Genomic DNA, 45580 nt, shown 5'->3' on the forward strand with positions numbered 1-45580 from the left:
ATGATTGACAAAAGTAAGTCCTCACTAAGCGAGGTTCTATCGCAGATTAAAGATGGTGCAACCATTCTGATTGGTGGTTTCGGTACCGCAGGACAACCCGCTGAACTCATTGATGGTCTTATTGAACTCGGTGTTAAAGATTTAACTATTGTTAGTAATAACGCCGGTAATGGCGATTATGGTCTGGCGAAACTGCTTAAAGCCGGTTCGGTTAAAAAAGTCATCTGTTCTTTCCCGCGTCAGTCAGACTCTTATGTGTTTGATGAACTGTACCGTGCTGGAAAGGTCGAGCTTGAAGTCGTACCACAAGGTAATCTGGCGTGTCGTATTCAGGCAGCAGGTATGGGCCTAGGCGCTGTATTTACCCCAACAGGCTTTGGAACACTTTTAGCCGAAGGCAAAGAAACCCGCGAAATTGATGGTAAAGACTATGTGCTTGAGTATCCGATTAAAGCTGACTTTGCCCTGATTAAAGCTTACAAGGGCGACCGCTGGGGCAATCTGGTTTACCGTAAATCTGCACGTAACTTTGGCCCAATCATGGCCATGGCTGCTGATGTCACCATTGCTCAGGTTTCTGAAGTGGTTGAACTCGGTGGATTAGACCCGGAACACATCATCACCCCAGGTATTTTTGTACAGCACGTTGTACAAGTAGCGCCAGCACAGTAAGCAATAAGGAGAAATAACATGAGCTACCAGAAACTCAGCCGTGACCAGATTGCAAAACGTGTGGCGCAAGATATTCCAGATGGCGCCTATGTGAACCTAGGCATTGGTTTACCAACCAAGATTGCCAGCTACTTACCTAACGATAAAGATATTTTTCTTCATTCTGAAAATGGCCTGTTGGCTTTTGGCCCGCCACCGGCGGCAGGTGAAGAAGACCCAGAACTGATTAATGCGGGTAAAGAGTTTGTGACCATGCTTGAAGGTGGTAGCTTTTTCCACCATGGCGACTCGTTTGCGATGATGCGTGGTGGTCACCTTGATATTGCGGTACTTGGTGCATTTCAGGTTGCTGCGAATGGCGACTTGGCGAACTGGCACACGGGTGCACCCGATGCGATTCCTGCTGTAGGTGGTGCGATGGATTTAGCGGTTGGTGCCAAGAAAGTATTTATCACCACAGATCATGTGACCAAGCAAGGTGAGCCGAAGATTGTGGCTGAGCTGAGCTATCCAGTAACAGGTAAAAAATGCGTTGACCGTATTTACACCGACCTATGTGTGATTGACGTGACTAAAGATGGTTTAAAGGTGATCGAGAAAGTTGAGGGTCTTAGCTTTGATGAGCTACAGGCTTTAACTGGTGCAACTCTGATTGATGCGACTCAAGATTAAAATTTAAACAGCAGTAACTATCGTGAGAGGCAACATGGATGTCGCCCGTTGGACAGGGAGGCAAGGAAGCCTCCTCTGTTCAACAAAGGTTTTTGTTACTTTTGTCCTTTCAAAAGTAAGGTATCACTTAAGCAAAAGACCTAGGGATATCACAGTAAATTACAGCCGTGATGTTATCCATTGATATGAAAATTTATAAATCATCACAACGGAGTCTTATCTGTTTAAACCAGATGCCACCAGCTAATTCATGTCACTTTTTTAAAAAAGTAACCAAAAACCTTTGTTACTCAGACACAACATCCCTGTTGTGCTGAGCAACTAGGCGACATCCATGTCGCTACCGCGAAATACTTACGGAGAATGGCTAAAAAGGCCTAAAGTAAAGGACAAAAGTTAGAATGAAAAACGCTTATATCATCGATGCCATCCGTACCCCATTTGGCCGTTATGCCGGTGGCCTTGCACCTGTCCGTGCCGATGACCTTGGCGCTGTGCCGATTAAAGCCCTCATGCAGCGTAACCCAAGTGTAGATTGGGCACAGGTCGATGATGTGATCTACGGCTGTGCCAACCAAGCCGGTGAAGATAACCGTAATGTCGGTCGTATGTCAGCACTTCTTGCAGGTTTACCATATCAGGTGCCAGCAACCACCATTAACCGTTTGTGTGGTTCATCACTCGATGCCATTGCCATTGCTGCCCGCGCCATTAAAGCAGGTGAAGCGAATTTGGTGATTGCAGGTGGTGTGGAAAGTATGAGCCGTGCACCTTATGTGATGAGTAAGTCAGACAGTGCCTTTGGCCGTAGCCAGAAGATTGAAGACACTACCATGGGTTGGCGCTTCATTAACCCAAAACTTAAAGAATTGTATGGTGTAGACACCATGCCCCAGACTGCCGAAAACGTGGCTGAACAGTTTAATGTGAATCGTGCAGATCAGGACCAGTTTGCCTTGGTGAGCCAACAACGCCCCGCAAGCGCGCAAGCCAAAGGCTTTTTTTCTAAAGAAATCGTGGCAGTTGAAATCCCTCAGCGTAAGGGGGATGCTGTTGTGATTGATACTGATGAACATCCACGTGCATCGACCACACTTGAAGGTTTAAGCAAACTTAAACCTGTGGTTAAAGCAGATGGCACAGTAACAGCAGGCAATGCTTCAGGTATTAATGATGGTGCAGCAGCTCTACTGATTGCATCTGACGAAGCGGTTCAGGCTTATAACCTAAAACCGCGTGCCAAGATTATTGCTTCAACAGCAGTGGGTGTAGAACCACGCATTATGGGTTTTGCTCCGGCACCAGCGATTAAAAAATTACTTAAACAAGCTAATCTGACTTTAGATCAGATGGATGTGATTGAGCTCAATGAAGCCTTTGCTGCACAGGCTTTAGCAGTGACCCGTGATTTAGGTTTACCAGATGATTCTGACAAGGTAAATCCAAACGGTGGCGCAATTGCTTTGGGTCATCCACTTGGTGCGTCAGGTGCACGTCTTGTGACCACAGCCTTAAACCAGCTTGAACAAACAGGTAGTCGTTATGCCTTATGTTCAATGTGTATTGGTGTGGGCCAAGGCATTGCTTTGATTATTGAACGTGTTGAAGCACTTTAAGGAGTAACAAATGCCATCTTTTCAATCTGCCGATGCACAAATTAACTATCAAACTTTTGGCGAGCCATCTTCCCCTGCTCTGGTGTTTTCCAATTCTTTGGGCACCAATTATGGTATGTGGCAAAAACAGTTTAATGAATTAAAAGATCAATTCTTTGTGATCTGCTATGACACTCGTGGCCACGGTTCATCCTCTACACCTAATGGTCCATACACTGTAGAGCAATTAGGTGTAGATGTTGTCCATTTACTGGATCATTTGAATATTAGCAAAGCTGCTTTTTGTGGTATTTCCATGGGTGGTTTAACAGGTCAATGGCTTGCGATTCACTACCCTAACCGTTTTAGTCATGTAGTTGTTGCAAATACTGCCGCTAAAATTGGACAAGAACAGGCATGGCTTGACCGTGCAAAATTAGTACGTGAGCAAGGTTTACAACCGATCGCAGCTACAGCAGCTTCGCGATGGTTTACAGATCCCTTTATCCAAAGTCATGCTTCAATTGTCAACAACCTGTGTAACGACTTAAGTGCTGGCAGCGCAATGGGTTATGCCAATTGTTGTGAGGCTTTGGCTAAAGCGGATGTCCGTGAGCAATTAAAAGATATCAAAATTCCTGTATTGGTGGTTGCTGGAACTCAAGACCCTGTAACAACCGTTGCAGATGGTGAGTTTATGCAGCAACGCATTCCACAATCAAAACTTGCAGAAATAGATGCCTCTCATATTTCTAATGTCGAGCAACCAGAAGCTTTTAATAAAATCCTAAAGGATTTTTTATTAGGTTAATTTAATGATTCAAAAAATGGCCTATAGAGGCCATTTTTTTATATCTCGTAGAATCTTTGAACTTAATACCGAATCATCACCGATTTTAATTCGGTGTAATCTTCAATAAATGCATCTGAAAACTCTCTACCAATTCCCGAAGCTTTCACCCCACCAAATGGAACCGAGGGGTCTAAGAACGTATGCATGTTCACCCATAAGGTGCCTGCTTCAATTTTAGGAATTAAACGTAAAGCTTTAGACAAATCATTTGTCCAGATACTTGCGGTTAAACCAAAGCGCGACTGGTTCATCAGTTGAACGAGTTCTTCATCAGTTTCGAATGGCATTATCCCGACCACCGGACCAAAAGTTTCCTCTGAAAATAAAGGATCATCCGTATTTTTGAAGGAAATCAAAGTCGGCTGTACAAAATATCCTGTCTGATCTAGAGCCTCACCACCAGCAATAATCTGGCTGTTGGCTTTTGCCATATCTAAATAATGTTTTACTTTATGAAAATGTGGCTGATTAGAGAGCGGACCAAACATACTTCCTTCATCCATAGCCGATCCAATTTTGAAACTAGAAAGTGCTTTCGAGAGTTTCTCGACAAGTTCATCATGTTTTGTATGGTGTACAAAAAAACGCTCTGGGGATGCGCAAACTTGGCCTTGATGTACAAAAGTTGCTTGTAGCAAAGTCGGTAATATCTCATCGATATTTGCATCAGCCAAGATGGCTATGGCATTTTTACCACCCAGCTCCAGACTTACACGGGTTAAATCACTGCTCATCGCGAGCTTACCAATCGCAATGCCTGTTGGTACTGAACCTGTAAACGAGACTTTCTTAACGAGCGGCGACTCAATTAAATATTGTCCCGTCTCCCCCTTACCTGTCACTACATTAATTACACCAGCTGGAATACCTGCTTCAATGGCAAGTTCAGCTAAACGTAATAAAGATAAGCTGGCAAATTCACTAGGTTTAAGCACAATGGTACAACCCGTTGTTAAAGCTGAACCGATTTTCCAAACACCAATCATGAGTGAAAAATTCCAAGGCACAATCCCTGCAACCACACCAATCGGTTGTCTTAAAGTAAAGGCTGTATATTTCTCACCTTGCATAGAAGGAATAGAGGGTTGCATAGTTTGACCATTAATTTTAGTTGCCCAACCCGCAAAATATCTTAAGAAAATAACAGATTGTGCGACTTCAAGGTGTCTTGAAATATTGATAAGTTTTCCAGTAGATAACGATTCGAGCTGTGCAAGTTCTTCACCATATTGCTCAATTAAATCTGCAAGTTTATTCAGTTTAACGCCACGTTCATACGGCGTAGTTTCAGCCCAAGCATTTTGAAAAGCATGTTCAGCACTTTTCACCGCATTTTCGACATCGTGTTGACTACCAACACTAATTTGAGCAACCACTTGTTCAGTCGACGGATTTACAATATCCACTTTATCTAAAAGCTCGGCAGCAACCAATTTTCCATTAATAAAATGTCCATGTTGACGTGCCATAAATTGCTGTACGCTTTCTAAAATCTGAACTCCACTCATTTTCTTTTCCTCTTTTCATTTCTAAACTTTTGTTATGAAAGCAACTACGCGACCTGATTCAAAATAAAGTCTGCACCGTGCTCACCAATCATGATGGCAATTGCATTGGTATTACCACTTGGAACTTGTGGGCAAATAGAACAATCCACCACACGTAAGTTTTTAAAACCATGTACTTTAAGTGTCTGATCTGTGACCGAATCTTGCGGAGCATTGCCCATTTTGCAGCTACCTGCGGGGTGATAAACCGTTTTAATGTTCTGACGCATCCATTTATCAATCGCTTCAATATCATCAGGATCGATATTTGCAGGCTCAACGACTTCTTTGACAATCGCTTTCAATGCTGGTTGTTGTAATAGGCGAAGTCCGGCCTGTACTGCACGGATATTTGCGTCAATATCTTCTTGATGGCCTAAATAATTAGGGTCAATGACAGGCAAATCTTTTGGATCTTTACTGCTTAATCGTAAAGTCCCACGTGCTTTTGGCTGTACATGTCCGACTTTAATGGTAAGGCCATGTGCCTGAGCCGCTGCTTTTTCACCGGGGGTATTATCGAAATTATCCAGCACAGGTAAAAAATGAAATTGGACATCAGGTCGACCATTGTTGTTTGTGTCAATAAAACCACCACCTTCTAGAATATTGGTGGTTAGCAATCCTGAACGTGTAAAACACCATTGTAAAAAGTGTCGTACAGCGGTTAAACCTTGGTCTTCACCGAGCAGGCTGTTATTGGTTGTTACTGTTGCATTGACCGACATATGCAAATGGTCGTGAAAATTGTCACCTACAGGTAAGTCACGAATACATTCAATGCCGAGCTCATCTAAATGCTGTTTTGGGCCAATTCCCGAAAGTAATAAAACCTTAGGACTGCCAATTGCACCAGCGCTCAGAATGACTTCTTTTTGAGCCTGTACCGTAATCGGTGATTTTCCGCCAACACTGTAAGTAACCCCAGTAACCTGATCTCCTTGAGTTTCAATTTTATGTACTAAGGCATCCGTAATGACCGTAAGATCTGGGTGGTTTTCGACTGACTTTAAATAAGTTTTTGAGGTACTCGCCCGAGAACCGTTTTGAGTAGTAGTTTGATAAAATCCTACACCCGCCTGATGCCAACCATTAATATCATTGACATAATTCATCCCCATTTGTTGACCTGCTTTAATACAAGCAAGCGTTAAAGGATGGCGATAACGGTTTTCACTGACAGGTAAAATGCCATCTTGTCCGTGATATTCATCAGCAAGACTTTCATTTTTTTCTGCTTTCTTAAAAAAAGGCAGTACATGTTGATAAGACCACTGATTGCATCCCCATTCCGATGCCCATAAATCATAATCTTGGCGTTGGCCTCGGCAATAGATCATGCCATTAACCGAGCTTCCACCTCCCAACACTTTTCCTTGTGCAAGGATCATTTCACGATGATTACAATATTTCTGCGGAACAGTCATGTATTGCCATGATTTTTGCTGGAATACTTTAACTACCGTCGCAGGTATAGTATGAAACATACTGCTATCTCGGCTTCCCGCCTCTAAAACAAGAACGCGCCCTGCCTTGGCTTCTAATAGTCGTGCTGCAACCACACAACCTGCTGAGCCAGCACCAATCACGATATAGTCATATTGTTGATTCATCTGATTTCATCCTAATTTTATTTCTATGAATGTACCGCCAATAAACACGATCTCCTTCGCTCTAATTTAATAGATGTATTGCAGAATCAACTGCGCATATACATTGGTCTTGTCATCGTAGTTTTGAGTACCACCACTATGGATATCGTATTTTGGTTTATAGAGTCCCACTAAAGGAATAACGTTGAATTTTTTATTAACCGACCAGACCGAAAATACATCCAGCTCATGTCCATCCACATTGGTTAAAGACTTATTTACTGTTTTGAACTTATAGGCCAAAGCACCCACCATAAAATTTTCTTTCAAGTTCATCATGTAAGAGACTTGATGAATATCTGCATTTTTATTAAATGGACCAGCATAGTTTCCGGCAACTTCGCCCTGAAACCATGTACCAAACCCAACTGTATTTCCATAAAACATGGTGTCGTATTGGTCTGAAAAATGGCTAAAGCGGTAGCCTAATGAAGGCGTATATTTTGAAGATAAAAAGTTATAGTTCAGCGCTAAGTAGCCAGCATTTTCGTGGCCATCTTTTTTATCTTGAACTACAAACTCAGTTCTAACTTGTAACTCTGGCAAAGGTTGATAATTTAAACGTAAAGCATAATTTTTAAGATCTTCGCGCCCTGAAACCTGTTCAGTATCTTCAAGATCCAATACATTTAAGTAAGTGAACCCAACACCCTTATCTTTAAGCTGATACATCAGATCAGTCACAAAGAGTTCTGGGGAAAATTGTGCTTTATTGTCCGATTTTAAATAAGCCAGCTTTAGCGTTGTATTCTCTTGCGGTTTGTATTGAAGCAAACTTGTAAAATCAAAGCTTCGACGAGCTGCCAGATAATATGCTCCGCCCCGATCTAGTGTGCCGTCCGCAGGCACTTTTCCTAGGTTTAACGCATCACCCGCAATAAAGAACCCATCACCAATCATGATATTTTGTCGACCAATACTTAAATCATAAGTCATCAACTCATCTTTATTGGTACCGTCTTTAAAACCAATGATCCATTCATTCACATCTGTTTTACGTTCTTTGCCATTACTATTTTGGCCTGCGTCTCCATCACCAAATGTTGCCGAGCTAATACCGCTCAAGCTTGCATAGAGCTGATTGTTTTTGAAGGTGTATTGTCCTTTTGCACCATATTTAAGATGACCTTCTTGCCAATTGATTCTTTCATCATCTAGGTTTTCACCGTTATAGCTTTTACCGCTACTAAAAGCCCCAAAAGTTGCTTCAAAAGTTGGCTTAATTTCAAGCTCACCAGCATGCACAGTTGAAAAAAATGAGACAAAGAGAGTCCCTCTCATAACCCGAGAAAATAAATTTTTCATTGAGAAATTCCTTTTTTGTGAACGGTCTAACCGTGCTCAGGTATGGGTAACCTATTCGTTACCCATTCTGGCTTATTCACATTTTTATTAATGGTCGTGCTGTGTGTTTTGCTCTTCTTCACCCAAGTTTAAAGTCGGGGTGCTGTCAAAGAAGTTCCAAGGTTTGATGAGCGTATTTACCCATTCTGTTGGCATAATTGGCCATTCTTCAGCACGTGCCACATGGGTGGTGCCTGTTGTCATCCACACCACAAGATCTTTATTTTCAATATTCTCATTGTTGCCAATGAACTGTCCTAACCCTGTGTCATGAGTCGAACGATTTGAATATTTCCCTTCAGGATAGCGTTCGTCTGGATTGTACTGAGTCACCCAAATTTGCTTATCCATAAAGTTCAAACGTTTAAATAACCATTCATCTTTAGAAAAATTGGCTCCTTTTGCCACAGGGTGTGTTCCACCTGCAAAAGGAATGAGTTGATAAGAAACTGGATTACCTAATTTATTTTCCTTATTGAAATTCGTGAGTAAGCGAATCGTAGATGGGTCAAATTTTTCAGCCGCATTTTGCTCATTCGTAATGACTTTACTATCAATTTGCATTGAACTTGTACGAACACCGCCTTTGTCATTGGCTTTCACCACTGGGTCCATATGCATAAAGCTGTTGTTTTCCCCATCTACATCCATGTCTAAGCGGAAGTTATAGATGTGCTGATGCGTTGTACCCACAATATTATGGTCAATTAAAGTGCCATATTTGGTGTCTTCTTTAGCGGTACTGTCATGCATAGTACGTGATTTAACACCTTTAACAGCTTCAATACCTGTAGCACCTGCATTAATTCCAATTACACCATTTTGGGCAAATACCCAGTCAAACATATAATCGTAGTTTCCAACCGTACTAATCCAGCGGATGACAAGTTCACGGCGGGCTTCACTGGCATCTTGATTGCCAAAAATTTCGTGATGTTTATATTCAGGTCCTGCATAACGTTCAAATACAGCAATGGCATTTGGAATTACTTGTGGCTGGCCTTTGTAGTCTGCAATCACAGCATCAAGTAAAACAGCATTTTCTGGTGCATCAGTTCCCGGAAGAATAGATGAGGTAAGTGTTCCCATACCATATTCGCCCGAGTCTAAATAAGATTTGAAGTACCAACCAATATCAGGGTCACCATATGGAACTACCATTCCACCAAGGTTACCTTCATACATAACTTTACGCTTAACGCCTTTATCTTTATAGGTCACCGTTGAAAGCTGTAAGCCAACACGAGAATCTAATGCCACATGCAAACACCAATTCCCCCAATGTATAGTTTGACCGGTAATGCTAAAGTTTTTGCCCTCAGGTTCAGTAATAGTGAGCGGTTTTAGCTTATTTGGTACTGGCTTATTCGACATATAAGGTCGATTTGCCATTGGTACAGGAATGATTGCACCTTCTTCAATCTTAATAATTTTTTCTTTATCTAAATCAACTACAGCAACTAGATTTTCAATAGGATGCGCCCAGTAGTTACCATCTCCTACATCTAGGTAAGCAACGACTTTTAATATATTAAGTTGTTTATCCAGACCATCTTTACCGCCAAAATATCCAACAGTTAGTGGAGTAGCAATCACTTTCTTCACATCGGTAATACCGCGTTTCCGTAAAGCTTCCTGATATTCTTTACTTGTCTCAATTACACGCTGTACTGCTTCAAAATTATCTAGAAGCACCATTCCATGAGTGTTTTTAAGTACATTCCATTTTGTGACTTGTTGAGTATTAAGATTAACTTCACCTTCAATCGCTTGGTTACCTTTTAACAAAATGAAAGATGCAATTCGAGCGTCTGTATATTCTTTGTGATTGATGAAGTAGTCCCAAACTTTTGCTTTTTCAGGTTCTTTAAGCTTTAACTCAGCAAAACGCATATTTTTATAGGCGTATTTCGAGTGGTTAATCGCATCAAATGTCTTTTTGATTTCGTCAGAATTTAAGCTATTAAGAGGATGAAACGTATTTTCAATTTTGAAAGTTTGATCTAACCCAGACTGGAAAACTTCATTAAAAAAATCTTTTCCAATAACAGGTTTACCATCTTTGACTAATAAAGGGACACTGAGTTTAAAAGGTTTACCATTTATCAAAACCTGATCTGAATTGGGTTTGGCCCGAACCACCATAGAACCTTTGGTGATCATATAAGTATTGGTAAAATCGTCTTTGACAACTTTAGCACCTTGCTCACTCATATTTTGATAAAGTGAGACCATTTCGGCCTTTCCACCATGAGCAAACGCTTGAGTATTGAGTCCCCAAAAGCTTGCAGCGATTGATAAGTTAAGTGTCAGTATTTTTTGTATGTCATTCAATAATCGTTGTTTACGCATTGGTTTCATCCTTTTCATCTATCCCTGAACTATCTGAATCAGACAGTTAAAATGCACTTTCCTGTGAGTGAAATTCATTAGACCAACTTAATAGTTTTATGGTTATTAAGCTTATCTAACCTGCTTTAATGAATTTAATTTCAACACAGTTACATAGGGCTAGCTTGTTCAAGAATGACGTCGAACTTGTCTAAAAATGACATTAAAAGAAGAAATATTTAAACCGGCATACCCTCTCTAAATTCTTTAGGGGAGATACCATAGGCCTTTTTAAAGATCTTTGAAAAATGAGCACCGTCCCAGAAACCCCACTTCAAGGCAATTTGGGTAATCGAGCTTTGTCTGTTCTTTTTATCAAGCAAATCCGCTTTGACTTTTTCTAGGCGTTTGAGCTGTATGTATTTGTTAATAGATAAATTTTCTTGAAGGAATAAACGGTAGAGATGTCGTAGTGATACTCCAATATGCTCTGCAATTAATTTAGGGGTTAAATCTGGTTTTGCTAAGTTCTCAATAATAAAACGCTCGGCTTTTTCCATCAGGTTATTTGAACTATTAATATTTTTATAATTGATTGTAGGTTTAATTAGAGCAATTAACGCATCTTCAAAAGCATTACCGTCTTCGGTTGCATACCAAAGTTTGATGTTTTCAGCAGACATGTTTTTCAAAATATTCTTGAGTAAAAAACCACTCATATTTTGCGTAATCAGTTTTCCAAAATATTCAGTACTAATGTTTTCTTTCAGTAATTTTTCACGCGACAGGTGTACGGAAATCTGGCTCACTAAGCCTTGCGGGTACATCGAAATGGTTTCGACCGGGTCCACCAACACAATATCGCCTTCATTTAGGCTGAGAGTCTCATTTTTATACTCAAGCAGCATTTTTCCCGAATACTGCAAAATCAAAAAACAAAAACGATTATTCACTCGATCAATTTCATCGGCTTTTCGGACAATTTTATTGGCATTGTTTTTAATAAAAGCAATTTCAGTATCGCCCAATAAAAAGCACTGAACTTCACCAATGAATAAATTACGGGTTCCGTCAAAATCGGTTTCAAAATTGCCGCACACACTTTTAATATGGTGCGTCCATGTGAGTAATGCATCGCTTACATATTGGTTCATCCCTTACCTCTCTATACATGTGCCACCGCTCAAAATTTTGCGTTTGTGGTGGTGCACTGTCTTGGCTTATTTGCAATCTTGTTTTATTGATAAACAAATTGTGTGCCAAAAATTCCTTATCCTTGGAATTGTTTTGATGATAGTCAGCTAGATGTAAAGAAGCTGATAAATCAATTCAATTTATCAGCTTAATGGGACTTATGCTACTCCTGCAAAATCTCGCAGCATGGTAATAAAAATATCCTTTTGCTCCTCAGAATACTTTTTAAACACCTCATTTTGGTGGCTATCAGCAATATCAAATAAATACTGCGCTGTTTGTTTACCCTTTTCCGTCAGTGCGTATAAATTATCATGATCAACCAATAACCCTTCAAATTTTAAGATTTCAGCCGATCTTTCCACTTCTTGCATTGGCATAGCTATATCACGCGGTAAATCTTCTTTACTTGAAGCAGTTCCACTTGCCAAAACGAGCAAAAGACGTGATTCACTGGTACGGAAACCCGAAGCCATTTGCTTAGGAATATAGTCGGTTTGATAGGCTTTAAAAGCACGGCTCATCAAATAGCAGACATTATTATATAAGTGTCCATAATGTGTTTGGTCTACGCCGTTCTGTTCAGTTTGCTTAACTTGAAGGCTCGGATGCGGCATGACACAAGAATATGCACCTTGATGGTAAACCAGCGGGCTTCGGCCTTGGTCATGAAAACGAACCACTTTACCAACAATAATCCAGTGGTCACCACCTTCAATCACTTGATAGCGTTCGCACTCAAACACAGCAGAACAATTTTCTAAGGTTGGTGCGCTTCCTGCACCAAGTTGAAAATTGGTGTCTGCAAATTTATCAATATTACGTCTCGAAAACTTATTAGACAGCTCAATTTGAGTGCCTGATAAAATATTGACAGCAAAATGTGTGGCTTGTTCAAACACCGAAAAACTTGAAGACTTTTTATCAATACTCCACAAAATAAGCGGTGGGTCGAGTGACACCGAGTTAAAACTATTTGCAGTTACACCGACTTTCTCACCTTGTGCATTTTGTGCAGTAACAATGGTAACGCCTGTTGCAAAATTTCCTAATGCTCGTCGGAACTGTAGTGGATCGACCGTAAACTCATCTATTTGTTGTAATACATTCATCATCTTTCTCCTAAACCTTCTCTTACATCCATATAAATCGCGAGAGCATTAGATATCTAAAACTAGTCTCGGTGTTTTAGAACGCGAACAGCACACTAATATTTGCTCATTGCTGGCTTTTTCTTCGTCAGTAAAGTAAACATCTCGATGATCAGGTTCACCTTCAATTACATCGCACATGCAGGTTCCGCATACGCCTTGTTCGCAAGACATCTCAATCTCGATGCCTTCTTTCGCCAAAGCCTGCAAAATGGTTTCGCCAGCTTCAACCATAATGATTTTTCCACTACGCTCAGCCACCACCTCAAATGAATCTCCAGAAGTATCAGTTTCAACTTGGAAATATTCTTTGTGGATTTGCTGTTCAGGAAAATCGTGAGTTGTGGCGAGGTTAATCACCCAATCCATAAAACCGACTGGACCACAGGTGTAAATATGACTTTCAGGATCAATATCTTTAATGGCAGATTCAAAAAATGCTCGGTGGCTTGCACCTTCCGATTTAAAATGAAAAGTTGTGTGTTTTGCTAACTCACCATTTTTAATTTCATCAACAAAAGCACATTTTTCAGGGCTAGCGCCGCAGTAGTGAAGCTCGAACGATGCACCTTCGTGTGCAAGTTGATAGGCCATCGTGATTAACGGCGTAATCCCGATTCCACCGCCAATCAATACACTGTGTTTGGCTTTTAAAAGTGGAAATAAATTTTTTGGCTCACTGACCTGAATTTGCATGCCATCTTTAATTTCATCAAAAGCCGAGACTGAGCCACCACGTGATTCAGGGTCACGTAAAATTCCGAGACGAAACTTACCTTCTTCATTTGGATTTTGGCAAAGTGAATATTGGCGCACCATGCCATTTGGTAAGTGCACGTCAATATGCGCACCCGCTTCAACTTTTGGCAAGGTTGTAGAAGTTGCAGATTCAAATTCCATGACTGCAATATTTCCACCTTCCACATGGCGATTTTTAACGACAACATCATAAAGTGTAGTCATGATTCAACTCCCTTTTCATGCGTAGCCTATTGGCTTAACGCATGAATAAACCACCGTTAATATCCCATGTTGCACCAGTCACAAACCCCGCATTTGGACTCGCAAGCAACCCACAAGTTTCAGCAATAAAGTGCATACTTCCTAAGGCTTTAACTGGAATATTTTGGATGAACTGTTCCATTTTTTCGTCTGGCACCACGCTATGAACGATTGGAGATTCCATTGGTCCCGGTGCAACTGCATTGACCGTTACCCCTTTTGCCGCAAACTCTTTGGCAAAAATTTTGGTTAACGTCACAATCGCACCTTTGGTTGCCGCGTAGTGTGCACCTGTTGCAGTACCACCGTTTTGTCCTGCTAACGACGCCATATTAATGATGCGTCCATAGCCTTTTTTAGCCATATATTGGCCAATAATTTGACAAGCTTGAAAGGTGCCGCGTTGGTTGACTTGGGTCACCCAATCAAAATCAGCTGCGGTAATTTCTAATACTGGCGTTGCCTGGGTGACGGTGGCATTGTTAATCAACACATCAAGTTTAGAAAATTTCTCTTCAATCCATTGCACTGCTGCATGAAAATCTGCCTCAACTGAAATATCTAATTTCAAGGGAAACATATTTTGGGCATACTGACTTTGTGCCTTGGCATTTTCGGCTTTTTCAAGGGTACTTGCCGACAAAATCACTTGATCGCCTTGGCTCGCAAAATATTCAGCAATGACATTACCGAGTCCAGAAGCAGCACCTGTCACTAAAACAACCTGTTTCATGTTACCGCTCCTAAAGAATGTAGCTAATACCAGCTAAGGTATCGGTTGAGTTAACCAAGTTAATGATTTTACGGTTAATCTTAAAACCTGTAGCCGCATCACGAGTTAGATGGTAGGTAATATCAGCTGTGTAATGCTTGAGGTTTTCTTTACGGAATTCACGTAAGTTTTGAGCACAGCGTAAAACGATTTCATCATCTTGGTCTTGAATGACTCGTACTCGCGAAATACTGCGTACCGTATTCGCTTTTGGTGCCGTAGAAATTGCCTCACCATTTTCAAGACGCTGTACACGTAAAGTACGCATATGATTATCGTCATAGGCATAATTTAAGTTGTTTTCGTAGTCAGTGAGGTTTGGGTCAATTGGAATGATATAGACACCCTTTTCATTCCATAAATTAAGCCATTCACGATATTCACTGTGGTCTAACATATCTGCTTCAGCCCAGATAAAAGCAGTGACTTCATTTAATAATTGCAGATTCATATTCATTGCTCTCTCCTTAAGCCGTCATCATCTTTTTCCACTGCTGATATGCTGCACGCATACCAGTTTCAGCACTGACATCACTTTTTAAGCCATCTTCAGTTTTGACTTCGCCCGGTAAGCCACGGTTGAGCATGATCCATAAATCATTACCAGCATTGGCACCATGTTGTACGCGTTCCCAAGCCTCAGAGTCATCTGGCGTACCAAAACCAAATGGACCTTGGAAATGTTCATGCAAACGTAAGCGATATTGGTTGGCAATTTGCGGGCCACCATCCATCGTAATCACCGAGTGATGAATTTCTGTTTCAGCAACTGAGATTGGCTGTAAAACACGGAAGAACGCCATTGAACATGCAATATTCGGGAATAAATTTAAGTTAAAGCCCGAACCACCGACTGCACGAACAATACGGCGTACTTCTAACTCTTCATGGCCTTCGTCGCGCAAAGCTTGAGCCAAGTCTTCAAAGCGCTCTTGAATTGGTCGCTCCATAAGCTCTTCGTCTAGATCAACCAGTTCAGGAATCATCACCATAACACTGTGACCATTACCTAAGTCTTCAACAAAGCCCGGTTGGTTTTCAAAGTTAAAGAGTTCTTCTGTTTTTTCATCGACAGAACTTAAGAATGACTTATGTACCAACGGGAAGTGATATGCATCGGTGGTATTTTCAAGCTGGATTTTCCAGTTACCCGGGAAACGGAAACGGTGTTCACCCAACACTTTAATTGGATAACCCGCGCCCTGTTTCATAAACAGGTCAATCCATTTTTTTGCAGGTCCAAGGAACTCTTCAAGAGGCTGAATATCTTCTTTAAATGAAGCGAAGATCATGCCGTTATATTCTTCTACACGTAGACTCACCAACGGTAATTCTGACTTATCTAAACAATCGCCGTAACTTTCCGGAGATGGCACACCACGTAAACTGCCATCAAGTGCATAACTCCAACCGTGGTACGGGCATACAAAACTATTAGTTTTTCCTTTTTTATGTTCGCATACGGTTGCTGCACGGTGACGGCAACGGTTTAAAAGTACATGGACTTTCTTTTTACGGTCACGCACCGCCACAACAGGCTGTTTACCGATGTTAATCGTTTTATAGCTTCCACCTTCCGGAATTTCACTCGCATGTGCAACCCATACCCAAGTGCTATAAAAGATTTTTTCCATTTCTTCATCAAAAATGCGTTCATCTTTATAAAGAGAAGTATGAGCACGGTCACTTTGAACCAAAGCATCGTAATCAATGCCAATGTTATGCGTTGGGATAATACTGTTCATATCAATAGTCCTTTTAAATATGTCCTGAGTCATTCCTGGGAAGGTACCGGCAATTCAGCTTCACTGTGCCAATGCGATACCGGACGACTGAAAATATTCTGTGTTTGGAAATGTTTAATTTTCCATGTTCCATCTGCTTGCTTTTGAAACTTCACATTGAGCTTTGCTGCATTCAGATGACTACGGCCATCTTTAAAGGTTGAAGTTTGCAACATGAGCCAAGAAGCATTTGCATCATTTTGATTTACATAAATTTGTTCTGAATTTACAAAGTGTGCATTCATAACAAAGTGAGATTCTTTTTGGGTATAGCTTTTAAACATGTCGTAAATCGACTGCCAAGAATCATAACGGCCAAAAGATTTGGCATATTTCTCGCCAATACCTTCCCAAATACAGTCCTGATCAAAAAGATTCATCAGCTCGTCAAGGTCTGTATTTGCATTAAGCTCGTCACAGATTTCCATATAACGGTTCAGGCAGTTACGGATAGCATTGTGCGCTTCTAACTGTTCTAGCCGCTCTATGATTTCTGCCATATTCACTTTGTCATTCATTGCCATCGCCTTAACGTTGGATAATCAATTCACGCCCAACACGAGCTTCAACTTTGCAATATTTCCAAAGTTTGTATGGCCCTTCACCCACCACGGTCGTTCTAAACAAGTTACAAGCGGCATGTACGGTTTCAATATCCGGAACATCAGCAAGCAAATAAGTTGTCCAAGGCCAACCTGCACTCGAGCCAACCATGCTTTGGTCATCATCAAGGTTTCCAAAAACATGCACGCCCGGTAAGTCATGAATGCCATTCCACATTTCACCAAACGCTGCCCAAACTGCTTTTGCTTCAGCAGGTTCCGCGTCAAAAAAGTTTTGGTTAATACCCATGCAGAACAAAACGCGTAATGATTTTTTAGCTTCCATCTCAATATCCTTTTAAAAATTAAACTTATAAATAACCTGGGGTTGGCTTTAATCCGAAACTGATTGAGCCTGCATTTTGTAAAGTCGCATCGCCCATAAAGGCATGCTGAGTCACCACGTTGGTGTCATTCACAAAACGGCTAAATGGATTGTTGGTATAAATTGCTGTCATGCCTGCGAGCATTTGCATTTTTCGGGTCACTTTGGCGCAAACTCGCGCTGCATGGGTACATGCCAAACGCATATCGCTAATTTGTTCAGCAGTTGCTTCACGACCAGCAACAATTTCATTCCAAACAATATCCATGGTTTGATAAAACCAAGACTTTGCAGCCTGAAACTCAGCATCAGCTTGAGCGAACTCATATTGAGTCACTGGGCGGTTGGCAATTTCTGACCCACCTGTAATTGATGCTTTACCCGGCGCCAGTTTTTCAAATTCTTCTAATGCGGCAGCTGCAACACCAATACCCACCACGGTTAATACTTGAGTCGCTAAAGACAGTGACGGATATTTAAAAAATGGTTCGCTTAGTTTTGAAGGTTCACCACGGACAAAGGTCCATTTCTTTTCAACCAATACGTCTTCAACGACTAAATCATGGCTTCCCGTACCTTTTAGACCAACGGTGTCCCAAGTCATTTCAATTTTGGCTTTTTTTGCAGGCATCACTGCCATGCGTGGTAAGCCTTGCATTTCATTGTTTTTAAGCGGTGAAATCCCCACGCCAACAATGTCCGCTCCCATACAGCCGCTGGAAAATTTCCAACGTCCACGAACTACTACACCTTCATCGGTAATTTCAGCAGGTTGTGGCGGAAAAATACCTCCAGCAAACACCACATCTGGCCCGTTTTGGTACAATTCTTTCAGTGTTTCTTCAGGCAAACTTCCTAAATAAGCAGGGCTCATGCCGAAACTTGCCACCCAACCGACTGAACCATCAGCTTTAGATAAAGTCTCGATCAATTCGCAAAACTGCCGTGGTGACCATTCTTCGCCACCAAAACGTTTAGGAACTAATGCACGGTAAACACCAATCTGCTTAAGTTTTTCGATAATGTCTTGGCTCACGTAGGCCTGATTATCAAACTCACCTGTACAGGCACGCTCACGAATTTCTTGGCACAAAGCGTCTAAGTCAACTGCTTTGTCTTGAGAAGCAAACTCCATTTTAGACAACTTATTCATCATCTAACTCCTTGTAATTTATTGCATTGCATCAACACAAAATTTAGCTATAGCGCATAATTGCTCATCTTTTTGATGCTTTGATACGATCTGTAAGCCCACAGGTAAACCTTCACTGGTTTCAAGTGGCACTGAAATGACAGGATGTCCTGATAAATTAAATGGTCGAACTAAAGCTGTAAGATTCAAAAAAGCGACCGTGTTTTCAGCTTCAGAAACTTTTGGTGGAATTTGTGGAAGTGTCGGTAGAACCAATGCATCATATTTTTCTAATAAAGCATCGAGTTCTTGGGTCAGCTGTGCTCTCACAACTTCTGCTTGTTTCACTTGCTCTAAAGTTGTTGCGGCAGCTTTTAATAAACGACCATTTACATCAGAACCAATTAAGCCCGTTTGAGTTAATTCACCAAAAGCTTGCCAATTTTCATAATTAATAATCTGCATGCCTGCATCATAAGCCGCTTCAAAATGTTCAACTTTTTCTAAAACGATCTCTAAATTCGCTTTTTGAAATGCTTGATAAATACAATTCCCAATAATCTCATCTGCTTTTACATCTAAAACAGCAATTTTTGGTGCGCTAGTACATGCAGAAGGCTTGAAAGTTGGATCAATAATTTGCATGGCCTTTTCAATCATCTCGACTGAATTTGCAAAAGGACCAACGCAATCTAAAGAACTTGACGGCGGATATACGCCTTTTCTGCTAACACGGCCAAAAGTCGGTTTTAAACCAAAAACTCCGCAGCACGCAGCGGGCATACGAATAGAGCCGCCAGTGTCTGTGCCTAAAGTAAAGTCAGCTTGTTTTGCAGCGACGGCTGCGGCCGAACCACTCGAAGAGCCACCTGGAATAAGTTCAGGATATTTAGGGTTAATAGGTGTACCAAAAGCATGGTTAATGCCTGTAATACCGAAAGCCAATTCGTGCAAATTTGTCTTGCCAATAATTTCGCAGTCAGCTTTCAAGATGTTTTTAATAACCTCGGCATCATCTTGAGCAGGTTCAACATTTAATAAAGCTCGACTGCCAGCAATGGTTTTTAGACCTTGAATATCAATTGTGTCCTTGACCATGACCTTGAGCTTACCACTTCCTTTGTGCACGCTTTGGCTAACAATATTCATTCACTTTTCCATGTATTTTTATCTATTAATCAAAATATCGGAAAATTTAATGGAATTGTCAAGTATTTTTTATAATTTGTTCTCAAGGAAATATGCAAAATTTTGTTTATAATAGGATTACCCTTTTTTCACTAAGTTATTGCTTAGCTATGCTTGATCATTTAGAACAATTTCTTCCTAATAAAGAACCGTCGAGTATTCAAAATTTCCCTTTTTTTTGGGTTTCCCAAGTGAATGGAAAGTATTCACAACTGATTGAAAAATCAATAAAAAAGCTAGGTATTGATAATACACGCCGTAAAATTATTTTAAGCACTAATGCCCTTGGGGAAGCCAGTATCACCGACATTGCCAATCTTTCTACTTTAAAGTTAACGACGGCCACAAAAGCTGTATATCGCTTGGTAGAAGATGGAATTGTTGAGGTCTACTCTTCTACTTCTGATGAACGAATCTCAATGGTGAAATTAACGGCCAAAGGTGTTGATCTGGTTGAACAGATTAATCAGATTAGTGTGGTCACCTTGGCAGGTATCCTGAATGCTTTTTCAGAAGACGAGCTGCATACTTTAAATACCCAGTTAAAGAAATTATTTGACCTGATGCCATCCAGCTAAATATTTCTCATTATGATAAATTAGCTTTCTTAGAGCAGTTAAAAATCTCTTTTTCTTTAGCTGCTCTTTCGTTAAAACAATAAAAATTAATAAAATCAAATTTTTATATCATAAATTTATCTGTATATAATTACTTAACATACTTTTTAGGTATTCTAACATACTTAATAAGTAATGGAATTTTACATATAAAAAGAAAATAATAATTCCATGATCTTAAAAATCCCATTAACTCCTAATTGGGTTTAGACGCACTCTTCCGGTCTGTACGAGACCAAATTACTCATTTCTAGCCTATTTATTATTCTTATCTAAAAGGGGGAAATATCGAAAACTTTAGAGGAATAATAAAAGTTAGATATCAATTTTTTTAAGCGTTTTATACATAAGGATTAAGTGTATGAACCAAAGTAATATCGCTGTTGAAAGGACACAGAAGAAAAGCAATGCATATGCATGGTATGTGGTCATACTTTGTATGTTGGCATATATATTTTCATTTATTGACCGCCAAATTCTGGCGCTGATGATTGAACCCATCAAAGCAGATCTCCAACTTTCAGATACACAATTTAGCTTATTACATGGCCTCGCCTTCTCACTGTTTTATGCGGTTATGGGTTTACCCTTAGCCTATATTGCCGATCGTTTTTCACGACCAAAATTAATTTCAATCGGGATTATTGTTTGGAGTCTGGCAACAGCAACTTGCGGTTTAAGTAAAAACTTTATTCAACTGTTCTTAAGCCGTATGGCGGTAGGTGTCGGTGAAGCGGCTTTATCTCCAGCGGCTTATTCAATGTTCAGCGATATGTTTAGTAAGGACAAACTAGGACGTGCTGTCGGGATTTATTCAATTGGCGCTTTTTTGGGTGGAGGTATTGCCTTCTTAGTTGGCGGTTATGTCATTAATCTGCTTAAAGGCGTGACACTCATTGAAGTTCCATTATTAGGGGCCCTTAAAGCATGGCAAATTGCCTTTTTAGTGGTGGGTTTACCCGGCATCGTTATTGGTTTGCTGTTTATTTTGACCGTTAAAGATCCTGCACGTAAAGGCCAACAGCTCAACCAAAATGGACAAGTTGACCAAGTTAAATTCACACAATGTCTTCAGTTTATTAAAAAACATTCGAAAACATTTGCTTGTCATTATTTAGGTTTTACCTTTTATGCAATGGCACTCTATAGCCTAACTAGCTGGACACCTGCATTTTATATTCGTAAGTTTCAACTCGCGCCGACTGAAACAGGCTATATGCTTGGTACCATTCTGTTAGTCGCAAATACTTTAGGCGTATTTTGTGCAGGCTGGCTAAATGACTGGTTTATTAAAAAAGGTCGCCAAGATGCGCCGATGTTCACAGGTGTAATTGGTATTGTTGGCCTGATTATTCCAATTGCATTTTTTACCCAAACAGATCAGCTTTGGCTTTCAGTTAGCTTACTGATTCCTGCAATGTTCTTTGCATCTTTCCCTCTAGTGATTTCAGCAACTGCTTTGCAAATGTTAGCCCCAAACCAGTTTAGAGCACGCCTTTCTGCCCTCTTCCTTTTGGTGAGTAACTTAATTGGACTCGGTATTGGCACAACACTGGTAGCCATTATTACAGATAAAGTTTTTGGTAGCCCATTAATGGTGGGTTCTTCTTTATCTATTGTGGGTGGTTTGTCTTGTGTACTGGCTTTAATTCTACTTTTTAAAGGCTGCAAATTCTTTAGTGAAAGCATGAAGCTTGAAAAATTAAATTAATAGGTCTCACCAATTGCAAAAATGTACTCTCTAACTAAACGCTTAGAGAGTACCGAAATATTCAAAATTACGTAGTGCCGAGGACTGGCTTACACTTGGGAAATGGATTATGGAATTATTTCACCGCTTTAAACCACACACTTTAGCTGTTGCTACTTTATTACTGATGTGCAGCAACTCATGGGCTGCAAATCCAAATCAGCAAACTGAAGATGAATGGAAATTCACTTTAAAAAATGCCTACATTAACCGTGATTTTGATAATGATGCACTCAAAGACACTGGTAGTTGGTCTCAGGCAGCGTCATTATTTTATAAATCGAAAATGCATGACACTCCGTTAGTTATAGCAAACAAACCAATTACGATTGGGGCTGATGCTTCCGTTCAATACGCCGTGCGCTTAAGTTCAGACAAACATGTTGCGGATACAGTTTTGCCTTTTAATAAAGAAACGCAATCTCAGGCTTCAGACTATCTAAAATATGGTGCAACTTTAAAGCTGGGCTATGACAAAACTCTTTTGAGTGTCGGTGAACTTTGGCTAGATTTACCTGTAACTGCCGTAGATGCTAGTCGTCAGTTACTCACTTCGTATTGGGGAACTAACTTAAAGTCACAACTTTCAGATCAGCTTTATGCCGAAATTGGTCGGGTTGAAAAAGTATCTCCACGAAATGAAGAAGACTTTAAAAAGTTTTCTTTCACATCAAATGGAATTACTAAAGAATCTGATGGCCTTAACTACATTGACCTGCGCTATCAATTTACGCCGTCTTTAAAGGGCGAATATTACTTTGGTAATTTGGAAGACCTGTACAACAAACACTATGTGGGGCTGGAACATACGTGGAAACAGCCAAGTTTTGCACTCATCTCTAAGTTTAAGTACTTTAATGCAAAAGATGACGGCAATACTTTTGATATTGATGCGCAGAACATTGGATTACTTGAAACGATTAAATTAAAAAACCATACCTTTGGCTTGGGGTACCAACAAATTATGGGAGAGTCGGCTTATCCATTACCAGATGGTTTCTTACCAGAAACCTATTTCATTAACTGGAATGCCACCGGCTTCTTTAAAGAAGATGAAAAGTCTTACCATGTCATGTACGGCTACGATTTTAAAGATTATGTACCCGGTTTAAATGCGATGGTGAAATATGTTTACGGACATGACTTTAAAGCAGCAAATGGTGAAAAGAACCATGAAACCGAGTCAAACGTTATTCTAAACTATGCATTTCAGCAACCGTTCTTAAAAGGCGTGGCTCTGCAATATATTCGTATTGATTACAATGTAAAACACGGCAATGACTTTGGTGAAGACCGTTTATTTGTTAATTACACCAAAAAGTTCTAAATAAATATTACCCCCTAATTTTAGGGGGTATTTTTTATCCTAATTTATTGACCAACTTTAAAGGCAAAACCTTCATGGCAATACTCATGGGTAACCACGGCCACTGTGGCACATAAGCTTTTACAGGTTGCTTTTCGATCGCTTTGACCAAAGCTTTACATCCTGTTTTTGCATCTACTTCAAAAGGTAAATGTTTAGCACCTTCATTCATTTCAGTGCGAATGTAACCTGGGAAAATGGTTGAGACTTTAATTGGGGTATCCAGTAATTCAGCACGAATACCCTCGGCCAAGTGAGCAACTGCAGCTTTACTTGCCGCATAAGTCGATAAATGTTTTGGTAATCCACGCATCGCACTCATGGATGACATCACCACTAAATGACCTGCATTTTGCGCTCTAAAAATTTCAACTGCTGCTTCACACTGTGCTAAAGCAGAAATAAAATTTGTTTCAGCTGTGGCTCTGTTAATTTCAAAATTACCTTTACCAATACGACGGCCATTGCCGACTCCCGCATTTACAATAATTCGGTCTAAATAGCCAAACTCTTGTTTAAAGGCGCGAAATACTTCAAAAACTTGATCATAATTGGTGACGTCTAGACTTTTTGCAATCAACTTAATACCGTACTCATTTTCTAGTTCGGTTTTTAAAGTCTCTAATCGGTCTAAACGGCGTGCACAAATCGCTAAGTTATAGCCTTTGGCTGCAAATTCATGCGCCATACCCGCGCCCAATCCAGAACTTGCACCTGTAATTAAAATTGTCTTTGCCATGCTTTTATCCTTATTTTAAATCCATGTCAGTAAATCTGGACGCTCAGCTTTTATAAAATGATGTTCATTTAAACTTAAAACCTGAGCTTCATTTCCAACCAAACGCAAAGTCGTGAGACTTGTATTCGTGATTGCCCAATTCAACGCAAAAGTTCGATTAGGACTGAGTTCAAGCAGTTTTCCAATGGCTACAGAAATCACACCACCAGAGGTAAAAACGACTGCATAGCGAGGTTTGGTTTTTGCTAACTCATCACAAAGTTGCTGTAGTGCCGTTTCCACTCTGTTTTTAAAATGCGGCCAAGACTCATCATATTCATGATGAAAGTCACCATCTGTCCATCGCCCAATGGCACCTTCAAATATTTTGGCAAGATATGCGCGTGGATTCTGTTCTTGTGCTACGTCAGCTTTTAACAGTTCAGGCTGTTCAAAACGCGGTTCATAACGGGCAAAAACCTGTTGGTGGTTAAACTCATTCCATAAATTATTATGATGAATCACCGCATCTGGAAAGCATTCATTGAGTGCGAGCTTCGCAGTTTGCTCGTGGCGCTGCATGGTTCCTGCAACCACATACGGTTGTTCTTTTAATATTTGCTTAAAATATTGGCCTAATAAAGTCGCTTGAGCTTCACCATTTTCAGACAACTCATCATAATTACTTTTACCAAATGATGCCTGACCATGTCTTACCAGATAAATTGTGGTCATTTTCTTAAAATACCCTGTATTTTCTGTAGAGATTGCTGAGCAAATTCTGAGTCTTGCAGTTTTTGCTGCGCGATAAGTTTTAAAGCTCGAATATGTAGCGCATGAATGACAATCCAGAAATCTTTAAAAGCAGGGTTTCGGGTTTGTTTATGGTAATAACGATAATAGATTTGCTGGGCAATCACGGCTAATCGGAATACACCAAACACTTCATAAAAAGCCCAGTTTTGAGGCTCCAGACCTGTTTTTTGCAAATAATATTCAACGACTTCTTTTCGAGAGAACATTCCCTTTAAGTGAGTCGGCTGACGGCGTGTTGATCTAAAAATCATATTATCCGTTGGCTCAACCCAATAAGCCAAAGCGCTACCTAAATCCATTAATGGATCACCCAAAGTCGCCATTTCCCAATCCAACACCCCAATCACATCTGTTGGATGCTCTGGATCTAAAATCACATTATCAAAACGCCAATCATTGTGAATAATACAAGTCGTCGAGTCTTGAGGGATATTATCGTTTAGCCATTTTCGGACATATTTAAATGAAGGAACGTTGATTGTGCGGACTTTTTCATAGCGCTTATCCCAACCTTCAACTTGTCTACGACAATATCCCGCACCTTTGCCTAGTTCAGCTAAAGGCGTGTTCTCATAGGGAACTTGATGTAGCTCAATGAGTTTATCAATAACGTTTACACAAAGTTGATGAACATCTTCCTCATTAAAACCAAGTTCAGGCGGTAATTTTGCACGAGGAATAATGCCTTCAATCCGTTCCATGACATAAAAATCACAGCCAATGACCGATTCATCCTGACAAAGTGCCACCATTTTAGGAAGCACTGGATAATAAGGGGCCAAATTTTTCTGCACCATATATTCACGGGCCATATCGTGGGCTGACTTCGCTTTTGTTCCTTTTGGGGGACGTCGCAAAATTAAATCGGTATTTTCATATTTTAAACGATAAGTCCAATTCGACGCCCCGCCCGTATATTGAGTAACAACTGCTGGGCCAACCAGCTCAACCCCTTGGTTCTTTAACCAGTTTTCAACTGCCCCAATATCAAGTTCTTCACCTTCACGTACTTCACCGCCTACATCAATTACCGACATATTCACTTCCTTTAAACTTATACTTTCTTATGACGACCATAACCACGTTTGGCCAACTCTAATTTGGCAATCATGCCTTTATGTACTTCATCTGGACCATCAGCTAAACGTAAACTGCGTGCTTGGGCAAAGAAACCTGTTAATGGCGTATCTCTTGAAACACCTGCACCGCCATGTAGCTGAATTGCCATATCGACTACTTTTTCTAAAACACTCGGAGCGACCACTTTAATTGCAGATATTTCTGTTAAAGCGGCCATATTTCCTAAAGTATCCATTTTATAAGCAGCATACAAGGTTAAAAGTCTGGCTTGATCTATGGCGACTCGAGCATCAGCCACGCGTTCGAGGTTTCCACCGAGTTTTAAAATTTCTTTGCCAAACGCCGTTCTAGACATGCCACGATCAATCATGAGTTCTAGCGCTTTTTCAGCAGCCCCAATGCAACGCATGCAATGGTGAATACGCCCTGGTCCTAAACGGCCTTGGGCAATTTCAAAACCTTGCCCCGCTCCGCCAATAAAGTTTTCGAGAGGCACTCGAACATTATTAAAATGAACTTCACCGTGTCCATGCGGTGCATCATAGTCACCAAACACAGGTAACATACGTTGAATTTCGACACCTGCGGTATCAATCGGTACTAAAACCATAGAGTGTTGATGATGACGGTCTTTTGTTTCATCTGGAGTATGTGCCATAAAAATAATGACTTTAGCATTTGGGTCACCTAAACCAGACGACCACCATTTTTTGCCATTTAAAACAATTTCATTACCGTCGATGAGTGCAGTCGCTTGCATGTTGGTTGCATCGCTTGACGCAACATCAGGTTCAGTCATGCAAAAAACCGAACGAATTTTTCCGTCCAATAAAGGCTCTAACCATTGCTGTTTTTGCTGCTCACTGCCATAGCGCCATAACACTTCCATATTTCCCGTATCTGGTGCATTACAGTTAAAAACAGTGGGCGCCAATAAACTACGACCAGTCAGTTCAGCAATATGCGCATACTCTTGAACTGATAACCCAGCACCCAGTTTTTCATCAGGTAAAAACATATTCCAAAGACCGGCTTTTTTAGCTTTAGATTTCAGAGTTTCTAAAAGGTCTGGCCATTGCCATTTTTTCCAGTTTCCATCTGGATTTAGCTCATGAACCTCTTCCCAAAATTTTGCTTCGACAGGTTCTATTTCTTCTAAAATAAATTTTCTTGTTCGCTCAGCAAAATCTTGAGCTTTCTTGGAGAGTTCAAACATTCTTTTTCCTTTACATCATTATCTGGTCTTTACATCAACATAACTTGAAACTTAATATGAATGAAATGATTTTATTAAATAACACCTCATGAATAATATTCATAACCTACATGGTCTAGACCTAAGTTTTTTTCACCGAATCGATATCAATTTATATCCGCTATTTATTGCGATTTATGAGCAAAAAAGTATTTCGAATGCTGCAAGTAGTCTCAATATTACGCAGTCAGCAGCAAGTCATGCTTTGCAGCGTTTACGCCAGCAACTTGAAGATGATGTATTTATACGTGTAGGCAATAAAATGTCTGCCACTCCTTTTGCAGAACAGATTTATCCAACTGTGAAGCAAGCACTTTTAACCATCCAAAATATTAGCCAACAGAAACATGTCTTTGATCCAACAAGTTTAAAAAGCTTAAAAATCGCCGTTCATGATGAGATTGAACCGATTATTCTTCCAAGACTGGCTCAACATTTTCAAAATCTTAATTTAGATTTGCAGTTTGTGAGTATGAAACTCGATCGAAAACATATTATGGCTGACTTGGCGACACAACAGCTCGATTTCGTGATTGACCTAGAACAATACTTATCTCCAAAAATTACCTTTGACCATTTGGTAACAGATGAGTTTGTCATTTGCAGTCAACTTAAGGAAGTCGATTTAGCTAGTTATATCAGTGGTCGACACATTGGCGTTTCGTCACGCCGTACGGGCGCTTTACTTGAAGATATTTATTTAAACCAACACCAAAAAATTTCAAGAAATGTATTTATGCGCTGTCAAAACTATTCAACGGCGTTACAAGTTTTAGGAGCCCAAGCCGACGCAATACTCACCATGCCTCGAATGATTTTGCAGCATTTGTCTTATAGTCATGAAATTTGCTTACATTCTCTGCCTTTTGAGATAACCAATATTAAAATGGGTATGTTTTGGCACGAAGATTTAAGGGATAATTTAAGACATCAATTTCTGCGACATGAAATTATTAAACTTTTTCAGTAAAGCAAATTGATCTACTAAGCTTCTATCGTACAAGGATCAGTAATGAGTAAAGATGAACGGATAATCCAGAATCAGGACAACAAAAAAACGATTCGTCATGAAGATTACATTGCTGGTATTGGTAAAGGCATGGCGATTTTAGATAGCTTTAGTAGTAATCAACATCGTTTAAACATTTCTATGGCTGCTGAAAAAACTGGGCTTACCCGAGCAGCAGCAAGACGTCATTTATTAACTTTAGAATATTTAGGTTATCTTGAGTCAGATGGTCACTATTACTATTTAACTCCGAAAGTTCTTAAATTTTCAGGAGCTTATTTAGGTGCAGCTCAGCTTCCAAAAGTATCTCAGCCTTTATTAAATCTTCTAACTAACCAAACTTCTCTCATTTATTCGGTGATGGTACTTGATGGTTATGAAGCCATTACCATTGCTCGTAGTGCGGCCCACCAACAAACTGACCGTGTAAATCCATACGGCTTACACTTGGGTAACCGCTTACCTGCTCATGCGACATCTGCGGGTAAAATTTTACTGGCACATTTAAGCCAACAAGAACAATTGGACTGGCTCCAAAAATATCCTCTTCAGCGTTTAACTAAATATACGCATGTCGAAAATGATAAATTTCTAGAGTTACTACAAGAGATTCGAGAACAAGATTGGTGTTATTCGCGTGAAGAACACGAATTAGGAGTTCATGCGCTCGCCGTACCGATTTATGGGCAAGACTTTAAAGTGGTTGCAGCTTTAAATATTGTTTCTCCAACTATGAAAACAACTGAAGAATATTTAATTCAACATATTCTGCCTCTATTGCAAGAGACTTCGCGGGATCTAAGACAAGTTCTTTAAATATCGCTTAGGCTATTTTATAGGATTAATTTTATTGTTTGCTTAGGCTATTTGAATAGATTGAACGATCCCAAATAAATACTTAGGCTATTTCTAAAAGTGGTTGAAAGGGATTTTCAAATAGCGGATACCATTCGCTTCAGGTTCCGGAAAATTTCCACCATTCATATTAATTTGAATTGAAGGCAAAATTAATTTTGGCATTGCCAAAGTAGCATCTCGTTCTTGACGCATTTTGATGAATGAGTCCTTGGAAACTCGTCGATTTAAATGAATATTGCTTTGTTTTTGGGTTCTAATATCTGTTTGACAGATATATTCATCACGACCTTCGGGTTTATAGTCATGGCATAAAAACATGCGCATATTGTCGGGAAGTGTATAAAGTTTTTGGACCGAATCATAAAGTGCAGCCGCACTTCCTTTAGGAAAGTCGCATCTTGCTGAGCCATAATCGGGCATAAATAAGGTATCACCTACAAAAACAGCATCGGCAATCACATAGCTTAAGCAAGCTGGCGTATGCCCTGGTGTAGGAATGTTATAGGCTTCTATCTCCCCTATTTTGAAATGTTCATAATCTTCAAACAAATAATCAAATGGCTGATTTTCATTGAATTCCTTAAAATCAAAATTATAGATAGCTGCAAAAGTTTCTTGTACTACCGAGATTTTTTGACTAATCGCAATTGTACCGCCCAATTTAGATTTTAAATATTGAGCCGCAGTCATATGGTCGGCATGTACGTGGGTTTCTAAAATCCATTGTACTTTGAGGTTTTGCGCCAAGACATAATCGACGATCAGATCAGCATTGGATGTTTTTGTAGTGGCCGATGCGGCATCGTAATCAAGCACGCTATCAATAATAGCGCATTGAAGAGTCACTAAATCCGCAACAACATAGCTAAAAGTATTGGTGTTTTCATCAAAAAAATCTTTTACTAGAGGTTGTTGCATAGGCTTAATTTCCTTTATTTAAAATTCGGTAAATAAACATTCCTAATAACATTGCGACAATAAAATAAAGCGCTTCAAAATGCTCTAATCCAATCAGAGTTAAAGCGGGCGCTGGACATATACCTGCTATTCCCCAGCCTATACCGAAAATAAAAGCACCCACAATTAACCTTTGGTCAATCTGTGTATTCGTTGGTAATTGAATTTGTTCATTAAAGAGTGTTTTAGGGCTTTTTATAGCCTTTTGAAATGGAATAAATGCCACAGCAATAGCACCTAACATTACAAACATTAAACTAATATCCCACTGCCCAAAAATATCTAAAAAACCTAATACTTTTTCTGGATTAGACATACCAGAAATCATCAAACCTAATGAAAATAAGCTACCAAATAAAAAAGCAAAAATGTTTTTCATAGGGTTACCCCATCACATGACGAATGATATAAACCGTTAACATGCCAGCAAACATAAAAACTGCTGTCGCTATCATCGAGCGTTTTGATAACCTGCTCATACCACAAATACCATGGCCACTTGTACAACCCGACCCTAACCGTGTTCCAAAGCCTACAAGTACACCTGCTAGAATAAGTGCAAATGTATTAGCTTTAATTTCAATTTCAGGCTGATAAAAGTAACCATATATGAAAGGTGTAATCACAAGGCCCGCAATAAACCAGAATGCCGAACTCTTAAAAGTGTCTTTAGTAGGATTGATGACTTGAGCAAGCAAACCACTGATTCCGGCTATACGGCCATTTATATATAAATATCCAACTGTTGCGATGCCTAGTAATAAACCACCAAAAAAGGCATAGACAATATTTGACATATAACCACTCTTAACAATATATGTTTTTATAATTTGTATTATACGCTGATTCTTTTAGAAATACTTAAAATAAAACTCTTAAATGTATAATTCCTCTTAACAAGAAAAAGCCCCAAGATTTTGGGGCTTTTATCATTAAATTAGATCTTTAATGCCTAATTGTTCAGGTAACTTTTCCATAACCTTATTCAATCTATTATTTGCTGGAGAGATACAACCTGTGTAATGGCTTAATTTAGTTTCTGTGCCATTAGGTTGAATCCAAGTAATGTAATAGCTAGACATGTCGGTCGCTGTTTGCTGGCAACCCGCAGTTTTTGATTGTGTACCTGTTTCAGGGCGATAAGTTTTTAGATCATCTGCAAGTTTTTTATAATCTTTAACGCTACCTTGAATTTCTTTAACACCTATAGCTTTAGTGTATTGTTTACCTTCAAAGCGAATTAAACCTGTAGGTGTTACTTCTACAGAATAAATCGGACATGCGCCAAAACATGGGCTAGAAGCATAGCGAATTGTCTCTTGTGTATTCGGTGCTTGCTGAACAGAAGCACAACCCATCAAAGCTAAACCAGATAAAGTTGCAAGAACCAAAAATCTCATTACATCACCTATTATTATCAAGTGGCTTTAATTTATCAAATCATACACTTCTTGTCATTAAAGACTATTTTTTGTGATTTTATTCATTATTTAACTTTTAATTTTGCTTAGGCTATTGAGCAAGATAAAAACATTTTCTTTCACCCATAAAAAAAGGCCCATCTTTCGATGAGCCTTAAGCCATAAAAGCTTAAATTCCTGAAATACAAATTATTACTGGATAGTAATAATCTGCGTCGACCATTCTAGCGCAACCCAATAAATTATATAAATATAATATAAGTATATATTTAAGCTCGTTTTTCCAACAAAAAACACCTTATTTTTAAGGTTTAAAACTTAATAATGTTTATTTTTAATTAAAATTCACAATGTTAAGTTAAACAAAACTTAATAAAAGTTAAGGTTTTATTTATAGGTAAAACATCCTAAGGAACTGGTCAATAGTTAAGCTATATCTAGCGTTCAGGCTGAATTGACCATAAGACTATTTCAAGTTTAGCAACAACATCAAGCACTTTTTTACTATTTGGTAAAGCTATCTAGTTAAAAATATAGAATTTACTTTTACTCTTTTATATAAAAAATATATTAAAGGATAAGGCAAAAGAGAAACACTCTCTTTTGCCTTTCTTAATTATTGTTCTAAGCTATAAGCGATCACATAATCACCATGATCAGGTGATTGACGTGCTCCACCTGCGGTAACAACCACATACTGTTTACCTGTTTTAGGTGAAACATAGCTTATTGGTGTTCCTTGGCTACCTACTGGCATGCGTGATTTCCACAGTTCCTTACCTGTAGATGAATCAAATGCACGTAAGTAGTAATCTTGTGTTGCAGCAAAGAAAACCAAGCCACCTTGAGTTGCCATCGGCCCGCCAATTGTTGGCATACCAATCGGTGCCTTTAAGCCCATCTTAATACCCATCGGCCCAGTATCTTCCACTGTACCTAATGGTACTTGCCATGCAACTTGACGAGTTTTCATGTCAATTGCAGTCATGGTGCCAAATGGTGGTTTTTGACAAGGAATACTTAGAGCCGACATAAAGCGGTTTTTATTCACTTTATATGGTGTACCTTTCATTGGTACAGCTCCCATACCTGTGTTTACTTTCTCTCCACCATTGGCCTGAATCTTAATATCTTCAGGAGTTTGCTCCATCAATTGAATCCATAAGCCAAGGCGCATATCGTTCACGAACATATAACGATGAGTCGGGTCAAAAGCGATGCTACCCCAGTTCATACCACCCAACGAACCTGGAAAGCTTAATGAAACATCAGTACCCGGTGCAGTAAATAGGCCTTCGTAACGCATTGACTTGAAGTTAATACGACACATCAGTTGATCGAACGGCGTTGCACCCCACATATCTGACTCAGTTAAAGTCTGATTACCAATTTGAGGCATTTCAACTGAACGAGGTTGAGTTGCACTGTATTGTTCACCTGGAATATTGGCAGGGTTAACTGGCTGTTCAATCACTTTAGTCAGTGGTTTACCCGTTACACGGTCAAGAACAAAGAATTGGCCTGATTTGGTTCCAATGACAACAGCTGGTTTAGTCGTACCATCTTTTAACGGGAAGTCGACTAGACTCGGTTGCATTGGTAAGTCAAAGTCCCATAAATCGTTATGAACAGTTTGATATACCCACTTCTCTTTACCTGTTGTCGCATCAAGTGCTAACACAGAAGTATTGTATTTGTGATCTAATGGATTACGGTTACCACCCCAAATGTCGACAGATGAACTGCCCATAGGTAAGAACACCGTATTCATTTGTGGATCATATGACATTGCAGCCCATGAGTTTGCCGAACTACGTTTATAGGTTTCACCCGGTTTAAGAACATAGTTAGGATTTGGATTACGGGGGTCAAATGCCCAGCGAAGTTTACCCGTAATCACGTCATAACCACGGATAACACCACCCGGCATATCTGCGGCCACGTTGTCGGCAATACGGCTACCCACCACAAGGGTTGTTCCAGCAATAGTCGGTGCAGAAGTCACTTCAAAACGTGGAGCTTTTGTTCCAGCTCCAAGACCTTCTAGCAAATCAACCGTTCCATTTATACCAAAATCAGCACAGCGCTGACCGTTATCTGCATTTACTGCAATTAAACGACCATCAGGTGTATTGGTATATACACGACGTGGACATGCTGTATTGGTTGCAACTGCAGTTACTGCATTTGCACCAGCTAAAGTTGGTTGTACAAGCGGTTTTGTTGAATCAAAGTATGCAACACCACGGCAACGTTCCCAAGCATCGGCTGTAGAGTTCACCTCAGCTTTCCAGAGTTGTTTGCCTGAGTCGGCATCTATCGCAAAAATGTTGTTATGTGGTGTACATAAAAACACTTTATTTCCCACTTGTAGCGGAGTCATTTGGTCTTCAGCCCCATTACCGCTACCCGTTGTAAAGTCGCCCGTTCTAAAGCGCCAAGCTTCTTTTAATTTATGAACGTTATCTCGGTTAATTTGATCGAGAGCAACAAAGCGGCTACCACCTGCATCATTACCATAATTTTCCCAATTTACCTGTTTTTTTGCAGGATCAACTGGTACTAAAGGTAGTTTTTCACCTGAACTTGCCACTGTTGGATGCGGTTGGAACATTTGATAGAGCGCAATCAACATACCTACAACAACTAATCCACCTACCGCATAGGATGAAGATGCCAAGCTCGTTTGAAATTGGTAACGTCGGATTGAAGGTAAAGTAAATAGCAAGGCAGCAAAAAGACCAGCAGGAAACATTAAGCGCGAAAATAACGGCCAAAATTCCCATCCAGCATCAACAAATGACCAAATTACGGTACCAACAAAAATAGCCGCAAAAATCCAGACACCCAGCGCTTTTTTTCGGAAAATACTAATTGCAGAAATGGTGATAAATAATCCCGCTATAAGGAAATACCAAGAACCACCAAGAGATACTAGCTTTCCACCACCTACGATGTAAAAAACACCAGTAGCCAATAAAACTAGACCTAATATAAAACACCATATTTTGAATAAGATATGAAACTTAGAATCTGACTCAGACATAGATCCTACTCCACATATACTGAACCCGAATAGTTCAAGCATTTGGGCCAGTTAAACTATGTCTAACCAGCCATCAATATTGTTAAAAATTGACTTTCACACTAAGACCAGCCACCCAAGCATCATCAACCTCTTTTACACCAGCAGGTTGATGAATATATTGAATGTTTGGACGTAACATGACGGCCGGAGACCATTGATAGGTATAGTTCAACTCGACATTTAGCTCGTCGTCTTGTATTGGAATATAGTCAGATGCAATCGGATCATAGCTGTAATATCCACGACTTTCATTTGTTGCGATCTGTTTATCTTTAGCACGGTCATTAACTACATAATTGGCTATACCAAAACCAATCGAATCATTTGGACGGCTATCAAATGGCCCCTTATACCAAAGAGCAAGTTGTTGAGTACTTTGAACAAAAGTCGTTGCCTTATCATTTACAACGCCATTAAAACTTACATATAAACCGCGTTTCGGATCTTCGCCTTTATTCGTCAGTTGTTGTTGTGCATTAATCCAAAAGCTTTGTTTTCCGTCATGCACTTTACCTGCAGTTTTAATATCATTGGCTTCTGCGGTCGAATACAGTGCACCTACTTTATATTCTCCCGGCAAGCCATTAAAGGCATCAAGTTTTGGTTTCCACGCCAGCTCAACTGGGATGGTGGCGCCCTTCACATTGTTCATATCCAGATTAAAACCATCACTATTTGATTCGGTTTTAATGTTGTCTGGATTTACTTCATACACACCCAATCCCAAAGTCCATTCAGGCGCAAACTGATATTTAACGTTTGTCGCCCAAACACCTACTGGTGAGTTATACCAAATTGAACCAATTGATTTTCCTAACTGCCCACCACAAAGCAATAAGTTCTGAAACTCACATTGAGAACTATTAAAGTCCTCTGACATTCCCATACGGCCAAATTTGACCTGTACAGTATTATCGATGAAACCCTTCTTCACCCATGCTTGGGATAAACGCCAGATTTTACCGCGACCATAAATTTCTTGAGCATTGCCCAATTGGCTAGAACGTGGGTCTTTAATACGCTCAAGAGTTAATGCATTGCCGTCACGTTTGGTCACAACTAAATTGACTGTTGTATCTTTCCAACCAGCGATTTTTTCTAAATCGAGGTTTGCACCTAAAGAAAGTTGTGCAGCATTTTCAAAAGTATTGCTGTCGTTGTAACCACCATCTAAATTTGTGGCACTTTGGCTCATAATAGAAGCAGTAAATTTATAGCCCTGCTGCTCTAATTGCTGGCGTTTTCCATTCCAGTCGCCTAGCAACCATTGACGGTCTTGTGACCAAGGCTCATTCGCGAGCGCAAATTGGCTACCTAATACAGCGAGCGTTAAAACACTCAGTTTCATTAAATTTGGCATTTCAAGTCCCTTTTATCATTTCTATATTTCTATGCTGCGCCTCATATGAGGCGCTTTCCTTATTGTTATTTAACACTTGTAAAACCAAGCTCAGATGTTGCGCCAAAACGATCAGTAATATTCGCTGTAATTGAGGCAACTTTTACAGACGGCTTCCAATTCGCTTTTGCGATCCCTTGTGCATCTGTAGCAACAGTTATTGCTCCTAAATATTGCTCAGCTTCTTTTGATGACGCATTTTGATTACCAAAAAATTCAACTTGATAGCGTTGATTTGGCAAGCCATTGACTTCTACAGCAACTGAACCTTTATTTGCAGTTAATTTAGGAGCTTTAATACCCTGATTAGGTTGAGCATTACAGCCTTGTTCATTTGGCTGAGTACATGTTTTTTGTTGTTTAGATGGGTCAACAACCACACCACCACCACGAGAACCTACAAATCCGGCATGCTCAAGTGCAGGCACAGCAAATACAATTGCACCCAAACGCTGATCTGGTACGCATGAACCGCCAGCTTCGCAACGTTTAATATCTTTACCATTGTCCCAAATCAGGTTTTTAGTCAATGTAATTTTTGCATTTGCATCTTTTTCAGAGCGGATGGCTACACCAATACGATTACCATGTACTTTATTGCTATCAAGAATATTGCCATCACCCGTCATGTTGAAACCAATCGAGTTATTGGTCATTTCGTTGTAGGCAATATAGTTACGCTTACCCCAGTTGATCTGTAAGCCATCTGAATAGTTTTCGAATTTATTACCAACTACCGCATTATCATTACCCCACAAAATTTCAATACCTTGTGATGGTTCTGGGTTTGCTTTGGTTGAAACAAAATGGTTATTCGCAATTAAGTTAAACGCAGCACCACGTGTCAGCTCTAGACCATCACCATTATCTTGGAAAATATTGTCTAAAACTTTGTTGTTATTGGTGGTGGTTGCGGTTGGGTTACCTTGACCATCATCACCAGTGAGCATGACACCAGCACCGCCGTAGTTATTACTAATACGATTGTGTTGGATGAGGTTATTGCTTGAACGGTTAATCAATACCCCAATACAGAAGCGATGAATGTCTAAACCTTTTAAAGTGACATTGTTGACGTCACGCAATACCAACCCCGGTAAAGTCATCGTACGTACATTGGTGCCGTACTGCTCAGAGTTTGCCCCAGGACAAGCTTTTGCACCTTCGCCTTTAATATAGTTTGAACCATCAATTGCGATGTATTCACCAGTTTTATCCCACTGTGTACCAATGATTTTAACTGGAGCTTTAATTTCAGGAAGTGCGCTGTTTAATTTAATCGCATAAGGTGCTTTGCCTACTGCTTGAATCAAAATGTCGCTAGCTTCGCTTGGGTTTGCATTGGCTTGTTCAATGGCCCAGCGTAAAGAGCCTTTATTGCTATCGTCTTGATAACGGTCAACCACATAAGTTTGAGCCGCAGCTATTCCTGAAACCATCAAACCTAATGCAAGAGTAGTTAAACGTAATGTATTCATTTCATCATATCCTTATGATTTATGGGTTTGTTGGTTGAACGGTTTGTAAAATCTGTTTGAGCTTAGTCACATCAATTTGACCCGGTGCAGAAGCCTGACCAATCATGCCAAAGCTATAACTTCCGCCCATGTTGGCAGTCGCAACACGAGAAATCGTACCTAGTTGCCCCATTGACATCGTCAATAAAGGTTTAGTTGTTTGCTGACTTACTTTTAAAGTTGCATTCATTAAAGTAAAAACGTCTTGTTTAGATTTTGGCATTACGGCAATTTTTAGAATATCTGCCCCCATTTGATCTTGTTTTAACAAGCGTTTTTCAATTTCATCTTGGCTTGGCGTTTTTTGGAAGTCGTGATTAGACATCACAATCAACACTTTCTTTTGATGTGCTTTTTGAACAATTTCTGAAACTACTTTTTGATCACGGAACATTTCAACATCTAACCAATCCATGAACGGATTCTTTAAGTAAGCCTGATAAGTCTTACCATAATCCACATCACTAATTTCAAGCTGGCCACCCTCGTTGTTGGTGCGAATTGTGGCGATCATTGGCTTATTGCCTAAAATCTTTTTTAACTCATGCCCCAAAACAATCACTTGTTTTGTATCACTCGCAAAACTGAGTAAATCGATACGAAACTCTGCCAAATCAGCATCTGCTGTATTTGCAATGATCTGAGCTTGTGCCAAAGCTTGTTCTTTGGTTTTTGCGGTAATCGGAACAATCGTTTTAACGGCTGTAGCGACAGGTTGTGTTTGAGGAGCTAAAGCAACAGGTTCAGCATTCACCTGTGCTGTAAAAAATGGGAGTGCAAGCAAACTTAGGCTTAATAATGTTTTCATGTTCATATCATTCATCCTTAAAAAGGCTACACGCATCCTTGAATAATCAGGTGTAGCCTTAAGTGTTTCTTAAATATCAAAAAATACAGTTTCGTCATCGCCTTGAATGCGAATATCAAAGCGGTAAACAACTTCACCATTTTCTTCAAAACGTTTCGCAATAAGTGTTTGGCGACGTGGTGCCCATTCAATGCTATTTAGAATCGGGTCGTTGGCATTTGCCTCTGCTTCATCGTCAAAATAAACTCGTGTATGAAGACCCAAGTTAATACCGCGAGCGAAAATGACTAATGCAATATGAGGTGCTTGAGTTGAACCTTTACGGCCTGCTGTCGCGCCCGGCTTAATTGTATTAAAGCTCCAAACACCCGTTTCAAAGTCTGCACCTGTACGGCCCCAACCTTGAAATGCAGGATCAGCTTTTTGCTCACGCGTATCTGCCTGACTTGGATAAATACCGTTAGCATCGGCCTGCCAAATCTCGATCAGCACATCACGTAACGGTAAACCCAATCCGTCAAACACTTGGCCTTCAAGACGAATACGCTCACCTTTGGTCTGATCTTGTACTAACTGGTTATTAAAGTTGTTTTCAAACACTTCAATATTTGCTTGTTGTGGCAATAGCCCAATGTGAACGTAAGGTCCACCTGTTTGAGACGGAGTTTCTTTTAGTTCCTGAAAATTCCAGTTATTCATGCTCGTGCTCCCGATTAAGTCAATTCGTTTTCGAAGTAAGTCGCTCGACGTCCACGTAAAGTGATGTCAAAACGGTAACAACGGCTATCTGCTTCGATAAAGTTGTTTTTATCTTCTAGTGCAATCAATGCACGACGTTGATCTTCAGAAGGAATCGTTTTTAAGATCGGGCAAGTGTCAATGAGCGTATCGCCTTCAAAATAAAACTGTGAAATCAGACGCTGAGCCCAACCATCAGCAATTAAAGAGAAATGAATATGTGCAGGCCGCCATTCATTAATACGGTTACGCCATGGATACGGACCAGGTTTAATGGTACGGAAAATATAAAAACCGTTTTCATCAGTTAAGGTACGACCACAACCACCAAAGTTAGGGTCCATTGCACCAATAAACTTATCGTTTGGGTGACGGTAACGACCAGAAGCATTGGCTTGCCATACTTCTAGAAGTGCATTTTTTACAGGACGACCAAATTGGTCACGAACATAGCCATGAACAATGACACGTTCACCAATTGGCAAACCATCTTTGGCATAGTTCAAAATCAAATCGTTATCTTTTGGGCCAAACAAATTTGAAGAAAAATGCGGCGCAGTAACTTCAGTTAAAGTCTCATTAATAGAAATCAATGCATTTTTTGGCGAACGTAAAACACTTGTCTTATAACCTTCCGCATATGCAGGTGGATGGTCTTCAGTATTACGTTGGGCGTAAGCACCCCAGCTATGTTGTGACATCTTTATCTCCTTAATCCTGTTCTTTCGCTGCAATTGGGTTTACCTCTATCCCCAACTCTTTAAAGACTTCTTCAGCCATATGCATTGCAGCGTTTGCAGCAGGTAAACCTGCATAGAGTGAACTGTGTAAGATCAGCTCTTTTAAATCTTCTTTAGTTACACCATTGTTAAAGCAAGCACGTAAATGCATGCGTAGTTCGTCTTCACGACCAAGCGCCAATAAAATTGCGATAGTGACTAAACTACGTGTATGACGCGGTAAGCCCGGACGAGACCACACCTCACCCCATGCGTAACGGCTAATAAAATTTTGAAAATCTTGGTTAAAGTCATTCAGATTTTGCAAAGACCGACCAACATGCTTTTCACCCAAAACTTCAGTCCGCACCTCAATGCCTTGTTTATAGCGTTGTTCATCATTCATTGTGATAGACCTCTATTAAGTTGCATCGGTATGCGCAACAATTGATTTAATAAATACCGCAACAGCAGCAGCGGTCGCTGGAATGAGTAATAAACTAAGAATGGCGGTAAACGACCAATCATTGCCGAGTAACACAGCTCCAATCCACGCACCAAATACCGCACCGAAACGTCCAATACCCGTCATCCAAGAAACACCAGTTGCACGGCACTGCGTTGGATAGAAACGAGCGCTTAACGCTGGCATTGAAGATTGCGCACCGTTAATTGCGATACCCGCACAAAGCACCAATACAGCAAGTAATGTTGAGTTTCCTAAGCTTTGACCAACAGCAATCGCAAATAGACCTGCTGCAAAGTAGAAAATAGCAATCACTCGATTCGGGTTGAATTTGTCCATCGCCCAACCAATAAACAATGCACTCACCACACCACCGAACTGGAACAATCCACCGATAAATGCAGCACGCTCCATTGAGGCACCTGTTTCACGCATAAGCGTTGGCAACCAGCTGGTAAGCAAGTAAACAACCACGAGTCCCATGAAATAGGTCAACCAAAGCAAAAGCGTTCCTTTCGCATATGGTTTAGAAAACATAATTCCAAAGACATTTTTCTTTTGAGCTGTTTCAGTTTTCTCTTCAGGTACGTGAAACGCAGTCGCATTTTGAACTTGAGTTGGTGCGATATGATTTAAGATTTTGCGTACTTTTTCAGGATTCTTACCTTTCACAATTAAAAAGCGGTAAGACTCAGGTAAAACTAAAATCACTAAAATCATTAAGATCAAAGGTGACCAGCCACCAAGTAAAAATAGACTGTGCCAACCATAAGTCGGGATCAGCCAGCTACTAATAAAGCCACCTGTTGCCATACCTAAGTTGTAGCCACAGAACATACAGGTCACCAGCAGTGAACGAATGCGTGTTGGACAGTATTCAGAAAATAATGTAGTGGCATTTGGCATCGCTGCACCCAAGCCAATACCTGTCAAAAAGCGTAAAACGACAAGACTATCTAAGTTGGTTGCATAAGCAGATGCCAAGGTGAACCCACCAAATACAAGCATCGAAAAAGCCAGTACGATTTTGCGACCAAAACGGTCAGCTGTTGGGCCAGAAACCAAAGCTCCAATAATCATTCCACCAAGTGCAGCACTCATCACTGGCCCTAACTGAGAGCGATCAACTCCCCAGTCTTGTGCCAAAGCTGGAGCAATAAAACCCATTGCAGCAGTATCAATACCATCAGTAAAAATAATTAAAAAACAGATGATGGCGATCATCCATTGATATTTACTAAGTGGAGCATCATTAATTAATGCTTGAGCATCGATACTTTTATTTGGTGCAGCGTAATCCTGAGACGCCATATTTGCCTCCTTAAGGCCAATTCCTTTTAAATCACTAAGCTATTAGATTTGCTGAATAAACCTAGTCAATTCCTGAGTAAATCTTTGCGGTTGCTCAATATTAGAAAGATGAGATGCTTCCAATTTAGCAATCTGACTATTGTTGATAGCGCGTTGCATAAACTCAGCATCTGCTACTGTAGTTACTGGATCTTCTGTCCCCGCAACCAGCAGTACCGGAATTTGAATTTGTGCAATTTCATCTCTTAAATCGGCATACGCTAAAGCACGACATGCATTCGCATAACCTTGTGCCGGTGTGTTTGCAAGACTTTGAATCGTCGTTTGTGCAACCACATTATGTTGATAGTCGAAGTTTTCACTGAACCAGCGGGTATGCGTGGTTTTAACCAACTCAGCTAAACCATTCTGTTCCACAGACTCAGCACGACTCAACCAAGCCTCCGCCTGGCCAATTTTGGCTGCCGAGTTTGCAACAGTAATACTTAAAAAGCGCTCTGGATGATGAATACCCAACCAAAGCCCAGTAATTCCGCCCATTGAAATGCCGCAAAAATGAGCTTTTTCAACACTCAAGGCATCTAAAATATCAACCACATCTTCAGCTAAGTTTTGCAATGTGGTGTCACTAATTACATCACTTCCACCATGACCACGTGTGTCGTATGTAATGACATTAAAATGACTTTTTAAATCATTTACCTGTGACTGCCACATACCATGGTCTGTGCCTAATGAATTAGAGAAAACAAGCACAGGAGCATCTTTTAAGCCTTCGGTATAAACAGCTAGCTGTTTTCCTTGGCGATTGCTAATAGTCTGTTTCACTTTGGCTCTCCTTGTGCTTCTTGCAAAACTGCATCAATCTGTTGCTGAATATTGCCTAAATAGTTTTCCGGTTTGAAAATATCCCGTATTTCTGCTTGGCTAAACTGCCCTTTCACTTCGTCTAGTTGGCTAATAACATCAAACAAATGCTTGTTTTGAGCCACGGCTGTTTTACAAGCTGCTTCAACAACATGATGAGCATTTAAACGACCAATTTTAGGAGCTAGTGCCATCATTACAGCTTCTGCCATAATCAATCCATTCGTACACTCAAGGTTCTGTTGCATATGCTCAGCGTTCACTTCGAAACCTTGTAAAACTTCACCAGTACGACTTAATGCTCCAGCACAAAGCTGAAAGATTTCTGGAACTGCTAACCATTCTGCATGCCACGCGCCTAAGCTACGCTCATGTTCCTGTACCATGCTTTGATAAATGCTAGACATAAGTGCTGGTACACGATTCGCCGCGGCTAATACGGATGCTGCCGCAACTGGATTACGCTTATGCGGCATGGTTGATGAACCACCACGACCCTTCGCAGTTGGCTCAAACAACTCTGCAATTTCAGTTTGCATCATCAGTGACCAATCACGTGCCATCTTGCCCGTATTCCCGACAATAATGCCAAGCACACTTGCGATTTCTACAATACGATCACGCTCACCATGCCATGTGCTTGTCGGTACAGTCAGATTCAGTTGCTGAGCAAATGCACTAACCACAAGCGAACCTTGATCTTGCAAAGAAGCTAATGAACCCACAGCACCACCTAACTGAGCAGTAAGTACACGTGATTTCATGGCTTGGATACGATCTAAATCACGTTTAAACGCAGAAGCCCAGCGAGCGAGTTTATGCCCTAAAGTAATTGGCAAAGCTTGCTGTAACCATGTACGCCCAATCATGACTTGATGGCGATATTGCTTAGCTTGCTGTAATGCAGTCGCATAGCATTGTTGAAGTTGACCTTCCACAATTTTCAACGCATCACGGCATTGCAAAATACAAGCTGTGTCTAAAATATCCTGACTTGTTGCACCCCAATGCACATAACGTGAAGCATCTTCATCAACATCTTTAACGATTGCTGTAAGCTGTTTTACAAATGGAATTGCGATATTTCCAGCTAAGCCTGTTGCTACAGCCAAAGCGGAAAAATCAAACTTGTCTAACGCCTGCTCAGCTACTTGGGCAATGGTATTAGCCGCATTTTGAGGAATCACACCAACTTTTGCCTGTGCTTGAGCTAAGGCAACTTCAACCTGAATCATATATGTGATTAAAGATGAGTCACTAAAGATGTCAGTGACGTCTTCTTGGTAAAACAAGCTGGCATATAACTGGGTCATGATTAGACTCTCTCAATAATCAATGCGATGCCTTGACCCACCCCAATACACATTGAACACAAAGCGTAGCGACCACCTGTCTGTTCAAGCTGGTTTAGGGCTGTGGTCACGAGGCGTGCACCTGATGCACCGAGTGGATGACCTAATGCAATTGCACCACCGTTTGGATTTACCTTGGCAGAATCATCTGGCAAACCTAAATCACGGGTCACTGCCAAAGCCTGTGCAGCAAAGGCTTCATTCAGCTCAATTACATCCATCTGATCTAAAGTCAGGTTGGCTTGTTTCAGTAATTTTTTAATGGCTGGGGCTGGAGCAAAACCCATAATGCGGGGTTCTACACCCACTGCTGTTGAGGCAATAATCTTGGCACGTGGTTTTAAGTTGTAAGCTTGAACTGCCTCATCAGAAGCAATCAGTAGAGCTGCTGCACCATCATTAATGCCTGAAGCATTACCCGCAGTGACTGTGCCATCTGCTTTAACTACAGGTTTAAGTTTGCTTAAGCCTTCAAGTGTGGTCGATGCACGAGGATGTTCATCGGTATCAATCACAACAGCATCACCCTTACGCTGAGGGATTTCAACTGCCACGATTTCTTTAGAAAAAAAGCCTTTGGCTTGCGCGCTTGCGGTGCGTTGTTGGCTCACCAAGGCAAACTGGTCCTGATCTGCACGATTAACGTTGAACTGTTCAGCCACGTTTTCGGCAGTCTGGGGCATGGTGTCTACACCATACAATTCTTTAAGTTTTGGGTTAATGAAGCGCCACCCCATGGTAGTGTCTTCAATCTTCTGGCTACGGCCAAAGGCACTGTCTGACTTACCCATCACATAAGGTGCACGGCTCATACTTTCTACACCACCTGCAATCACCAAATTCGCTTCACCGGCTTTAATGGCACGGGCAGCAATAGCAATCGCATCGAGTGATGAACCACACAAACGGTTAATGGTGGTTGCTGGAACCTGATAAGGTAAACCTGCAAGTAGAGCTGACATACGGCCAACATTACGGTTGTCTTCACCAGCCTGGTTAGCACAGCCATAGATCACATCATCGACCTGTTCCCAATCTACATTCGGGTTACGTTGCATGAGAGCTTTGATCGGCACAGCACCAAGGTCATCGGCACGGACAGGTGCAAGACCACCTGCATAACGGCCAAATGGAGTACGGATGGCATCGATGATATAAGCGTTTTTTAATGTCATTTCCCTACTTCCTTACCCTTGAGTCGCATCAATCAAAGTTGCACCAGTCAAAGCCTGTAAATCATCAAAGCTAAGACCTTCAACTTTTTCAATCACCTTTAAACCATCTTTAGTCACGTCAATCACACACAGGTCCGTGTAAATGCGGTCAACACATTTTTTACCTGTAACCGGATAGCTCAGCTCAGCCACAATCTTCGGCTCACCTTGCTTGGTCACATGATCTGTGGTGATAAATACTTTCTTGGCACCAACCGCTAAATCCATCGCACCACCTACAGCAGGAATCGCATCGGGTGCACCCGTGTGCCAGTTCGCCAAGTCGCCATTCGCAGCAACCTGAAATGCACCAAGTACCGCAATATCAAGGTGACCACCACGCATCATCGCAAACGAGTCGCCATGGTGGAAAAAGCTACCACCTTCAAGCATGGTCACAAACTCTTTACCCGCATTAATCAGTTCTGGGTCTTCTTC

43 protein-coding genes are annotated in these 45580 nt (G+C 40.5%); 9 read left to right on the top strand and 34 right to left on the bottom strand.

From position 1 onward, the window contains the following. The 4 genes from J690_RS22005 to pcaD (J690_RS22020) all read left to right on the top strand — a co-directional run bounded on the left by J690_RS22005 (position 1) and on the right by pcaD (J690_RS22020) (position 3750). On the top strand, positions 1 to 672 hold the full coding sequence (locus J690_RS22005) for a 3-oxoacid CoA-transferase subunit A (RefSeq protein ID WP_017386040.1): 672 nt from the start codon (positions 1 to 3) through the stop codon (positions 670 to 672). An 18-nt stretch (positions 673 to 690) separates the two neighbouring features. Further along, a complete protein-coding gene (locus J690_RS22010; RefSeq protein ID WP_032038462.1) occupies positions 691 to 1344 on the top strand; it encodes a 3-oxoacid CoA-transferase subunit B in 654 nt (217 codons plus the stop codon). 401 nt (positions 1345 to 1745) lie between these two features. Further along, positions 1746 to 2960, top strand: a complete 1215-nt coding sequence (gene pcaF, locus J690_RS22015; RefSeq protein ID WP_032038464.1) for a 3-oxoadipyl-CoA thiolase — start codon at positions 1746 to 1748, stop codon at positions 2958 to 2960. 10 nt (positions 2961 to 2970) lie between these two features. Continuing rightward, positions 2971 to 3750 carry a 3-oxoadipate enol-lactonase gene (gene pcaD / locus J690_RS22020; RefSeq protein ID WP_032038466.1) on the top strand — a complete coding sequence of 260 codons (780 nt, stop codon included), beginning with the start codon at positions 2971 to 2973 and terminating at the stop codon, positions 3748 to 3750. 62 nt (positions 3751 to 3812) lie between these two features. On the opposite strand, the gene J690_RS22025 is transcribed toward pcaD (J690_RS22020), so the two are convergent. The 14 genes from J690_RS22025 to J690_RS22090 all read right to left on the bottom strand — a co-directional run bounded on the left by J690_RS22025 (position 3813) and on the right by J690_RS22090 (position 19777). Beyond that, entirely contained in the window at positions 3813 to 5300 is a 1488-nt protein-coding gene (locus tag J690_RS22025; protein ID WP_032038467.1) for an NAD-dependent phenylacetaldehyde dehydrogenase, read from the bottom strand. A gap of 44 nt (positions 5301 to 5344) precedes the next feature. After that, the gene (locus tag J690_RS22030; protein WP_032038469.1) at positions 5345 to 6952 is read right to left on the bottom strand and encodes a GMC family oxidoreductase; all 1608 of its coding nucleotides are present in this window, start codon (positions 6950 to 6952) and stop codon (positions 5345 to 5347) included. 66 nt (positions 6953 to 7018) lie between these two features. Continuing rightward, positions 7019 to 8236, bottom strand: coding sequence for a hypothetical protein (locus J690_RS22035; RefSeq protein WP_078221450.1), 1218 nt, complete (start codon positions 8234 to 8236; stop codon positions 7019 to 7021). A 147-nt stretch (positions 8237 to 8383) separates the two neighbouring features. Further along, positions 8384 to 10696, bottom strand: a complete 2313-nt coding sequence (gene tynA, locus J690_RS22040) for a primary-amine oxidase (RefSeq protein WP_081405288.1) — start codon at positions 10694 to 10696, stop codon at positions 8384 to 8386. A gap of 209 nt (positions 10697 to 10905) precedes the next feature. Next, positions 10906 to 11820 carry a transcriptional regulator FeaR gene (feaR, locus tag J690_RS22045; RefSeq protein WP_032038472.1) on the bottom strand — a complete coding sequence of 305 codons (915 nt, stop codon included), beginning with the start codon at positions 11818 to 11820 and terminating at the stop codon, positions 10906 to 10908. A gap of 198 nt (positions 11821 to 12018) precedes the next feature. Further along, on the bottom strand, positions 12019 to 12975 hold the full coding sequence (locus J690_RS22050) for a p-hydroxyphenylacetate 3-hydroxylase reductase component (protein WP_081405289.1): 957 nt from the start codon (positions 12973 to 12975) through the stop codon (positions 12019 to 12021). A gap of 45 nt (positions 12976 to 13020) precedes the next feature. Then, positions 13021 to 13974 (bottom strand): PDR/VanB family oxidoreductase, encoded by a 954-nt coding sequence (locus tag J690_RS22055; RefSeq protein ID WP_032038476.1) that lies wholly within the window; start codon positions 13972 to 13974, stop codon positions 13021 to 13023. Positions 13975 to 14008: 34 nt separating this feature from the next. Continuing rightward, positions 14009 to 14746 (bottom strand): SDR family NAD(P)-dependent oxidoreductase, encoded by a 738-nt coding sequence (locus J690_RS22060; RefSeq protein WP_032038479.1) that lies wholly within the window; start codon positions 14744 to 14746, stop codon positions 14009 to 14011. Between the two features lie 10 nt (positions 14747 to 14756). Continuing rightward, positions 14757 to 15242, bottom strand: coding sequence for an aromatic-ring-hydroxylating dioxygenase subunit beta (locus tag J690_RS22065; protein WP_002120925.1), 486 nt, complete (start codon positions 15240 to 15242; stop codon positions 14757 to 14759). A 10-nt stretch (positions 15243 to 15252) separates the two neighbouring features. Next, on the bottom strand, positions 15253 to 16530 hold the full coding sequence (locus J690_RS22070) for an aromatic ring-hydroxylating oxygenase subunit alpha (RefSeq protein WP_005074154.1): 1278 nt from the start codon (positions 16528 to 16530) through the stop codon (positions 15253 to 15255). 29 nt (positions 16531 to 16559) lie between these two features. Then, positions 16560 to 17093, bottom strand: coding sequence for a nuclear transport factor 2 family protein (locus tag J690_RS22075; protein WP_081405290.1), 534 nt, complete (start codon positions 17091 to 17093; stop codon positions 16560 to 16562). 4 nt (positions 17094 to 17097) lie between these two features. Next, on the bottom strand, positions 17098 to 17457 hold the full coding sequence (locus tag J690_RS22080) for a hypothetical protein (RefSeq protein ID WP_032038484.1): 360 nt from the start codon (positions 17455 to 17457) through the stop codon (positions 17098 to 17100). 25 nt (positions 17458 to 17482) lie between these two features. Next, positions 17483 to 18631 (bottom strand): acyl-CoA dehydrogenase family protein, encoded by a 1149-nt coding sequence (locus J690_RS22085; protein ID WP_081405291.1) that lies wholly within the window; start codon positions 18629 to 18631, stop codon positions 17483 to 17485. Positions 18632 to 18667: 36 nt separating this feature from the next. Further along, entirely contained in the window at positions 18668 to 19777 is a 1110-nt protein-coding gene (locus tag J690_RS22090; RefSeq protein WP_032038488.1) for an amidase, read from the bottom strand. A 149-nt stretch (positions 19778 to 19926) separates the two neighbouring features. Here J690_RS22090 and J690_RS22095 point away from each other — a divergent pair, with 149 nt between their 5' ends. From J690_RS22095 to J690_RS22105, 3 genes are all read left to right on the top strand, one after another. Continuing rightward, the gene (locus tag J690_RS22095; RefSeq protein WP_032038490.1) at positions 19927 to 20394 is read left to right on the top strand and encodes a MarR family winged helix-turn-helix transcriptional regulator; all 468 of its coding nucleotides are present in this window, start codon (positions 19927 to 19929) and stop codon (positions 20392 to 20394) included. Positions 20395 to 20794: 400 nt separating this feature from the next. Continuing rightward, positions 20795 to 22144: a spinster family MFS transporter gene (locus J690_RS22100; RefSeq protein ID WP_032038492.1), complete on the top strand. Its 1350-nt coding sequence runs from the start codon at positions 20795 to 20797 to the stop codon at positions 22142 to 22144. A gap of 109 nt (positions 22145 to 22253) precedes the next feature. Further along, a complete protein-coding gene (locus tag J690_RS22105; RefSeq protein WP_032038495.1) occupies positions 22254 to 23510 on the top strand; it encodes an OprD family outer membrane porin in 1257 nt (418 codons plus the stop codon). A 34-nt stretch (positions 23511 to 23544) separates the two neighbouring features. Here J690_RS22105 and J690_RS22110 read toward each other — a convergent pair whose 3' ends face one another. From J690_RS22110 to J690_RS22125, 4 genes are read right to left on the bottom strand one after another with little or no spacing between them, the layout of a single operon-like run. Beyond that, positions 23545 to 24288, bottom strand: coding sequence for an SDR family oxidoreductase (locus tag J690_RS22110; RefSeq protein WP_032038497.1), 744 nt, complete (start codon positions 24286 to 24288; stop codon positions 23545 to 23547). Positions 24289 to 24303: 15 nt separating this feature from the next. Beyond that, on the bottom strand, positions 24304 to 25002 hold the full coding sequence (locus J690_RS22115) for a histidine phosphatase family protein (protein ID WP_032038499.1): 699 nt from the start codon (positions 25000 to 25002) through the stop codon (positions 24304 to 24306). Then, positions 24999 to 26120: a phosphotransferase family protein gene (locus J690_RS22120; RefSeq protein ID WP_032038502.1), complete on the bottom strand. Its 1122-nt coding sequence runs from the start codon at positions 26118 to 26120 to the stop codon at positions 24999 to 25001. Before J690_RS22120 ends, J690_RS22115 begins: the two co-directional genes overlap by 4 nt. 17 nt (positions 26121 to 26137) lie before the next feature. Beyond that, positions 26138 to 27379, bottom strand: coding sequence for an acyl-CoA dehydrogenase family protein (locus J690_RS22125; RefSeq protein ID WP_032038504.1), 1242 nt, complete (start codon positions 27377 to 27379; stop codon positions 26138 to 26140). An 88-nt stretch (positions 27380 to 27467) separates the two neighbouring features. Here J690_RS22125 and J690_RS22130 point away from each other — a divergent pair, with 88 nt between their 5' ends. Together J690_RS22130 and pcaU are read left to right on the top strand one after the other, a co-directional pair. After that, the gene (locus J690_RS22130; RefSeq protein ID WP_002121073.1) at positions 27468 to 28388 is read left to right on the top strand and encodes a LysR family transcriptional regulator; all 921 of its coding nucleotides are present in this window, start codon (positions 27468 to 27470) and stop codon (positions 28386 to 28388) included. A gap of 42 nt (positions 28389 to 28430) precedes the next feature. Next, positions 28431 to 29243, top strand: a complete 813-nt coding sequence (gene pcaU, locus J690_RS22135; RefSeq protein ID WP_032038506.1) for an IclR family transcriptional regulator PcaU — start codon at positions 28431 to 28433, stop codon at positions 29241 to 29243. Between the two features lie 93 nt (positions 29244 to 29336). Here the strand turns inward: pcaU and J690_RS22140 are convergent, their stop codons facing one another. The 16 genes from J690_RS22140 to J690_RS22215 all read right to left on the bottom strand — a co-directional run. Then, positions 29337 to 30203: an MBL fold metallo-hydrolase gene (locus J690_RS22140; RefSeq protein ID WP_032038509.1), complete on the bottom strand. Its 867-nt coding sequence runs from the start codon at positions 30201 to 30203 to the stop codon at positions 29337 to 29339. Positions 30204 to 30207: 4 nt separating this feature from the next. Further along, on the bottom strand, positions 30208 to 30621 hold the full coding sequence (locus tag J690_RS22145) for a DUF6691 family protein (RefSeq protein ID WP_032038511.1): 414 nt from the start codon (positions 30619 to 30621) through the stop codon (positions 30208 to 30210). Between the two features lie 4 nt (positions 30622 to 30625). Then, positions 30626 to 31039 carry a YeeE/YedE family protein gene (locus J690_RS22150; RefSeq protein WP_005069081.1) on the bottom strand — a complete coding sequence of 138 codons (414 nt, stop codon included), beginning with the start codon at positions 31037 to 31039 and terminating at the stop codon, positions 30626 to 30628. Between the two features lie 135 nt (positions 31040 to 31174). Next, entirely contained in the window at positions 31175 to 31633 is a 459-nt protein-coding gene (locus J690_RS22155) for a DUF6438 domain-containing protein (protein ID WP_014206923.1), read from the bottom strand. A 646-nt stretch (positions 31634 to 32279) separates the two neighbouring features. Continuing rightward, positions 32280 to 34709, bottom strand: coding sequence for a glucose/quinate/shikimate family membrane-bound PQQ-dependent dehydrogenase (locus J690_RS22160; protein ID WP_032038515.1), 2430 nt, complete (start codon positions 34707 to 34709; stop codon positions 32280 to 32282). Between the two features lie 82 nt (positions 34710 to 34791). Next, positions 34792 to 36111, bottom strand: coding sequence for a carbohydrate porin (locus J690_RS22165; RefSeq protein WP_032038517.1), 1320 nt, complete (start codon positions 36109 to 36111; stop codon positions 34792 to 34794). 65 nt (positions 36112 to 36176) lie between these two features. Next, positions 36177 to 37628, bottom strand: a complete 1452-nt coding sequence (locus J690_RS22170; RefSeq protein WP_032038518.1) for a right-handed parallel beta-helix repeat-containing protein — start codon at positions 37626 to 37628, stop codon at positions 36177 to 36179. 19 nt (positions 37629 to 37647) lie between these two features. Next, positions 37648 to 38475, bottom strand: coding sequence for a type I 3-dehydroquinate dehydratase (gene aroD / locus J690_RS22175; RefSeq protein ID WP_081405292.1), 828 nt, complete (start codon positions 38473 to 38475; stop codon positions 37648 to 37650). A 69-nt stretch (positions 38476 to 38544) separates the two neighbouring features. After that, entirely contained in the window at positions 38545 to 39174 is a 630-nt protein-coding gene (gene pcaG / locus J690_RS22180) for a protocatechuate 3,4-dioxygenase subunit alpha (RefSeq protein WP_002121089.1), read from the bottom strand. Between the two features lie 14 nt (positions 39175 to 39188). Beyond that, a complete protein-coding gene (pcaH, locus tag J690_RS22185) occupies positions 39189 to 39914 on the bottom strand; it encodes a protocatechuate 3,4-dioxygenase subunit beta (RefSeq protein ID WP_002120975.1) in 726 nt (241 codons plus the stop codon). A 10-nt stretch (positions 39915 to 39924) separates the two neighbouring features. After that, the gene (gene pcaC, locus J690_RS22190) at positions 39925 to 40338 is read right to left on the bottom strand and encodes a 4-carboxymuconolactone decarboxylase (protein WP_000997505.1); all 414 of its coding nucleotides are present in this window, start codon (positions 40336 to 40338) and stop codon (positions 39925 to 39927) included. Positions 40339 to 40353: 15 nt separating this feature from the next. Further along, entirely contained in the window at positions 40354 to 41709 is a 1356-nt protein-coding gene (pcaK, locus tag J690_RS22195) for a 4-hydroxybenzoate transporter PcaK (protein ID WP_032038523.1), read from the bottom strand. A 42-nt stretch (positions 41710 to 41751) separates the two neighbouring features. Then, positions 41752 to 42537, bottom strand: coding sequence for a 3-oxoadipate enol-lactonase (gene pcaD / locus J690_RS22200; protein ID WP_032038525.1), 786 nt, complete (start codon positions 42535 to 42537; stop codon positions 41752 to 41754). Then, positions 42534 to 43889 carry a 3-carboxy-cis,cis-muconate cycloisomerase gene (locus tag J690_RS22205; RefSeq protein ID WP_032038528.1) on the bottom strand — a complete coding sequence of 452 codons (1356 nt, stop codon included), beginning with the start codon at positions 43887 to 43889 and terminating at the stop codon, positions 42534 to 42536. Before J690_RS22205 ends, pcaD (J690_RS22200) begins: the two co-directional genes overlap by 4 nt. Before the next feature lie 2 nt (positions 43890 to 43891). Continuing rightward, the gene (pcaF, locus tag J690_RS22210) at positions 43892 to 45103 is read right to left on the bottom strand and encodes a 3-oxoadipyl-CoA thiolase (protein ID WP_032038530.1); all 1212 of its coding nucleotides are present in this window, start codon (positions 45101 to 45103) and stop codon (positions 43892 to 43894) included. A 12-nt stretch (positions 45104 to 45115) separates the two neighbouring features. Continuing rightward, on the bottom strand, positions 45116 to 45580 hold a 465-nt coding region (locus J690_RS22215; RefSeq protein WP_032038532.1), incomplete at its 5' end, for a CoA-transferase.

The sequence above is a fragment of the Acinetobacter sp. 742879 genome, from assembly GCF_000588535.1.
GTDB classification, from domain to species: domain Bacteria; phylum Pseudomonadota; class Gammaproteobacteria; order Pseudomonadales; family Moraxellaceae; genus Acinetobacter; species Acinetobacter pittii.

Bases quoted from the DNA above. Each gene is read 5' to 3' on its own strand.
- J690_RS22025 (WP_032038467.1), bottom strand. From the start codon at position 5,300: ATGAGTGGAGTTCAGATTTTAGAAAGCGTACAGCAATTTATGGCACGT.
- J690_RS22085 (WP_081405291.1), bottom strand. From the start codon at position 18,631: ATGGAGTTTGCTTCTCAAGACAAAGCAGTTGACTTAGACGCTTTGTGC.
- pcaF (WP_032038464.1), top strand. From the start codon at position 1,746: ATGAAAAACGCTTATATCATCGATGCCATCCGTACCCCATTTGGCCGT.
- J690_RS22120 (WP_032038502.1), bottom strand. From the start codon at position 26,120: ATGTCGGTAATTGATGTAGGCGGTGAAGTACGTGAAGGTGAAGAACTT.
- J690_RS22205 (WP_032038528.1), bottom strand. From the start codon at position 43,889: ATGACCCAGTTATATGCCAGCTTGTTTTACCAAGAAGACGTCACTGAC.
- J690_RS22170 (WP_032038518.1), bottom strand. From the start codon at position 37,628: ATGAATACATTACGTTTAACTACTCTTGCATTAGGTTTGATGGTTTCA.
- J690_RS22125 (WP_032038504.1), bottom strand. From the start codon at position 27,379: ATGTTTGAACTCTCCAAGAAAGCTCAAGATTTTGCTGAGCGAACAAGA.
- J690_RS22165 (WP_032038517.1), bottom strand. From the start codon at position 36,111: ATGCCAAATTTAATGAAACTGAGTGTTTTAACGCTCGCTGTATTAGGT.
- pcaF (WP_032038530.1), bottom strand. From the start codon at position 45,103: ATGACATTAAAAAACGCTTATATCATCGATGCCATCCGTACTCCATTT.
- J690_RS22095 (WP_032038490.1), top strand. From the start codon at position 19,927: ATGCTTGATCATTTAGAACAATTTCTTCCTAATAAAGAACCGTCGAGT.
- J690_RS22115 (WP_032038499.1), bottom strand. From the start codon at position 25,002: ATGACCACAATTTATCTGGTAAGACATGGTCAGGCATCATTTGGTAAA.
- feaR (WP_032038472.1), bottom strand. From the start codon at position 11,820: ATGAACCAATATGTAAGCGATGCATTACTCACATGGACGCACCATATT.
- J690_RS22005 (WP_017386040.1), top strand. From the start codon at position 1: ATGATTGACAAAAGTAAGTCCTCACTAAGCGAGGTTCTATCGCAGATT.
- pcaH (WP_002120975.1), bottom strand. From the start codon at position 39,914: ATGTCACAACATAGCTGGGGTGCTTACGCCCAACGTAATACTGAAGAC.
- pcaK (WP_032038523.1), bottom strand. From the start codon at position 41,709: ATGGCGTCTCAGGATTACGCTGCACCAAATAAAAGTATCGATGCTCAA.
- pcaG (WP_002121089.1), bottom strand. From the start codon at position 39,174: ATGAATAACTGGAATTTTCAGGAACTAAAAGAAACTCCGTCTCAAACA.
- pcaU (WP_032038506.1), top strand. From the start codon at position 28,431: ATGAGTAAAGATGAACGGATAATCCAGAATCAGGACAACAAAAAAACG.
- pcaD (WP_032038466.1), top strand. From the start codon at position 2,971: ATGCCATCTTTTCAATCTGCCGATGCACAAATTAACTATCAAACTTTT.
- J690_RS22105 (WP_032038495.1), top strand. From the start codon at position 22,254: ATGGAATTATTTCACCGCTTTAAACCACACACTTTAGCTGTTGCTACT.
- J690_RS22100 (WP_032038492.1), top strand. From the start codon at position 20,795: ATGAACCAAAGTAATATCGCTGTTGAAAGGACACAGAAGAAAAGCAAT.
- J690_RS22140 (WP_032038509.1), bottom strand. From the start codon at position 30,203: ATGCAACAACCTCTAGTAAAAGATTTTTTTGATGAAAACACCAATACT.
- aroD (WP_081405292.1), bottom strand. From the start codon at position 38,475: ATGAAAACATTATTAAGCCTAAGTTTGCTTGCACTCCCATTTTTTACA.
- J690_RS22010 (WP_032038462.1), top strand. From the start codon at position 691: ATGAGCTACCAGAAACTCAGCCGTGACCAGATTGCAAAACGTGTGGCG.
- J690_RS22075 (WP_081405290.1), bottom strand. From the start codon at position 17,093: ATGGCAATGAATGACAAAGTGAATATGGCAGAAATCATAGAGCGGCTA.
- J690_RS22065 (WP_002120925.1), bottom strand. From the start codon at position 15,242: ATGAATATGAATCTGCAATTATTAAATGAAGTCACTGCTTTTATCTGG.
- J690_RS22110 (WP_032038497.1), bottom strand. From the start codon at position 24,288: ATGGCAAAGACAATTTTAATTACAGGTGCAAGTTCTGGATTGGGCGCG.
- J690_RS22150 (WP_005069081.1), bottom strand. From the start codon at position 31,039: ATGTCAAATATTGTCTATGCCTTTTTTGGTGGTTTATTACTAGGCATC.
- J690_RS22080 (WP_032038484.1), bottom strand. From the start codon at position 17,457: ATGGAAGCTAAAAAATCATTACGCGTTTTGTTCTGCATGGGTATTAAC.
- J690_RS22145 (WP_032038511.1), bottom strand. From the start codon at position 30,621: ATGAAAAACATTTTTGCTTTTTTATTTGGTAGCTTATTTTCATTAGGT.
- J690_RS22055 (WP_032038476.1), bottom strand. From the start codon at position 13,974: ATGACTACACTTTATGATGTTGTCGTTAAAAATCGCCATGTGGAAGGT.
- pcaC (WP_000997505.1), bottom strand. From the start codon at position 40,338: ATGAATGATGAACAACGCTATAAACAAGGCATTGAGGTGCGGACTGAA.
- J690_RS22130 (WP_002121073.1), top strand. From the start codon at position 27,468: ATGAATAATATTCATAACCTACATGGTCTAGACCTAAGTTTTTTTCAC.
- J690_RS22090 (WP_032038488.1), bottom strand. From the start codon at position 19,777: ATGAATATTGTTAGCCAAAGCGTGCACAAAGGAAGTGGTAAGCTCAAG.
- J690_RS22050 (WP_081405289.1), bottom strand. From the start codon at position 12,975: ATGATGAATGTATTACAACAAATAGATGAGTTTACGGTCGATCCACTA.
- J690_RS22070 (WP_005074154.1), bottom strand. From the start codon at position 16,530: ATGAACAGTATTATCCCAACGCATAACATTGGCATTGATTACGATGCT.
- J690_RS22030 (WP_032038469.1), bottom strand. From the start codon at position 6,952: ATGAATCAACAATATGACTATATCGTGATTGGTGCTGGCTCAGCAGGT.
- J690_RS22060 (WP_032038479.1), bottom strand. From the start codon at position 14,746: ATGAAACAGGTTGTTTTAGTGACAGGTGCTGCTTCTGGACTCGGTAAT.
- J690_RS22160 (WP_032038515.1), bottom strand. From the start codon at position 34,709: ATGTCTGAGTCAGATTCTAAGTTTCATATCTTATTCAAAATATGGTGT.
- tynA (WP_081405288.1), bottom strand. From the start codon at position 10,696: ATGAAACCAATGCGTAAACAACGATTATTGAATGACATACAAAAAATA.